Below are 57,671 nucleotides of genomic sequence, written 5' to 3' on the forward strand. Positions count from 1 at the left end.
CTCGCCTACATCTGTCCCCCGGCTTTGTGAACCACTCTGCATCTTGGCCACACTCTCCGCGAACTACGGCGATAGGATTTGTGGGTAAGAGACAGGACTGAAGTCGTGGGCTTTCTCCTCGATGTTCTGTAACGTCGGCTCGTGTCGAGGGTCGTGAACTGCCTCGAGGTCACGCCCAGAGTCACTCTGTCTTGACCGCCTGTGAACCGCCTCGGGGTCAAGTGGTTCGAGACTCGGAGATTCTCGTCATCACGGAAATCGGAGATTTCCGTACGACCCCGAGGCACTCGCCTTGCTCATCTGTAGAACCCATCCAAACACTGGGTAGCTTCAACATTTGCGGTACTCGGCCTGTTCAGGCTGTCGGTTAGTGCATCCCTGAACGGAGCGGTCGGCTGGGAAAATCGTGGTGGATTAAGAGAATGAACACTTCATGAATGCTTATATTTGCACGTGTTTTCACCTTCATTTACATTTCGGTGTTGTCGATTTATGTTGGTGAAACACGTAGCACTCATATGGTTAACAGCTCCTCTCTGATCGACGAATCGTTTCTGTCTGAGGTGATAGCTGGAGTGCCATACGGGGTTCTCGCACTCAACGAAACCGGGGTGGTTGTCTTCGCTACTCCTTCGACCGAGAGGTTGCTGGGCTACACGCCAGAGGAGCTCGTCGATCATTCTATCGAAGGACTGTTTTCGGGAGATCGGTCATCGCTGCTCGAACAGTTCCGTCACGAGGCGAACACGACGACGTCTGGCGGTTCCGAGATCCCGCTCTCGCTTGTCGATAATCGCGGTGACGATGTTCCCGTCTGGCTCTCCGTAACCGAAGCGATGTACGACGACCAACGATATTATACGCTCACACTCCGGGAAGGTGTGGCGGAACACCCCCGGAACCGACGGTCCAGCAGGGACGAACAACCCTTAGAAAGAATCGTCGAGCAGGCGATCGACGGAATCGTCGTGGTCGATCTCGAGGCAGATGACATCGTTGAATCCAACCGCCAGTTCTGTGACATGCTGGGCTACCAATACGAAGAGCTGATGTCACTCGATCCGGGCGATCTTTTCCACGACGAACTCGACTGGGTTCGTGAGCGTATCGAGCAGGATCTCACGGAAGCAGCCGGGTGGAACGGCGACCTAGCGTACGACACACGTAGTGGCGACGCCATATCGACCGAAACGTTCGTTTCACAAATCGAAGTCGACGACCGACCGTTCCTGCTCGCGACGGTCCGTAGCAGCACAAGGCGGAACACGTACGAGAGACAGCTAAAGGCACTCAACGACGCCAGTCGGCGACTAATGGACGCCGATACGGCCCACGATATCGGCGATGTGGTCCTCGAGGTCGTCCAGACTGTATTCGGGCGGTCACTCACTGCACTGTGGCTCTATGAGGAAAATAACGACGTTCTGCGTCCGCTGGCCGCGAGCGAAAAGGTATCATCCCTGTCAAGTGGGAGTGCGGTCGACGCGATCGGCCCGATCACGTCAGAGACGACCGAGATGGAAATTTTCCGGAATGGCGAGTCCGAACTACTCGAAGCGTACGACGATGTCGACAATCCTGCACACCCCGAAATATCATTGAACTCACTCCTTGTAGTTCCACTCGGAGACTACGGACTGCTTGCAATCGGATCAACGACGGTCGAAGACATCGACCGATCACTCCGGGATCTCGTCGACATCCTCGCACAGACGACGCAAACAGCGTTCAAACGTCTCGACCACGATCAGGCGATTCGCCACCGTTCTGCGGCGATTGACGCTGCAACCGATAGTATCGGTATCAGTAACCACCACGGCGAGTTCACGTACGCGAACAATGCGTTGGCCGACCTATGGGGATACGACGAGACTGACGATCTCATCGGAACAACGTGGGACCGCCTCTACGCTGACGACGAGATCGAACGCTTCGAATCGGACATCCTTCCCGTCGTCCAGCAACAGGGACAGTGGCGAGGAGAAGCAGTCGGGAAACGGACCGACGGAACAACGTTTCCACAGGAAATCTCACTCAGTGCGCTCGACAACGATGGACTAGTGTGTGTCGTTCGAGATATTACGGACCGAAAATCGCAGGAACAGCAACTGGAGATGCTCAACGAGGTGGCACATGAGCTGATGAAAGTCCACTCTCGAGAGGAAATTGCCGAGATCGGTGTCGACGCCATCGAGAACGTTCTTGGCTTCGAGGTCGCCTGTTTTCGCCTGCTCAACCACGAGAAATCGATACTCGAGCCAGCCGTGTTGACGACTGGAGCCGAGAAGCTGGTCACATCTCACATCGCGTACGATCTCGAGGCCACGCTCGCCGGACGTGCATTTCGAGTCTCAGAACCCGTATCGACTATTCCGCTGTCCGGCGAGTTTGGCCGTTCCTCGCCGGTTGAGTATCCAAGCGTTCATATCCCAGTCGGAACGCACGGTGTCGTGAGCATCATCGTCGAAGACGACGATGAGGTTGACGACCGCGATATTCGCCTTGCTGATATATTGGCGGTTGCCGTGCGGACGGCAATCGAGCGGACAGAACAGACCCAACTGCTCAGAGAACAGGAGCACGAATTACGCCAGCAACGCGACCAGCTCGAGACGCTGAACCGAATCAATACCCTTATTCAACTGATCGAAAAGAAGCTCGTCGAGGCAACGACTCGATCCGAACTGGAATCGACAATCTGTGAACAGCTGGCAGCATCCGAACTGTACAGTAGCGCGTGGATCGGTGACGCTGAAGTGACCACTGATCGAATCGCAGCGCGTGCCGGTTCCGGAATCACCGACGCTGACCTCAAGGCGATCAACGAGACGCCGCTCTCGAGTCTCGGAAACGGGACCGTCGAAAGAGCGCTCGAAACGGGAGACATCGCGGTCATCAGACAGTACCGGCTCGAAGGGAGCGTGACCGACACCGATTCGGACGATCAGGACAGGCAGGTCGAGACAACGGCTGCAGTTCCCATTATTTACGGTGATCGGATATACGGCGTGATGGTGGTTCACGGCACTAACGAGGATGTGTTCGGCGAAAAAGCGGTTCGAGGGTTCGAACTGCTCGGCCAAATAACCGGCTTCGCAATAAGTGCAATACAGAATCGGAAGATCCTGCTCTCTGATTCGGTCGTCGAACTCGAGTTCGAGGTCGCGGATCCACGAGTGTTTTGTCTCAATGTGACAGAAGAACTCGACTGCCAGTGCAAGCTCGAGCGGTCAATTCCCATTGACGAGGGAAAATTCATGCACTATCACACGATCACTGGTGCAAAACCGGCGGCCGTCCTCGAACTCGCGGCCGAGGCTGACCACGTCGAGGACGCGACGGCAGTTGCCAAACGCGATGATGAGTTCGTCCTCCAGTCGGTTACGCCGGAAGCCCCAGCCGAAACGGCGTTGCAAGCCGGGGCAACCTATCAATCGGCCGTGGCCAAAGACGGCAGGGGACGATTGGTCGTCGAAGCGCCACAGTCCGCGGATATCCGCGAAATCGTCGCCCAGTTAGAAGAGGCGTTTTCGACCGTGGACCTCCGATCGAAGCGAGAACGTGAGCGCTCGATTCATACTGCCGACGAGTTTCGCGATGTCGTCGATGCTCAACTTACCGAAAAACAGCGGACAACAATCGAGTCGGCGTACTTTTCAGGGTACTACGACTGGCCCCGCGAGATTACGGCTGAGGAACTAGCCGACTCGATGGGTGTCTCGTCGTCGACGCTCCACCAGCACCTTCGGAACGGTACTCGACACCTTCTCTCTGCTTTCTTCCAGGATCAGGACAAGTGAAGGGCGATTCCGTCGACTCATTTCGTCGGTCTCGAGGTTGGTGCTGATAGCCGTATCTCTCACATCAACTGCCTTCGGTCAAGCCTTGGGGCATCTGCCTTTCATTTTGATGACCGGCGAAGACGGGGTAGAGAACACCACCTTCACACACCAGAAACCGAAGCTTTCCGACGACGCCTGCCACGCTCGCACTCGAAGACGAACCGATGACAAGAGGTGACAGCCAACAGGAGCGGACAAACAATGGATCGCACACCGAAGTCGTTGTGTGGACGACACCGAAGAGCTTGAATCTCCGGAAAGACAGATATCCGTGCAGTCGTAGTACTTTCCCTCCCGTGTACGGTGAGCGCCACACCGCTGTGGTTATATACCTCTTCTCAGGGTACGACCTCTATGACAAACGGTTCTACTGAACTGACGCCACCGGAGGTGACAGCCGACGATGTACTTCGTGTTCCGGATGATCACTTCACAACGGACACTGTTGCGATCGTCACTGGTGGCGGATCGGGCATTGGACAGGCGACGAGCGTTGCACTCGCAATCAACGGGCTGACTGTCGCTGCCGTGGATATCGACGCGGAGGGACTCGAGGAAACGGTCGACGTCGCAATGGCTCTCGACGCAGAGGGGCGAGTCGTCCCGGTCGAGAGCGATCTTACCGACGACGATGCCGTAGAAGCCGCCGTCGACGAAGCCGCCGACCTCGGAACGATCCGCTATGCCGCGAACATCGCCGGGATGCAACACATCGCGTCGATTGCTGACTTTCCGATGGAAACGTACGACTTCATGCATGATCTCATGCTTCGGTCGCCGTTTTTGCTGTCGAAGCTGGTCATCCCGCATATCGAAGCAACGGACGACGGCGTCGGTGCGATCGGGAACATGTCCTCAGTCCACGGCCATTACGCGACACAGAACAAACCGGCGTACATCACGCTGAAACACGGCCTCACAGGACTGACTCGAGCGATCGCAGCCGAGGGTGGCGGATCACTTCGGGGATTCTCGGTGAGCGTCGGCTACGTGTTGACGCCGCTGATGGTCGATCAGATCGAAGACACGGCCGAGGAGCGTGGCATCTCCGAACAGGCGGTGATCGAGGACGTCATGCTCGGGCAGGCTCGCACCAAATCGATGATGACGCCCGCGGAGGTTGCAAACCTGTTCGTCTTTGGGTTCTCGAGTCACGCGACGCAGTTGAACGGCGGCGACCTACTCTGGGACGGCGGCTACACCACGACATATGAGTGAGACCGATCCGAGGAACGTCGCCATCGCCTGTCAGGGTGGCGGGAGCCACACCGCGTTCACCGCCGGCGTCCTGAAAGAACTGTTCCGTGAGTGGCCCGACGACTGTGAGCTCGTCGGAATCAGCGGAACCTCCGGCGGCGCGTTCAACGCCCTCGCGGCGTGGTACGGGCTCGTCACGGCTGATGAGGCACGCGCCATCGAACTCCTCGAGGCGCTATGGACTGATCTGTCGGCGACCGACGTCGGCGATCAGTTGCTGAACAGCTGGGCTGCCGGACTCTCGCGACTCGAGAGCAACGGGGTTCCGATTCCACAGCTCAGCCCGTACCAGATGCCCGGCTCAGAGGCGGGGAAAGACCGGATCCGGGAGACGCTCGAACGACACATCGAGTTCGCGGAGATTCCTGGCCTCTGTACGAAAAACGCTCCGAAGCTCGTCATCGGAACGGTCGACGTCAATGCTGGTATCTTCGAGACGTTCGTTGACGAGCAGGTGACACCACAGGCGGTGCTCGCGTCGGCTGCCGTTCCGACCCTGTTTGAGGCCGTCGAGATCGACGGCCACCTCCATTGGGACGGTCTCTTTTCGCAGAACCCGCCGATCGACGACCTCATGGCCGGCAACGCCGGCCGCAAGCCGGACGAACTGTGGGTCATCCAGATCAACCCCCAAGAGATCGAGGGCGAACCCACCTCGCTCGAGGAGATTGCCGACCGACGCAACGAACTCGCGGGGAATATTTCGCTGAATCAAGAGCTCCACGTCATCAAACGCGTCAACGAGTGGATCGACGCGGGACATCTCCCCGAGGACGAATTCTCGAGGACCGCGGTTCGGCGGATTCCGATGGAAAAGAACTACCACTGTTCGACGAAAGTCGATCGCAGCTCGTCGTTCATCCGGGAGCTGATCGACCTCGGTGAAACGCGTGCAGCCGCGTTTCTCGATGCCGGCCCGCCCGACGAGAGCGCGTACACCGTCTCGGAGCCACGCCACAGTCATCCAATGGACTAACCGATCACAACCAAACACACATGCCACGACTGCCACCGCTCGAACTCGACGACATTCCGGAGGCGTATCACCACCTGTTCACCGACGACTACCTCGGCGACCGCCACATCTTCCGTGCGTGGGCACACAACCCCGAGGTACTCGAGGCGACCCTCGAGTATCTGAACACGCTCTACGACCAGCTCGGCCAGCGACGAAAGGAGCTGGTCATCCTCACCGTCGCACAGGCGCGCGGTGCCCGCTACGAGTGGCACCAGCACGTCGATATCGCCCGCCACAAAGGCGTCACGCTCGAGGAGATGCGCGCCATCGGCGGCGGTGATTTCTCGTCGTTCGACGACGCTGAGTTCGTCTTGCTCCAGTACGCTCGAGCCGTCGAATCGGGAACGGTGACGGACGAGATTCACGACGCCCTCGCTCGCGAGTATTCGCCGGCCGAAATCGTCGCAGCCGGTCTGCTCATCGATTTCTACGTCGGTCTGTGTAACTACATCGCGTCCGTCGACCTGCCGTTCGAAGGTGGCGAGTTCGTTGGCTGGACGCCCAACGACGAGGCGGTTTCCCGGCTTTTCGACGGGGAGTCGTCGTAGCTGATTCGGTCGCACAAGATCCCGAACCAACGCTTGCGGTGTTGCGGACGGAACGCTTTCAGTGCTCGTCGACGTCCCCACGACTATGCGTGTCTGTCGGCGCACATCGACGAAAACGAATTGACTGCAGGCACCGCCTGCGAGTGGTCGCCTGAGTGAGAGCCGACGCCGTTGATTCGAGTTTCTCGTCGCGTCTGTCCGCTCGGTGTGTTCTCCAGTCAGTTCGAGCTCTCCCTGAACGCCGACTCGACGACTTTCCCCAGCGTTGGGTGGGCATGAATCGTGTTCGCCACTTCATCGACGCTAGCTCCGGTTCGCATCGCGACGACCGCCTCGTGGATCAGCATCGACGCCTCATAGCCAATGATGTGACAGCCAAGAATCTCACCGTCAGGCGTTGCGAGCACTTTCACGAACCCGTCTTCGAGTTTCTTCGCTCGCCCCATCGCCGAGTCGGCGTAGTCCGCGCGGCCGACGACATACTCACGGCCGTCGTCCTCGAGTTCCCTTTCGGTGGCCCCGACGCCGGCAATCTGGGGCTCGGTGAAGATCGTGTGTGGCATCGCGGTGAGATCGAGCTGGCGGCGGTCGTCGTGGACGACAGTGTCGATCACGTGGCGCGTCTCGTAGTCGCCGGAGTGTTTGAACAGCGCGTTGCCGGCCACGTCGCCCTGCGCCCAGACGTTTTCGGCGGATGTCTCGAGAGAGTCATCTGTCTCGATAAAGCCCCGATCATCGACCTCGATGCCGGCTGTCTCGAGGTCCAGCGTATCGGTGTTTGGCCGTCGACCGAGGGCGACGAGAACCTCCGACCCGTCGACAGCGAGCGTCTCACCGTCGTCGGTCTCGGCGTGGACGCGGTACCCATCTCCGAGTTCCTCGACGGCCGTCACCAGATGGCCAGTGTGGATGTCGTGGCGGTCGCTCGCGATTTCGGTCAGAGTCGCGGCGACCGCTTCGTCCTCACGTGAGACGAGCGAATCGTTCTTTTCGATGATGGTGACGTCCGTCCCGATCGAGTCGAACACGTAGCCGAGTTCGACGGCGATGTAGCCGCCACCGAGGATAACGAGACTCTCCGGCGGCTCGGTCAGGTACAGCACCTCCTTGCTCGTCAGATAGTCGACCGCCTCGAGGCCGTCGATCGGCGGCACGACGGGCCGACTACCGGTGGCGACGACGACCTTCTCACCGGTTACCTCTTCGCCGTCGAGTTCGACCGTCCGTTCGTCGACGAACTGTGTTCGCTCCTCGAACAGCGTGAGCCCCTCCGTGTTCCGGTAGCGGTCTGCCATATCCGACGCGATTCCACCCAGCAGGTCGTCCATCTCGTCGACGACACGTTCCCAGTCGATGCCCTCGAGACTGGCATCGACGTGAAACCGGTCTGCGTCCCGGACGTGGGTGACCGCGTTTGCGGCCTGAATCAGGATTTTCGATGGGTTACAGCCCCGATTGAGACAGGTTCCACCGAGCGGCCCGGGTTCGACGAGTGCGGTCTCGAGGCCGTGCTCCGCTGCCGCCGCGGCGACGTTGTTGGCCGTGCCACCACCGATGACGATGAGCTCAAAATCGGTCATTCCACCGGTATCGACTTCGGCAAGGTACAAATAGCGATCGGGGGTGTTCACCACCAAGACACGACCAACGAGAGAGCGGTGTGGAGATGCTGTTTGAACGCCCAGTATCAGTGTTCGGAGTCGGCGATTTCCGCGTAATACTCCGCTTCCGACAGCTCTCCGTCGAGATACTCCTGAGCCCACTCGGGCTCGAGAAAGACCATGAAATCAACACTCCCATCGTCAGCATAAGCGGTCGGCATCGCTCGACGATCGAACCCCTGTTCGACGATGTCGGCGTAGGCAGGTCCGAGGATTTCGATGTCAGCCTCGAGACCACCGCTGTCGGTGTAGTCCGGAACGAACATCCCGTTTAGTTCCCAGTCAGTGACCGAGAGTTCGTCGTCGATAGCGTCGATCATCTCCGCTGCGAGTTCAGTTTCCAGCTCACTGTGCTCGTCGGTTTCGCCGTTTTCGTCGTGGTCGTGACCGTCGTCATCGTCACTGTGGGTGTCGTCCGACGCGCCGTCGCCGCTGTCGCTGACACATCCTGCAAGCGTGCCGCCGCCGATAGCGGTGGCGGTAGCGAGGACAGTTCGTCTCGAAATTCCGTCAGCTAGTTCGGATGTACTCCGCTGTTCCATACGGCCCGTCCGTAGCAGGCCAATAAGTCGAGTTTGGTTCGACTCTCGAAAGTGTGTTACAGATATTCTGTGAACGGACAGTTCCGCACACGAACGAGAAGTGGTTCGAACCACCGTCTTGTCGGCAGTTCAGAGTATGATAATCACTCACGTGGGGCCCGATACTCGACTGTCGTGTGAGTTTCGACACATGCCGCAGTTTTACACCTGTATGAATGTTATTCGGTTGGGCATTGGCCACGAACAACCATCGAGATGAAACGACAGTGGTTCCGCTACACAAGCAACCAGCCCACGGCGCTGCATCGAAGCGCTGAGCCAGAAGACAAGTTACACGCTGGCCGGTCCGAATTCGAATACTGTGGAGACGCCCTCGCGACGGCAATAACGGTTTCGTCACCGGCGCAGTGTCGTCCGCAGGGTGGAAGCTGGTCCACCCCTCAGTATGCTCCAGTTTGATGAGAAGAGTCGAGTCGACTGCCACGGCGGTGGTTCACAGTGATGACGTCTCGCTCGAGGTGCCGGCAAGATCGATCCGTCCGGAAACGTACACGAGACTCAGCACCATCAGGCCGACCCCAAGTGGCAACAGCCACGCGAACATGGTCAGCAGGAGGCCACTCGCCTGAATGCCAAGTGCGATCAGGATGACGGGGCCACAGCACACCGTTCCGGACAGCAACGCGGGCATCGATGCCAATAGACCGGACCCTGCACCAATCCCGCAGGCCGCCGGCTGGACGACCGCGAGATAAGTCAGCCCGAGATTGAGGCCGACGAGTCCGGCGATCAAGAGCCCGATCGCCACGTTGACTGGCGACACTAGCACGCGAACGACACCGGTGTCGAGGAGTGCAACAGCCTCGAATGATGCCGGGCCGGTTCGGTCGAACATTCGAACCAGCGGCTCGTCGACCACGATCAGATTCGCCGCCACGTCCGGTCGGAAGGCAAGGTCGCCGATCGCCCAGAGGAAAACGGCGAGATAGACAATCGCAACGCCGACTGCGACCGACAGCGAGTCGGCTCGTCGAACAACGAGCGCCGTCGCAGCTCCCGTCTCGTCGAGTCGACGCTTCAGATTTGGCCTGAACCGGGTATCCGTGCTCATTCGTGAACCACCGTCGACGGATAGTAGCCGAACCACGCGAACCACATCGCGTCGAACGCGACCTCGCGCTCGAGCGGCAGTGCATCCGGGTCGTGCTCGTCGCCGTCGATAGTGACCGTCCCGTCGTCGTCTTCGACCGCTTCCGCGTCAGGATTGCGGTACACGTAGCCCGTGTCGAGCGCCTCGTCGTAGACAGTCACGTACGGAACGTCGCTCACTGACCCCTCGATGACCGACCGATCGCGGAGCGCCTCCTTGGGGACGGCCATCGCGCCGTCGGCGTTTCGCATCCCGATGACGACCGCCTTCGGTGAGAACTGGTCGTCCGTCGCCAGCGGACTGAACAGCGTGTTCTCGTTGTCGTAGTGTCCGCTTTCGGGGTTGTATTCTCCGTAGGGATCGTCACCGTAGTTACGAATGTGGCCGGTCTCCTCCGTGAGCACGACCGTCTCCGGATACTGCTCGCGCCATCGCCCCCACGTCGTCCAGGTTACCTGGAACTCCTCGAGATATGCTCCCTCGAGCGGGCCGTTGAGTCCCCACGCGAGGATCTGGGGCCACCACGTCTCCGTCCCGCGGTCGAACATAACGAGGTTGCTGTTGATCAGTTGGCCGGAGACGCCGAGTTCGCTCTCGCCGCGATAAAAGCCCTGTGCCGTTCCGGTCAGTGGGCAGTACGTGACCGCGACCGGCTCGCCGCCGACGACGTCGTTGACGATCTCGTGCCAGACGAGGATGTACTGGGGATAGGCCTTCGCTTCGCCGTCTATTTCGACGCCGAAGACCGGGTCGCCCTCCTCGAGGGTCCCCGGTGGATCGTCGGACGAAGTAAACTCCGGCCCGTCGATCGACGGAATGCCGTCCTGTCCCGGCCCGCCGGAAAGACTCGCGTCCTCGAGTTCGTCGGCCGTATACTCCTCGGGGAGCGCTCGCTCGGCCGTCGGTGGGCCACTCATCGGCGTGGGTTCGTCGTCCGTCCCGCGCTCGAGGACGCCGAAGCCATCGAGACAGCCCGCCAGTGCAGAGAGACCGATAGCACCCGTCGCGCCGAGAACGCGCCGTCTGGATACACCGTTCGTTGTTCGACTGTCTCGCATAGGTCTTGACAGGAGCGCAGACCAGATAACCGCCTGTCGGTTGTGTATAGCGGGCGCATAGCCGTGAGACAGTGTTTAGTCTCGAGCGACCGAACACACAGGTGTGGCCCGCACGCAGGAGACTGACAACGAAACCGACGGCGGTCGAACGAACGCAACAGCACGGGACCCGTTCCGAAGCGGAATCGATCGACGGAGAGTACTCCACTCATCGGCTACCATCGGGGCGACTGCAACGCTGGCTGGATGTCTTTCCGAGGCGAGCGGGCAGCGGGCACCGACGGTGTACGTGTTCAACACCGGTGATCGGACGCTGAGTCTCATTGATGCGGACACTGATGAGTTGATCGAGACCGTCTTCATCGGCACGACTGCGTCGTTCCCAGCCAATCAGTACGGCACCGGCGTCGATTCGACCTACGACACGCTCTGGCTCAACGTCTCAGGCGGTGTCAAAGCCCTCGATCAACAAACAGTAGACGAAGTCGCGACAATCGAGACGGGATTCGAGCCGAACTATCCCAATCTGACGCCGGACGAGAACCATCTCCTCGTCGCAAGCGGTGGGACGACGACGTTGGAACCCGACCCGGCGGATCCCGACGACCACGTTCTCGTTCGAATCGACGCCGACCGAGGGAGTGACACGTTCGGCGAGGTCACAGGCGAACTCGAGGTCGGCTACGCCGGCCCGTGTGATATGACGCTCACTCCCGACGGCGAGTACGCGTTCGTCCCGAATATCGCGGACGAGACGATAAGCGTCGTTCGCGTCGATCCGTTCGAAATCGTCCGTCATGTCGATGTCGGCGATCCAGCCGGTCGCGGAAACGTGCTCCCGTTTATGGCGACGGCGTCGTTCGACGGGGAGTATCTCCTGGTCGAAAACGGCGAGGGCGAACTGGGCCCCGATCCGGCGATTCAGCGCGACGGCTCCGAAAGTATCTGGGATATCTCCACCCCCGAACAGCCGGTGGAGCTGGAACGTATCACTCGAGACGATGGCTTACCGGCACCCCCGATCACGAGCGAAATCGGTCCCGACAGCGACGTCGCCTATCTCTTCACGCCGGCGGCCGACGCGGTCACGGTAATCGACCTCGAGGAGCGAGCGGTCGTGCGAGACATCGACGTCGGTGGAAGCGCCATTGCCGGTGCGTGGGGGCCATCTCGTGAAACGCTGTACGTCCCGGTGCAGACAGCAAACCACGTGGCCGTGATCGATCACGCACAACGGGAGGTGCTCACGACGATCGAGACTGGGGAGTCTCCGACTGGTGCCGTCGGTGGGATGGTTCGACCGGAGACGACTTCCAGCCAGCGGGTCCGGAGTTCGCTTGCGTCCCTCGGACTCACGGTTGGCGAGCGAGAGCCGACGTTCTGTCCCGACGATAACTGTTACTGTGGCTGATGCGGACTCTCATCAGTCGATGTCGGGACACGCCGACGTTTGCGAGTGGGGTGTCGATGCACCGGCGACGGCACTGCTCGTTCGAAGGGCGTCCGGTTCCGTTTGCAATGTTTATAACGATGGATCACGTACGATAAAGGAGACAACTCCCGATAGCCGCGTATTCGGATCATTTCGAACAATGACAGACACACATTACATCGAACGGAAGGACTTGACCGCCACGGAGATCATCGACGCGGTCGATGCTGGCAGTCGTATCGTCATCGAGATCGAGTTTCTTGGCAAGCCGATTCGAATGGCCATTCGGAAACGAGACGAGACGTACTACTGCGATACGCCCATAAAACTGCTCACATACGAAACCGAAGCGGAGATGCGAACCTGTCTCGAGCGATACCGACTCGCCAAGCCGGAAGAAGAATCCAGCAGCGGGGACGAACTCGAGTTATCCAGCCACAGTGACGGTCACAATCCAAAATAGATCATCAGTGCTGACACACCCTCCTCTATGAGACCCACCACTCGGAGCGATGAGCTGAAATGACGGATCCCGACCCGGAGTTGGACGAGCTAATGCGTCTCGACGATCCGGAGTTCGACCGCGTTCTCGAGTGTGTGTTCGGGATCCATGCCCACGAACGGCGCACGTATTTTGCGCTGCTCGAGCTACCCGGCAGCACGGTAACCGAGCTCGCAGACGAGTTGGATCGCGATCGAAGCAGCGTGAACCGCTCTCTGTCGGCACTCTCGGAAAAGAAACTGATCGAGCGTGATCGAAAGATCCTGGACGGCGGTGGGTACGTCTATCAGTATTTTCCAACGCCGATCCCGGACGCTAAGGAACTGATGCACGAGACGGTCGATCAGTGGGCGGCCCAGGTCCACGAGCGAATCGAGTCGTTCGATTCGTAACGAAGACGCGCTCGAGCAGCCACGGGCTGCCAACTCCTGGGATGCGACAGCGACAGCTAACCCGGTTCGCACAGCCACACGAGGTCGTCGCGTGACGAGCCGTGCAGTGGGAACCGGGATACATATAGCTCTCTCGCGGTACCGTGTCGGTGATGCACTCCCGGGATACTCTCAATCCCTGCTCTCCCAACTGTCTGCTCGTATGCCAACCAACGTATCACGGTCCGTCGACCGCCGTCGATTGCTACAGGTGCTGGGCGCAAGTGGAGCGCTTGCGGTTGCGGGCTGTCTGGGTGATGAGGAGTCCGACGACGGGAACGGAGCTGACGACACGGATGACGGAGCGAGTGACGCCGACGGCGAGGATCCAAACCTCGAGCCAGCGCCAACCGGCGCGGCATTGACGAACGACGAAATCCGTCCGCTCGTCGACGCGTTCGACGACAGGGCGTTCCAGGGCGAACAGAGCGACCCGTTCACGCCGTCACACGTGACGAAGTGGGTGAGCGACGATACGTTCATTTTCCTCCACTTCGACGAGCCGAATCCCGAAGAGGCGAACAACCTGCTTTGGGTCGGCGTCGGAACCAAGGGCGTCTTCTCAGAAGCAGGCCAGCCTGGTCCGGAATTCACGCATTTCCATCAGTACGAGGCAGACGATTGGGATGGCGGGCACGGCGGCGAAGTTGGCGACGAAGGCTACTGGCTCACGCATATCGCCGTCGACGAGTTCGAGAGCCCATTCGGTGAGACCGAACCCGGCGTCGACTACGAGTTCATGCCGACACCGCCGGAAGCGTACGACGGTGATTCAGTGGCGGATTTCGAGGTCGAGGGCCAGGGTGGGCTCGATGACGACGATATCGAGACGCTAATCGACCTCTTCGACGACGAACCGTTCGAAGGTGGACAGGCTGAAGACGGCTATCCGAACGTTCCAGCCCATATTGCCAAGTGGGTCACCGAGGACGTGTTCGTCTTCCTGCACTTCGATGAACCCGACCTCAGAGAGGCGAGCGACCTCATCTACTACGGTATCGGCGTCCGTGGTGAGTTCACAGCGGAAAGTCAGCCCCACGAAGACGACTTCTCCCATTTCCACAAATGGAACGCCGACTCCTGGGACGGCGGCCACGGCGGCCAGGAGGGCCAACACGGCTACTGGCTCGTCCACCACGCCGTTCGACCACTCGAGATGCCGTGGGGTGACGTCGAGGTCGGTGTCGATCGGAACTTCATGCCGACGCCGCTGGAGTGAGTGGAAATGGTAGTGAATCGTTCTGAGTGGACGCGACGGAAACTACTCCGTCGATCTGGAACTGCCACGGTCGTTGCTGTCTCAGCGCTTGCTGGCTGTCTCGACTCCGAGGCTGACGAGACCGATGACACTACGGATGACGGTGAAATGGCCGGCGGTGACAACTCGGACGCCAATTCGTCGGAGACAGATGACGAAGACGACAACGAAAACGACACTCTCGTCGACATGACGGGCGAAGAGACCGTCGAAATCGAACTGATCGACGGCGACGAGAGCGACGACGGCGCGTTCGCGTTCAGCCCCGACCACGTGCAAATCGATGCAGGGACGACCGTCCGCTGGACCAACACCCACGACATCTTCCACACGATTACGTCGACAGACTCACTCGAGCAGAAGTCACCAAGCGATGAGTTCCGAGAAACGGTTTCGGAAGCGGGAGACAGCTACGAATGGACTGCCGACGAATCCGGAACGCAATACTACTACTGTGAGCCACACGCTGGCTTCATGGATGGCACGCTTGAAATCGAGTGATCGTTCGAAAGTGCCGAGTGGTGTGTGGGCACAGACACTGTTGGCACATATTTTCTAGTCGGTCGAACTGAGTTGTGGTACGGTACACATCGGAGGTAATTCCAGCCCGAATAAAATCAGTAACTCCCATATCGGTGTCTCGTGTGGTGTCACGGATGGCGCTCCTCGTCACGCAAAGCGGTCGGTGATCCGAACGACACGGCCTTTGGGCACAAGGAAAGTAATTGAAAACAAGTGAATTTATAATGAACTAGAAGGGACGTATCCGCATGCCACGCGACTACGATCAATCCGCAATTCCATCCGTTTACAACCTGCAAGACATCACGCCGTACCGTGATGAACCGGGGTTCGAACAGGTGCTGTTCCGTGGAATCGACCAGATGGTTGGGTTTTCCCAGGTCACCCCCGAAAAACCCGACGGTGAACCGCACACTCACCCCTACGAGCAGCTGAACATGCTCGTCGAAGGTCGTCTCGATTTCCTCGTCGACGGCGAGCGGGTCGAACTCGAGCCCTACGACACGCTGATGATTCCACCCGAGGTTCCCCACACCTCGCGAGCGGTTGAGGGAGAAACCGCGACGCTGTTAGCATTCTGGCCACTTCGAGAGGACCGACTCGAGGCGACGACCTATCAAGAGGAGTTCCCCGAGCTGTAACAGCCCGTATTGGTCGATCAAGACGGTCATGATCGACTCAGTCGGTTTTTGATGAACTCAGCGAAATAGCAGTTGCTCACAACAACCACAAGCAAGCGTCCACACGGACATTTACACGCGGAACCACCATCATGACCTCGAGCCGTATCGGGGCGTAACGCTCACGTCCAAGACCGTGACAGCGCCACGGAGGCCTTCGAGACCCGCCACATACTCTTGTGAGAGGTCCTCAGTCTTGAAGCGGCAGAGCGCGAGGCGATGCAGGTGGCCGGAGTATTAGTTCACACGTTGACGAACGACCCCAATCGACATACTCACCGACACCGTACGTACTGTTCCATGACCGATGCAGATACAAACTCAAACGAGCGGACGACGATCCGAACTGGTCGCGACTTCGAACAGGAGTACCGCCTCGACGCGAGCGAAGCCGGCTCCTTCCTGATCGCACTGGGTGAGCAGCTTCGTGACGGCGACGAACTGACGATTGAAACCGACGAGTGGGAGCTTCCGTTCGCCTTCGGCGAGCCCGTTTCCCTCGAGATTGACTTCGAGGGCGTCGGCGAGCCATCGCTTGAGATCGAACTCGAGCTTCCGGGACGGACCGACGAGAAAGCGCCCGAAGTCCGTTAGTGGGTCGCCTCCTCGAGAACCAACGTGTCGTCCTCGAGGTAGTGTTCGATGTGGTGGGCGTGTTCTTCGATCGTTACGAGCTGTTCACGGAGCAGCTGTCCCGTCGCGTGGTCACCGAGCGATTCGGCGAGTTCGATGTGGTCGCGGGTGCTCTCGATGATCTCGCCCATCATCTCGAGGTCGTTCTCGAGTGACGTTCGGACGTCGTAGACGTCCTCGTCTTCGGGTTCGACCGTCGCGTTCTCGGCAAGTGTCGTCATGCTCGCGTGTGGAACGCCGCCCAGTGCCTGGAGGCGTTCGGCGAGGGTGTCGGCAGCGGCCTCGACATCCTCGTAGACCTCTTGGAGGAAGACGTGAAGGTCGAGGAACTCCGCGCCTTCGACGTTCCAGTGATGTTTGTGGAGCTGGTGATACAGTACATACGCGTCCGCGAGGTCGGTGTTCAGCGCGTCGATGATCTGTTCGGCCTTCTCGGGCTCGAGTCTCAGTGCGTTCTCTTCGACGGTGCCGGCCTTCTGACGGATTGTCTTTTGGGTGCTCATTACAGTTACTTCTATGTCTTTCACCCACTTAGGTATTATCACTAATCCTATAATTTGGTACGACCCAAAGAAGTATGCTTGCGGAGAGTGGGAAAATTTGAATACGAATCGTAATTCGGGTTTCTGTGGCTGTTTACCCGGGTTCAACTCGAAAGAAGAGACGCGAGCTGTGAAGAAAGAACAGAACGAGAGAGCGTGTTGGTCTGGATAGAGACGTCCCCAGTCCCCATCTCTTTGAATCCGGTTCCAGTCGGCAGTAGGACGACTGTCTCGTCCTCGTCGATTTCGCCGCGGCTGGTCAGTTGGCGCACTCCCGCAAGCGGTGTCGCCGATGCGGGCTCGACACAGAGTCCGCCCCGCTGGGCGAACTGCCGCTGCGCTTTCTGGATGTCGGCGTCAGTGACAGAACACACTGCGCCGCCGGTCTGTCTGACTGCGGTTAGCGCCCGGGTGCCGCTTGGTGGGTTAGGGTTCCCGATAGAGTGGGCGATCGTCTCCCCAACCGCCTCGGCTTCGAGTGCCGAAACCTCGTCCTGGTCAGCTATATAAGCGCGAGTAATGGGATCCGAAGCAGCCGTCTGGACGAGGTAGAGTCGTGGTGGGGTGTCGATCACACCAGCGTTCTGGAACTCGAGTATCCCGCGCCAGATCCCGCTGGCGAACCCACCAGAGCTCGCTGGCAGCGCAATCGCATCGGGGGTGTCAGGAGCCATCGCCTCGTAGATTTCGAACAACGCAGTCTTGTAGCCGCGAATTCGTGCTGGAGCGTCGCTAAGCAGAAACGAGATCGGCAGTTCGCGATTCAGGTCAAGAACTTCATTATACAGCTTGCCGTACTCACCTTCGACTTGGATGATCGTCGGGTCGTACTGTGCAATTAGCTCCAAACGGCTGGCCGGAGTGTCCGTCGGGACGAGCACGACACAGTCAATGCCGAGACTCGCAGCGTGGGCAGCAGTGCTCATTGCCATGTTGCCGTACGAAACGGTCCCAACTGCATCGGTTTCCTGCTGGAGCGCATGTGAGACCGCGACTGCGCTTCCGCGGTCCTTATACGAGCCGGTCGGGTTTTCACCCTCGTCTTTGACATAGATTCGACAGCCAGCGACCTGGTCAAGACGTGGGCTTCGAAGCAACGGCGTCTGTCCGGCAGCAGCGGCGATCCCCTCAGGGCGGAGGTCTGGAAGAGCCGCTGCGTACCGCCACAGTCCAGTCATCTCTCGAGGGCTTGAAAGATCGAATCCTGCGAGATCATCATCGAACCAGAGCGGTTCGCCACACTCACAGCGAACTTGGTTGTCGTCCTGATATCTTCTGTTGCACCGATAGCAGACTGTTGACGTCCCCATAGCGAAACTGGTACTCGAATCGTAATATAACAAGCGCTGTCGATTTCAGTCAGAAGGTACTGTCTAGTTTAGCACCTCCGCTAGCATTCATCATATGAATGACTTTTACGGTCGGTGTGTGCTATGATAGTGCATAGAATGTTCAAGCCAGTTACTGACGCTCGCCCAACGGTCCACCTACGAGTTGTGGAACCGGTCAGCTCTCATCGTCAGGGTGTAAACCACTTCTCGAGTAGGCTTCGATCGACTGTATCACGCTGATCACTCAACCCTAACCAGGAGAATGAAGTCAGATTGCCGTAGCTATTGACCAGGGACACGATTTCGAAGATATCGTGTTTTTCAGTTACTTAATATATGACTGCAGCGCCTGGATCGGTGCCTTGTCGTCCGAACACTGCAACACCGAGCATGAGATTTGAGTCGGGATAAATTGTATTTTTCACCCAATACCATCTGCCCTTGATCTTGACAGTAGTCTTATCAACTACGGCCCACGAGGATTTTACCGTCCTCAGAACGCATCGCGTTCTGATGGGCCACACGAGAGTTCCGCTCTCGTTGACGTCGGCGGGTCTGGCACGCTATCAGCGATCCGACAAACCTATTTCAGATTGCTTGATGAGATCCTCCAACGCGTATCAAGCGACGATTCACTTGTGTCTCCGAATCGAACACACAGTCGAGTGAAGGTGAACGGCGAACACCCTGGCGGGCGTTGCCGTTCGCTTGCGCTCTCGAGAGCCAGCAAATTCCGTCACAGAAGAGTCGCTAAGCAGGACTGCGAGCATCGTTTTAAACTAACTCCACGATCTACTCGTCGCTCAAACTGCCTAACTAGTGTTTTCGCTGCGTCTAGCACACAGTCACAGATGTACTTCGACACTATCGAAATAGAGACGTAATGACTATTTGTGCCCTACCAACACTCTCGAGGCTATACTCACTGATCAGGAAGCCTGTGGAGAGACAGCATCTGGGTTTAACGGAGCGTTTGGCCGGTAGATAGGCTGAGTCTGTGAAAAAGCACCACAAACGACTTTGAGCCTTGGGTTTCGGCAGAGGAGAAATACAACGAGAGACGAGACGGTGAGTCGACACAGATAGACTGCGAACATAACACTGAGTGAAAAGTGTCTGAGGCGCCGGAATTTGGTAGATAGGACTCCGTAAACAGGTGATCAACGGAGCCACCAGTGGCCCCTGTCGAGCGTCGCTCGCTATCTTTTACACCGATACTATTGTAAATCGCTGGCAGTCCCACGTTCTCCAGCAAGGGCACTATTTCGACAGCATCGAAATCTCTGAGGTGCGGACATCACGAGTAGCAGTGTCTCGGTTCCAAAAAGCAGGCGTACTCGAACAAGCGAGGAACATGTTCTTGATCGCCTCGGACGACACAGCAGCTACGCTCGTCCGCCGTGACGGAGCAGAGACAGCGGTGGCGAGAGTGAACGTATCCTAGAGTAGCCACTGACCGTCAGTGCGCACCCGATCGCACGACAGCTGTGCCATCGGTGTGCAACCCGTTTCAGTTGTTACTATAGAACCAGTCGGCATCGGTATCGAACGGACAGGCTGCTCGGGTCCACGGGAAACGGAGCGACTGACACTGGATTTATGACTTGTTGCGGTCGAGCTGGTGCTCGCCAGAACCAGTTGACCGAACAGCGGTGTCATTGCACCCACGCGAATCCCAACAGGGATTAAAAATGATAATAGTTATGTACCATGGGGGAAGACTGACCACTGATGAGCTCTCAATCAACAGAGCCGGCTACTGTTCGGTCACTGGATGATCTGGACGTTATCGTCGACACCGACTTCCACCTGACGGAACGGCAAGAAGACATCTTTCCGTATCTCGAGGATCCGTTCTACAGTCTGCTAAACAGCGAAGGAGACGGTGACGACTACGGCTATCTGGGTCGAGTGTACCCTGCACACGGGATGCTCTACTCGGTGACGGTCGGAAAGGCTGACTCGCCGACGGTTCGAACGTCGGAAGACATCCAGAAAGGGAAAGACCTCATCGAATGGGACAAAGCGATCGCAACCCCGACGCAAAATCTCTATCTCGGTGCGGTCCACCACGACGACCTCGCGGCCGCACTCGCGAAGGCGTACAACCGATGGCTGCTCGACAACATCATCGACACGGATGAGGGTGTCTACGGTGCTGCGATCGTTGCACCGCAGAAACCAGTCAAAGCTGCCGAGGAAGTCGACGATCTCGCCGACGAGTCGGGTATCGCCGCCGTCATGATTCCGAGTGGCTCGGTCGATCCAACTCTCGGCAACGAGGTCTACTACCCGCTTTACGAGGCATGTGAGCGTGCTGGGCTGCCTATCATGATGCACAACGCAGCCGGGACGATGATGACCCGGTTCCCAACGCAGTGGCAGTCACTGAATCGAGCACTCCCCGTTCACGCTACCTCGCACAACATGATGCACCAGGTGAACCTCGCAGACATGCTGACCCAGGGTGTTCCTGTTCGGTTCCCTGACCTCGACTTCGTCATTCAGGAGTCCGGTCTCGGCTGGTATCCATACTTCATGCGACGGTTCGATCACGACTACATGGGAGCGAAGTTCGACGCCCCGATGCTGGAGAAGATGCCAAGTGAGTATCTCCGTGATCAGTTCTACGTGACGAGCCAGCCAGTCGAAGGTGCAGACGATCCCGAGTATCTCAACCAGATCATCCGCCTCTTTGGCGGCGAAGACAGTCTGATGTTCTCGTCGGACTATCCACACTTCGACTTCGACTACACCGATGCGCTGATGAAGATCATGCGCTCGGAGTTCAACGGCGACGAAATCAAGAACATCTACGGCGAAACCGCAGAGCAACTTTACCGATTCTAAGAACATGGCAACAAACACCGAACCACAGAACGCTGACGCTGAAAACCTACACCACGTGACGGCTGCAGACGACATCGAAGACGGAGAACGAGTCGTCGTCGATATCGAAGGTCGAGAGATCGCTGTCTTCTACTCGAACGACGAGTATCACGCCCTCTCGAACTACTGTACACATCAGGGCGGGCCTGCCTGTGAGGGGCTGCTGTCTGGAACGATCGACGTCGACGAAGACAACGAGTTGATCTGGGCGTGTGATGACGAAATCGTGGCCTGTCCATGGCACGGCTGGGAGTTCGATATTACGTCCGGGGAACATCTCGCAAGCGACGACTACCGTCTTCCGTCCTACGACGTCCACGTTATCGACGGCGACCTCTACGTCGAGTTCTGATGGCCATCGCACCCGGCGGTGGCGATCACGGCCAGCGACGGGTGTGGCCAGTTACCAACGTTTTCATACGGAATACATACCAAAGCGCCTGTAACGGATCTCGTCAGGACAATACACGTAATCAATGACAGAGACACCAGACGAACACGATCACGACGCTGTGGAACAACTCCGAGAACTGGAGCGAGCGCACTCGGGCGAGGAAATCGACGTCGACCAGCTGCCAGTGTGGTGGTCTGAGGCTATCGAAGAGTTCCAAGAACACGACCTGCCAGCCTATCGGCCACCGCGGTTCGCCGACGACGTCATCACCCCGCCGGTCGTCGACCGGTTGCAATCCGAGTACGACGCCGAGATTCGCTTCATGGGTGTTGGCGTCGAATACCGCGATTCCTGGGGCGTATACGTCGATGACGAGCAAATATTCACCGTCGGTCGTGAACGCGAACCCGCAGGATACACCCGTTATCAGGTGACGAGCGAGACGTTCGAGCAGAACGTTCGAAATCACTTTGCAGACACAGGAGATGACACCACGTGAGTACGCGACATCCGAATCATAACCGGTCAGAGAACAGTATCGCGCTCTCGAGTCGTCTGACTCGCAGGAACGGCTGGACGGGACACGGTCCAGTCACGGTTGAGTTCAGACCAAACGCCAGAGCGCAGACGAGTGCCAACCAGTACCCGATCATCGCTACTCATGAGTACTGAGATTCCCCACTCTACGGCACCGTCGCTCAGCAAAACGCTCGACGGCGAGATTGACTTCGGCGAAACCACGCGCACCCTCTACTCGACCGATGCCAGTATCTATCAGCAACGACCTGCAGGTGTCGCCTTCCCTCGAACCCGCGACGACGTCCAGCGAGTCGTCGACTTCGCTCGCCAACAGGGCACAAGCGTCACGGCCCGTGGTGCAGGCTCGAGTCTGACTGGCAACGCCATCGGCGAGGGGATCGTCCTGGACTGTTCACGACACATGGACGAGATCGTCGATGTCGATCCCGACGCGAAGACGGTGACCGTCCAGCCAGGTGTCGTTCTCGACGAGTTGAACGATGTCCTCGAGGCAGACGGCCTTTATTTTGCCCCCGATCCGTCGACCTCGAGTACGTGTACCATCGGTGGAATGATCGCCAACAACGCTGCAGGTCCGCATTCGGTCAAACATGGGACGACTCGAGCGTACGTTCAGCGACTCGAATGTGTGCTTGCAGACGGCACTCTCGTCGAGTTCCATCGGCGAGACGGCGCGGAACTCGAGACGGTCTGTGAACACGACGACCGGGCCGGAGCGGTTCATCGCGTGGTTCGCAGGCTTGCACGCGAGCATGCCGAGGAAATCGAGACGCGGTATCCGGACGTCGACCGAAACTCCAGTGGGTACGATCTCGAGACCAGCGTCGCACCGGACGGGTCGTGGGTCGACCTCTCGCGACTCGTCTCCGGGAGTGAGGGGACACTTGCGATTATCACCGAAGCGACGCTACAGCTGACCGACCGTCCCGAGACGCGTGCCGTCTCGCTCGTCTTTTATAACGATCTGATCGCCGCTGCCGACGCTGTGACTGCTGTTCTCGAGACGGAGCCGAGTGCAGTCGAGCTCATCGACGACGCCGTCCTCGGCTACGCTCGAGACGCCTGGGGATTCGATCTCGTGCCCGAGAACGCCGAGGCCGCACTCTTGCTGGAAATCGAGACCACCCACGACGACCAACGTGACGACCTCGAGGCGGCCGTATCGGCTGCTCGAACGAGCGAGACGGTCGACGTCGAACGTGCGTTCGACGAGGAAGCGATGGCCGATCTCTGGAAGGTGCGGAAAGCCTCCAACCCGCTTTTGAACCGACAGCCCGGCGACGAACAGGCGCTGTCGTTCATCGAAGATGCGGCGGTCCCACCCGCTCGTCTCCCGACGTATCTCGAGCGTGTTGGTGATGTGCTCCGAGAGCACGACCTCCAGGCGAGCGTCTTCGGTCACGCCGGACAGGGCGTGCTCCATATCAAACCGTTCCTGAACCTGAAAACGGAAGACGACCGTGAACGACTCCGGTCCGTTTCGGAAGCGGTCCACGAGATCGTCCTCGAGGTCGGCGGCTCCGTCTCCGGGGAACACGGTGACGGACGGCTTCGGTCCGAGCATCTCCCAGCGATGTACGGTGACGAACTCTACAGCGCGTTCTGCGAAATTAAACACACCTTCGACCCTGACGACGTGTTCAATCCGGCGAAGGTCGTCCCTGCCTCGGATGGTGACCTCGCGAAAGTCGACGAAAACCTTCGGTATGAGGGATACGATCCGGAGACCGTCGATACGGCACTCGATTTCAGTGCCGAAGAAGGATTTGGATCACTCGTCGAGCAGTGCAATGGCTGTTCGAAGTGTCGCACATCGGACGGCGGCGTCATGTGTCCGACGTTCCGTGGGACAGACAACGAGGTTGCCAGCACGCGCGGGCGGGCGAATATGCTCAGAGCCGCGATAAACGGCGACCTCGACGAGGAAACGCTTACGAGCGATCACTTCCAATCGGAGGTGCTCGATCTGTGTATCTCCTGTAAAGCCTGCGAGACGGAGTGTCCGACCGGCGTCGACATGGCGAAGCTGAAAACGGAGGCGAAACACCAACGCCATCAGACCGATGGGATACCACTTCGTGCACGGCTGTTCGGAAACGTCCGCACACTCAACCGTCTCGGGTCGACGTTTTCGCCGGTCGCAAACCGTCTCAAAGAGTTCGGGCCAGGCCGTCGGGTTGCCGAGGCCGTTCTTGGCATCGACCGGCGACGGACGCTGCCGGAGTTTGCGGCTGAGCCATTCCCCGACTGGTTCGCCACTCATGAGCCACATCCAAACGCCGGCGAGAACGGCACGGTCGCGCTCTTTCCGGACTGCTATACGGGGTACAACCATCCAGCAGTCGGAAAAGCGTCAGTTCGCCTCCTCGAGTCGCTTGGATACGCCGTTGAAGTCCCTGACGTGGCCTGTTGTGGGCGAGCGCCGCTCTCACAGGGGCTCGTCGAGAAAGCCCGCGGCTATGCACAACAGAACGTCGAGACACTTGCCGAGTACGCCGAGCGAGAGGTCCCGATCATCGGCGTCGAACCCTCCTGTGTAAGCGCGTTCAAAGAGTACGACGACCTGCTCGAGGACACCGTCAACATCCCTGCGATGACGGCGACCGTTCCTGCATTCCTCGTCGACCGCATCCGTGCCGGCGAAATCGATCTCTCTGCCGACGGAAACGACACAGTCGCGTTCCACGGACACTGTCACTCCAAGGCCAAAGGCTGGGACAATGCGCCAGTCGAACTGCTCCGTGAAGCCGGCTACGACGTCCGGCCGCTCGATACGACCTGCTGTGGCATGGCTGGCGCCTTTGGCTACGAGACCGACCACTACGAGCTCTCGATGGCGATCGGTGACGACCTCGAGTCGAAGATCGACGCTGCAGACGCAGACGTCGTCGTCACGACCGGCGCCTCCTGTAGCCAACAGCTCGCAGACAGGGACATCGAGACCCAACACCCACTCGAGTTGCTCACAGCGCTCAGAGAGGATGAGTGAGACACGACGGGTCTAACGATCTGGACCTCCGTCACGCCGATCGGGAGCGTCTTTGTTCGTGTGATCGAATTTGGAGAGACGGTTGCGCCGTGTCTCGGTAGCGATCAGGTGGCTGGCATAACAGTTAACCGCCCCGGTACCAGTTGGGAGATATGGCCATTGTCGCCGCAATTGATCAGTCAGAAGAAGTACAGCACATAATCAACGAAGGCCTCGAGTTAGCTGCCGCGTTCGACGATTCGTTACACATCGTCCACGCAGTTGACTCCACGGAGTTTGCGGAAGCACAGCGCGAACACGTGTCCGAGTCCGCGGATGAAGAGGGGGTGTTGAGCCGCCAGCAGTTCGCCGAAGATCGGCTTCAGGGACTAGCAGAAGACGCAGACGGAAGCGTTGAGATCGCTGGACTCGAGGGTGAGCCTGCTGAATCGATCGTCGAGTACGCGGACGAGCACGACGCACGGTATGTCGTGCTCGGCGCTCGGCAACGGTCGCCAGTCGGAAAGGCACTCTTCGGAAGCGTCGTCCAGTCCGTGATTCTCTCACTGGACCGTCCAGCAGTGATCGTCCAGGCCGACGACTGATACTCTCGAGAAGTTCCGTTTGTGACGAGCGGGCCGGTCGAACGGCTTCGCTGACAGCGGTTTACATATCCTGTTGATCTCGTTCGAGAATCCGATTTTCGAGCGAAAACGAGGGTCGTTCGTGCTGTCGCGGAGTCCCACAGAACCCTCGAGCAACAGACTCGAGCGGAAAAGACAGACGTGGGAGCTACCGGCTTGTCGCAGATGCGAACGGAAGGTTACCGTTGACTGCCACGTACTGCCGGAGGAACGTCACGAGGAACACCGCCAGTGCAACCACGTCCGTAAGAAGCCCGGGCATCAACAGTCCGAGTGCAGCGGCAAACAACACCAGACGCTCGGGATTCGATGCATCAGTGACAAGATACGCTTGCGTCGACGCCGACAGCGCAATCACGCCAATAATGGCGCTCGTCGCTGCGAGTGCGATGTCGACCGTACTGCCGATAAGGATCAGTTCGGGCCCGTAGACGAACATAAACGGAATGAGGAAGCCGGCAAGTGCGATCCCCATCGCGGTCGCACCCGTCTTCCACGGATCGGACTCGGCGATGCTGGACGCAGTGAAGACTGCGAGCATGATCGGTGGCGTGATCGCGCTGATAATCGCGAAGTAGAAGATAAACAGATGCGCTGCGAGGAGTTCGACGCCAAGGTTAGTCAACGCAGGTGCGCCAAGAGCTGCCACGACGACGTACGCAGCCGTCGTCGGCAGACCCATTCCGAGGATGATAGCGGTCACCATCGTCAACAACAGCCCGATGATGAGGACACCGCCGGAGACACTCGAGACGATTGCACTGAACTGGAGGCCGAGTCCGGTAAGCGTGACGACACCGACGACGATCCCAGCCGTTGCACACGCTGCTGCAACGATCAGTGTCATCCGAATACCTCGGTCAAACGCGTTGACGGCAGCGGTACCGTACGCCGTAGCGAGTGACGTGGCCGTCGACCAGTCCCCGTTTTTCACCGCCAGAAGGAACTGTTTCACGCCTGCAATCGGCGTCGCAACGACGACCGTAATCAGAATCGCGAGAAAACCAGCGTACATCGCGGTATATCCCGCGGCAAGGAGGTAGACGAGCCCGATTATCGGGAGCGTAAAGTGGGCACCGTCACGAAGCAACTGTTTCGAGTTGGGTAACTGATCGGCTGGCAGCCCTTCGTAGCCTCGCTTTTTCGAGCGGAAATGGACTGCAGTTCCGACAGCGAGGAAATACAAGAGTGCAGGGATAACGGCTGCAGCGATGATCTCGACGTACGAGATTCCAGTCCAGACAGCCATAATGAACGCACCGGCACCCATCACCGGCGGCATAATCTGTCCGCCACTACTTGCTGAAGACTCCACAGCAGCTGCATAGTGATCGTCAAACCCGGTTCGTTTCATCAACGGAATCGTGAACGCGCCGGTGGTTGCGGTGTTCGCGACAGCACTCCCGTTGAGACTCGCCATAAATCCGCTCGCGATCACCGACGTCTTGGCTGGCCCACCAGATAGCCGGCCTGTAAAGCCGTATGCGACGTCGATAAACCAGTCACCGATTCCACTCACCTCGAGGAACGCCCCGAAGATGATGAACAACACGACGAACGTCGCACTCACGCCGAGTGGGATGCCGAAAATACCCTCGGTGGAAAGATACAGGTGGGAGATTATCCGTTCGTATCCGTAGCCACGATGGGCGAACATTCCAGGCATCATCGGGCCGAACACCGCGTAGGCGAGGAACGCACTACCGATCGCCGGCAGGATAATACCTGTCGTTCGGCGTGTCATCTCCAGTACGATCAGAATGGTCAACGCACCAAAGACGAGGTCCAGAGTCAGTGGTTGCCCCGCGCGTTGAGAGAGCGTCCCGTACTGGATTGCGTACGTGAGATACAGCACGCTCGGTATCGTTATTGCGACCAGAATCCAGTCGTACCACGGCACGCTGTCCGATGGTTCGCCAGTGTGTGCCTCATACCAGATGAACACGAGCGTCGCCGTGAAAGCGAGGTGTATTGGTCGGTTGACGAACGCCCCTGGCACGCCAAAACCTGCAGTGAGCGTGTGATAGAGACCGAGTGAAACCGCGATTGCAACTGCTAACAACCGAAGCCGACCACCGATCGAGCGTTTCGCTGTTCCACTCAGATAGCTCCCCTTCTGATCGGGTGTTACCTCCGCTTCAAGACTCAATCCATCGTCGTCCGCGTCCCCGCGTGTCTGTTGATTCGTGGTCATAAACAGTCAGTTTAAATTCGTGATTGTACTTCGTACGTGATATACTCGAGATACGTGACGTTCTCTGCAGAGATCGTCATCGTTTCCCAGGGCTCAGTATACGTCTGCAGCGATCGGTTCTCATCGGCGATGAGTAGCCGTTGCTCGGTCGTTGCCGCCGTCCGAACGGAGAAACTGCCGATCTCGCGGTCGACATCGGCAACTGTCCATCCATCTACCTGCCGCGTTTCGCGTTCGAACTCGAGTCCGGCAGCATAGTAGTCGTACTCTTCTCGCACCTGGACGATTGACGTCTCGTCGACAGTGTACACTTCTCGAATCTGTGTCTTCTCCGAGGAGTGGACGTACTCGATCGAGAACTCTTCGCCGTCATCGATCGGATACACCGCACGTGTCTCACCGGACTGACCGTGTTCGACGTGTACGACTGTACCAGCAGGTACCGTCGCAAGCACGATGCAGACGACGAGTGCGAGAGCAGATGTCAGTGCGACAGCAACGCGAGCAGATACCATTCTAGAGGTTGTCGTCGAAGTAGTCCGCAGCGCCAGGATGAAGATCAATTGGACCGTCATGTACGGTCTCCTCGAACTGTCCGGCGACTTGATGGATTTCCTCGAGGTCATCGAGGTTCGTGAAGATCGCCTCGACGATGTCATAGAGCAGTTCATCATCCATATCTTCGTGGACGATCATCGTGTTAGTCACGCCAGGGTTGGCGATATCCTCGTCCTGGTCTGGATACGTCCCGGCAGGGATTTCTGCAACCGAGTAGTACGGCAGTTCTTCGGTGATCTCCTCGAGATCGTCTTCTGGGAAGTCAATCAGTCGAACATCTCGCTGTGAGGCGAGTTCTTCGATCGACGACGCTGGATAGGCAACGCTCCAGAATCCAGCATCGATGTTGCCGTCTTGCAGCGCACCGGACGTCTCCGAAAACGAAAGCCGCTCGGCGTCGATGTCGTCGAAACTCAGTCCGTACCAGTCAAGCAGTTCTTCAGCAATCACTTCGGTCCCGCTCCCGGGGGCGCCAACGCTTACGTCTTGCCCTTCGAGATCGTCCAGTGTCTCGACATCTGAGTCCTCCGGAACAACCACCTGTGTGTGATTGATGTACGCACCAAACGCCGACTTGAGTGGTACCTCCTCGTCGAAGTCACCCTCACCGTTAGCAGCCAGCTGGACCGTGTTTCCAAGGGCCAGCGCCATATCCATCTCGTCGTCTCCGACAAGTCTGGCGTTCTCAGCACTTGCACCCGTCGATTCGGCTGTCGCATCGACGTCCAGTTCCTGATTCAGAATGTCTGCCATTCCACCACCAAGTGGGTAGTAGACACCACCAGTGCCACCAGTACCGATCGTCAAGAACTGCTGGTCACTCCCGAGACAGCCTGCAATCCCAGTTGCTGCACCGATAGCCGCCGTACTTTTCAAAACACGCCGTCTACTAACACGGTTATCGTTATACATAGACAACTGTGGAAATACAATGCAATTATAAATAATTTCCGAAGGAGTATTCAAAAGGCAGTTATATTAGACATTGTTTTATTGGAATGAATTTAGATACCATAAATTCGCTTGCTATTAGAGGCAATTATATGAGAAGCTAACAAAACGTATGATCGAATGATGTTCGATCACATAGTGTTATCTCCGATAGCGACCCAGAATGAACACAGATGTATGAATAACGTTGCACGGAGAGTGCAATCTACTGAACAATAGTGAACAATAGTTCGCATGACAGCTCACTTCTGTCGTGGCATCCGATTCAGCACGAGCACCACCTGCATGGCCGCACGCACTATGGGTGACCACTTTCGATATGATCGAATAGTAACTTTCAACGCACCACTCGAAAATATACTCGAGAGCGGAGAGGCCGCGTCGCTGCACATCGCTGTCGAGGGCACGGTCAAACGAGTGCGATGGGCACACAGTGACAGGAACGCTCTCGAGAGCAGGCCCCGTGGTATCCGACTCAACCACTCAGCGAAGGCCCTCAGCAGGAGCCTCGATATAGCCACCGCCGGTCGCGGATCGCTGCGTCAGACGATTCCGTCGGCTTTCAACTGCTCGATCTCGCGCTCCGAGTAGCCGAGCTCGGCAAGTAGCGGCTCCGTATGTTCACCGAGTTCGGGCGGATGGCTACGGATCGTCGACGGCGTTCTCGAGAGGTTCATCGGACTGCCTGCCATATCGATCGTTCCAACAGTCGGATGCGTGACCTGCTGGTGCATGCCGCGGGCCTCGACCTGTGGATGGTCGAAGACGTCTTCCATATCCGAGACCGCGCGAGCCGGCACGTCGTTGTCCTCGAGCAACGCGACAAGAGCGTCCGTCTGGTAGTCGGCGAGTTCCGCCTCGAGAATATCCTCGAGTGTGCTTCGGTGTTCGACCCGATCAGTGTTCGTCTCGAAGCGTTCGTCCTCGAGCAGGTCGTCACGATCGAGTGCCAGACAGAGGTTTCGCCAGAGCTTCTCCGAGGCGGCTGCCACGACGACGTACCCGTCTCGGGTCGGGAACGCCTGGTACGGAACGATCGTCGGGTGTTTGCTCCCCATTCGACCAGGTGACTCACCTGTCGCAAAGTAGTAACTAGCCATGTAGGACATCCAGGCGACCTGTCCATCGAAGAGGCTGACGTCGACTTTCTGGCCGCCACCCTGGAGTTCTCGGTGGAACAACGCAGCGAGGATTGCCTGTGTGGCATACATCCCAGCGCCGATATCGGCGATCGCGACACCGACTCGAACGGGTGCGCCGTCTGCTTCGCCGGTGATGCTCATCAACCCACCCTCTGCCTGCATGATCAGGTCGTAGGCGGGTCTCTCAGCGTATGGTCCCCACTCTCCGTAGCCGGAAAGCGAACAGTACACAAGCTCTGGGTTTTCCTCGGCAAGGTCTTCGTAACCGAGTCCCCACTCCTCGAGTGTCCCAACCCGGAAATTCTCGACGAAGATATCGGCATCACTCACGAGTTCGCGCAAGAGGTCGCGTCCGTGTTCCTCCTTGAGGTTGAGCGTGACTGAGCGCTTGTTCCGGTTGACGCTAGCGTAGTAGGCACTTACCCCGTCACCGTCGGGACCGTCGAACTGAGGCGGATACCACCCACGGGTCTGGTCGCCGACGTCCGGTCGTTCGACTTTGATTACGTCAGCACCCAGATCAGCCAACTGCATCGTACAGAACGGGCCAACCAGAACTCGAGACGCGTCGATGACGGTGATCCCGTCCAGTGGGCCGTTCTCTTCGTCCGGCTCCTGTGCTTCTCCAACCATTCTCAGGACTCACTCATAGGCCGGAATGCCGGTGAGGTGCTCACCGATGATCAGGGTGTGGATATCGTGTGTCCCTTCGTAGGTGTACACAGTCTCGAGGTTTGCCATGTGGCGCATCGGCGAGTAGTCACTCGTGATGCCGTTACCGCCGAGCATCTCGCGGGCGACTTTCGACTGTTCGCGGGCCATGCGGACGTTGTTCCGCTTTGCCATCGAGATGTGCTGTGGCTGGAGGTCGCCTCGCTCTTTGAGGTCGGCCAGACGATGGGCAAGCAACTGGGCGAGGGTGATCTGGGTCGCCATCTCCGCGAGTTTCTGCTGTTGAAGCTGGAAGCGACCAATCGGTCCACCGAACTGCTCGCGGTCTTTCGCATACTGGCGTGCCGTCTCGAAACAGTCTCGAGCAGCGCCGATCACACCCCAGGCGATGCCGTAGCGAGCCTGAGAGAGACACGAGAGTGGGCCTTTCATTCCTTCGACGCCGGGCAGGACGTTCTCCTCGGGAACGTGGACATCGTTCAGCCCGATTTCGCCGGTGATAGATGCTCGAAGCGAGAGTTTCTCGGTGATCTTGTTCGTGCTGACGCCGTCGCGGTCGGTCTCGACGAGGAACCCTCGTACAGGATTGTCAGCAGCGGATCGGTCACGCGCCCAGACGATCGCGACGTCGGCAATCGGGGAGTTCGTGATCCACGTCTTCGATCCGTTCAGGACGTAGCCGTCAGCGTCGCGTTCGGCGTACGTCTCCATCGCCGTCGGGTTCGAGCCGTGTTCGGGTTCGGTAAGGCCGAAACAGCCGACTGCTTCGCCGGCTCCGAGCTTTGGGAGCCACTCTTCTTTCTGCTCCTCGCTGCCGTAGGCGTGGATTGGATACATGACGAGTGCGCCTTGGACTGAGGCCATCGAGCGCAGGCCAGAGTCACACGCCTCGAGTTCCTGCATCAACAGCCCGTAGGCCGTCTCGGAGACGTTTGGCGAGCCGTACCCCTCGAGATTAGGCGCGTAAAATCCCATCTCGCCCATTTCGGGGATTAGCTCTGTCGGGAACGTTCCTTCCTCATAGTGTTCGGCAATGTTCGGACGGACACGCTCGTCGACGAACTCCTGTGCAGTCTCGCGAATAAGTTGTTCTTCTGGATCCAGATCAGCCTCTAAATCGACGTAATCGAGCATCACATTGTAAGGTATAGACGGTAGTGTAATAACCCTTTATATCAAAATGCTTTCATCCGGGCGGTATTTCGAGAGGCTCAGCAGACGGGAGCAGAGCGTCTCAGAGAAAGATCGTCAATTAATATTGATATTTAATGATTCAAGTTGGCAACTCCCGTTCACAACACGAAGAGATCAGGCATACGTGAGCTTGAGTTCGATCTCGTTTACCGCTCCAAGAAGGAGATCAGAGATTTCGTCTCTAAAGTACTCGCCGGTCAGTCGCTTGGCTGGTCCCGCAACGGAAACCGCTCCATAGGGACGTCCATCGACGACGATCGGTGCACCGATTGCACGGATCTGCTCGTGTGACTCGCGATCATTAAACGAAACGCCCCGCTCGCGGATCGTCTCGAGTTCTTGGAGTAGCTGATCACGTGATGTGATCGTCTGTTCAGTAGCGACGGGAAGGCCAGACGAGTCTAGAATCTGTGTCACTCGTTCGTCGGGCAGGTGTGCAAGGATTGCCTTGCCAGCAGAAAGGGTATGCAACGACTTGCGCTTCCCGACCCAGGAGTTCGTCGGGACACCGCGTTCGCCAGTGAGTCGCTCGATATACACTGCACGATCGTACTCCTCAACGACGAGATTCACTGCTTCGTCAGTTTCGGCGACCAGTTGCTGTAATGCTGGCTGTGAGACCTCGATCAGCTGCTGGTAATACTCTTTCGCTCGTTTGCCATGGTTGAGGAATTTTAACCCCAAATAGTATCCGTCAGCTCTCTCGATAACATACTCCTGATCTTGGAGCGTCGAGAGATGCTCGTGTGCGGTACTGTTGGCAATACCAACCGAGTCAGCGATTTCTGTCAACCGAGCAGGCTGTTGGTCGTGCAGCACTTCGATGATCTCGAAAGCGGTCTCTGCTGCTTTGATCCCCCCGTTCTCGCTTGACCCAGGTGGCATTTCTATACCAACAAACAGACAATTATCACATATTTCTTTCTATAACGACCAGATCGTCTGCCCCCATCCGTCCTATTTTGTAAACGGGAACAGTATGTGATTATGAAATATTTGATATGTTGGATGACAGAGTGTATAGACAACGAGGAATTCGATGTGCTAACCACACCGTGACGGGGTCTTCGGCCTCGAGTTCAGTGCTATCCCGTCCAGCCATCGACAAGTCCGTGTGGTGATCACAAAGTTCGGCGGTGACGAAATCGAAGTGGTGTACCAACAAAAGACGAGACGGTCTACCTGATTGCCCTAGTGAGACGTATCGCCGAGTTCGAGCAGTTCGACACCGTCGAAATCAACAGGTCTCACAGGTTCGCTCCTGTTGACCCGCCGTCGATCAAAATGCTCTCACCGTTGATGAACCCCGATACCGGTGATGAAAGAAACGCGACAGTGTTCCCCAGTTCCATCGGATTGCCGATCCGCTCGAGGGGATTGCTTGCCCAGTCGTCGAGCCCCGCTTCGTAGGAGTCATACTCGCCGCGATCGACCGCCTGTTCAACGAGTTGCTCGATTCGTTCGGTCTCGTGTGGGCCAGGGAGCACAGCGTTCGCTCGTATTTCAGGGGCGAACTCTTGGGAGAGCGTCTTCTCGAGTCCGATAACACTCATCCGCACAGAGTTCGAGAGAACGAGGCTGTCGATAGACTCCTTGACGCTTCTCGACGTGATGTTCACGATCGTTCCGTCGCCCTCGCGCAGATACGGTTCAGCCTCTCGTGCCAACCGCACAACGCTCATCACGAGGAGATCGTACGCCTCATACCAGTCCTCGTCGTCGGTCTCGAGAAACGGTCCGGAAGGCGGTCCGCCGGCGCTCGTCACGAGATGGTCGATGCCACCGAACTCGTCGACGGTCGTCTCGACTAACGCCTCAATGTCGGCTTCGTTCGTGAGGTCGCCCGATTTGGTGACGATAGTGCCGGTGGCCACGTCTTCGATCTCCGCTTTTGCTTCCTCCAACCGAGCCTCGTCGCGTCCGTTGATGACGACGTTCGCACCTTCTCGAGCGAGTGCCTTTGCCGATGCTTTGCCAAGGCCACTCGAGGACGCCGTGACCAGCGCCGTGTTACCGGTGATTTGTAACTCCATTTCGCTCGTGGTTCTCGATGACCGATCCAAAAGGTTGGTGTTGCGGCAATCAATCCTCCCGTCGGGGTTCGTCGTCCTGAGACCACTTATCCGCCGGATCAACTGGCCTGACAGCGCGGGCCAGTTCCGCCTCGGTGTAGTCGCGGTCCTCGAGTTGCATACTCTGGAGGCGCCACTGGCGACTCAGTTCCGGCTCACCGTCAGGACCAACTCGTGCCCCGTGGGTTCTGAAGAAGGCCCCATCTCGGCCGAGTCGCGTTCCCTCGTAGGTATGTTGGTCGAACGCAACATCGTACTTTCCATCGGGCTCGAGTTCGTCGGCGGGATGCTCATAGCGCGGCTCACGGCCCTCTTCACGTGCGCTCGCGCGCTCGTCGGAAAGTTCGCTGAAGAAATCGTCTGCGTGTGCAGACTCTCGAGATGACGGTGCTCGAGCAGCCGCAAGCGCAGCGTGAACTGCACAGAGACGTCCGCGCCAGGAGTCTTCCGACCAGCGCTCGCGAGCCAGTTCCTCATAGCGACTCACTACGAGCGCAACGTCGTGACCAGCGCGCAGGTCTTCAACGACGTAGAGATTGATTCGATCCCAGAAGTTCCACGCATATCCCGATCGAACCAGCTCCCACGCAGCCCATGCCGCAGTCTCCTCATCCGACCGGCGAACCGCTTTCTGGAGCAGGCTGGAAACGGTATATCGGTTCACCCCTGATTTCGTCTCGTTTTCCGCAAGTTCGTCGCCGAAGTCGGTACAAGCGGCCTCTGAACTGTCGTCCGTGTCGTCAGACTCGTCTGTCTGGAGCTCACCGCCGGAGCCGAACCGTGCCTGTTTTCGATCGTCCATACGCACACTGTCGGCCGGACCGATTTTACAGTTTTGTGGTCAAACGGGCCCAGCAATGGTTCAGGCGGAAAAGAACGTCAAAAGTCGACCCCTTGCTCTCGGAGACTCTCCGCCGATCATCGGGATTGTATATTCCTGATATGAGAGTCGCCTCGCGTGCATCGAGTTTCGCGCACCACCCAGTACCATGATCAAGTCATCTTCGAACTCTTAGCATAACGCAAAGGTGAAATGTTTTGCGTGCTCGGCAGTGACAGACTCTTCGAATCGAGAGAAGAAGCGATCGCCGTTTTCGGTGATCGCGCCTAACGGACACGTCCAGTCGCGTTGACCAGATAATTCGACAGCTGGCTGCGTACCGCAGGGAAACCACGCGGCACGCGGCTCAGCTTGCGCTGATTTCTTGGTTTGATCGATAAAGACTACGATGGCGTCCGTCTCCCGCTATTTTTGAGTTCCTCATGAAACGTTTCTTAGTCGGTAGCATCAGATTCAGCGGCTCTACGGCGTGGTTTTGATAGCCCAATCCCGCTTCTTTGGGTGGCCGCCGACAACTTGGGGTTGAGTACTCGGTGTCGTACGTTTCTTCCAGATACTGCTGGACGGGCGTCGGTGTTCACGCCGGCGCGTCGAACTCAACTTCCGCAGAAGATTCGTGGACAGATTCTTCAAACGCTTTTGCTTGTTTCCTGAGAGCTTTCTATTTCTCCCAGATCAGTGATCATCAGTAACAGCCTGCTCAAGCGACTCGACAGACGAGTCGCTTGAACCAGTACAGATTGTCTATCGCTGAACGCCGTACCACTCGGCGAGCTCAGTCTGCTTGACATCCTCCCGCGCCTGAAGGCGTCCCCAGCACGCAGAGCGTTCTGGTGTGCGAACGAGACACAACTGTCTCGTTAACGCGGGTATTCTCCTCGTGTTTTATTTGCTCTCCGACAACCAATCTATGCGTTCTCCGACGACTCTTGAACAGCCTCTACAGTCTTTTTCGCACCTGTTTTCGAGGAGATACACTCGACACCCGGGGTGGCGACGGCTTCTCTTTTCATTCGACAGGTGGGGTTAATCCACAGAGAACATGGTCAACTTTCTGCTCCACTTTGATTTAAACGGGTAATAATATTAGCAATTCAAATTGCAGAAATATACTACCTTTCAGAGCGAAGAGAGTATCTACAGTTTACTACTTACGGAGTCTGCTTTAGTAGCATTTAATAATATCTATACAAAGATTGTTATCGGCATGAGGGCCGAACCGACAACCACTGACTCGAGAACGTATAAGCTTGTCAACAAGAGGCAGTTCGCGATAACGACCACACTCATCGGCCTCTTCGTTGGTGGCGCCGTTGGGCTGGCGGGTAGTGGTCCGTTCGCTCAGCACGTCGTCCAAGCCGTACTAATTACGGCGTTCGTCAGCAGCGGATTGTACTGGACGCTGCTTGCGCTTGCAGACGCCGTGACGGGTGGGACCGGTCTGATTCGAGTTGCGTCACCGATTCGTCAGCGGACCCCAACTACCGAGCACTCGGGTTCGGTCGACGATTACGCTACTGAGGGACGATGACCGTGCCTGAACGCGTAGACGTCGCAGTCGTCGGTGCGGGCGCTGCCGGCATCGGAACCGGGGTCGCGCTGTCGATGCTCGACCTCGAGGTACAACTCTTTGAACGGGACGAGATCGGGGCGTCGTTTCGCCAATGGCCTGACGAGATGCGATTTATTACGCCGTCGTTCCCGAGCAACAGCTTCGGACTGCCTGATCTGAATGCGATCACGCCAGACACCTCTCCAGCGGTGACGCTCGATCGGCAACAGCCGAGTGGCGACGAGTACGCCGACTATCTCGAGGCAGTCGCCGACTTCCATGAGTTACCAGTCGAGACTGGTGTCGATGTGACGGCAGTCCACCCTCGAGAAGAAACGACTGGCACGGCGTCAGATCACAACCAAGCCGGCACCGCTCCTGCCGTAGACGGTGGTGGCGCACTCAAGACGGAAGCGGACAGTGGGTTCGTCCTCGAGACCAGCGAGGGGGCCGTGCAGTGTGAGTACGTCGTTTGGGCTGGAGGACAGTTCGGGAAACCCCGCACAGACGTGTTCCCGGGGACTGAGCTGTGTGTCCACACCAGCGAGGTCCGTTCGTGGACCGACCACGCTGCGACGAGTAGCACCGATGACTTCCTCATCATCGGCGGCTACGAAAGTGGGATCGACGCTGCCGTTGCGCTCGTCGAAACCGGATGTCGAGTGCGGGTTCTCGACCGTGGCGAGCCATGGGCCACTCGTGGTCCCGACCCGAGTGAGGTTCTGTCACCGTACACCCTCGAGCGCCTCGAGTCGGTTGCCGATTCCGACCGGCTGCTCGTCGAAGGTGGGGCCGTCGTAGAAGAAATTCGCCGCGATGCGGACGGCTGCTTCGAGGTTCGCACGCGAGGAGCCGATGGATACGAACTCGACGACGGGGCAGACAACACGTTCACGGTTCCAACACGTCCAATCCTTGCAACCGGTTTCGAGCCGAACCTCGGACCAGTCGACAGCTACTTCCCACGAACGGAGGGGGTGGTTCAGTTGACCGATCAGGATGAGTCACCGTCAATGCCCGGGCTGTTTCTCGCCGGTCCCGACGTCACCCACAACGGGATCAAATTCTGCTTTATTTACAAATTTAGAGCTCGGTTCCCAGTGATTGCAGAAACGATCGGCGATCGTCTCGGTGTCGACACCGACCCACTCGAGAGCTATCGAGAGCAGAACATGTTCCTCGAGGATCTATCGTGTTGCGAACCGGATATGTGTGATTGTTAATCAGATGCAGACGAAACAACAGCGAGCCGAAACCGACTGTCGAACAGCTCGAGAAACCGTGGTCGTCGTTGGGAAAGAGAGTGTTGGCAAGTCCGAACTCGTCTCGTCACTGACTGGCGACCGGCCGACGAGTGGGAACTTCCGTGGGACGACGACTCGCAGCGAGCGGTACACAACCGCAGACTACGAGTTCGTAGACACGCCTGGGCTCGTGTTGGATGCGGACACCGAGGCCACTCGAGATGCACTGTCACAGCTTGACGACGACGAGACGGTCATGCTCGTCGTTCCGGCAACGGACGTCGACCGTGACATCGATGACCTCCTCCCGCTCGTCAAGGACCGGCTCGGAATGATCGCCGTCACGTTCTGGGACAAAGTCGAGGAAACCGACGAAACTCGTCGTGAACTCGAGATGTTGAGCGCCGATCTCGGCGTGCCGATCGTCCCCGTCGACGCACGCGACATCGAGCGGCCGATGGCTGACGGTGGAACCGAGACGGCCGATGCCGACGTCTCCGCAGGGCCGACTGACGACTATGCACGGATTATGAGAGCACTCGAACAGCCGGGACCATTCCCAGGGCAGGCCAGACGAGAGGTCGGTGGTCAAATCGAACCACCACGAACGGTCTTCGAGTGGCCGTACGTCGGTCCAGTTATCAGTGCGTTGTTGCTACTCGTCCCAGCAGCACTCGCAGTGTGGTTTGCAAACACTCTCGCAGGGGAGATCGGGCCGCTCGTGGGTGCAGCGTTCGAGCCGGCGGTCGCGTGGGCGACGACGCTTCCAGAACCGCTCGCGACGCTGTTGGCGAACGAGTATGGCCTGCTCTCGATGGGACCGTTCCTGTTCGTCTGGGCAGGCCCGACGATGCTCATCTTCGCAGTCGTACTTGGCGTCTACAAGAACACCGGACTGGTTACACGGATGACCGTCTCGTTGCATCCAACGATGCGTCGGGTCGGGCTCTCCGGGCGTGACCTCGTCCGTGTCGTGATGGGCTTTGGCTGTAACGTCCCCGCAGTGGTGAACACCCGGTCGTGTTCGGACTGCACGCGGTGTACGACGATCTCGGCGATCTCATTCGGGTCGGCGTGTTCCTACCAGTTCCCCGCGACGCTTGCTGTCTTCGCCGCCGTCGGGATGGGATGGCTCGTCGGACCGTATTTATTGGTTCTCACCGCGACCACGCTCATCTACGTCGCTGCGATCGCTCCCCCAGCCGCCCGCCAGTCGTCGACGGTGATCGATCGACGAACATTCCTCCAGTGGCCAGCTCCGAAAGCTGTCGCTCGAGAGGCCTGGAGCGCGTTGCGTGAGTTCTTCGTCAAGGCGTTGCCGGTCTTCGTGCTCATCACGTTCGTCGCGGCGGTGCTCGATCGGGTCGGCATCATCGACGCTATGGGATCGGTCCTCGGACCACTGATGAACCTGTTCAACTTGCCCGCCGACGCCGCACTGACCGTGGTGCTCGCATCGATCCGAAAGGACGGCATCGCCTTGCTGACGGCTGACGGTGGTGTTGCCGCGACGCTCTCACCGGTACAGGTACTCGTCGTGGTGTATCTGGCTGGCGTGTTGTTGCCATGCCTTGTGACGGCGTTCACCGTCGCCCGTGAGGTATCGATGCGGTGGGCACTCACGATGATGGCCAGACAGGCTGGCGCTGCGATCGGATTCGCAATCGTGATTGCGTGGAGTGGAACGCTGCTGTTCGGGTGACATCCTCACCCGTTGTGAACGGCAGGATTCTCTCGCTGTTTGAAGATAGGAGAACACGCGTATACCGGACGTCAGCCGTTTCGATCGATCGTCGTCACGCGCAAACCGTTCCAGAGTCGGGGACGTCGATGCCGAACGCCGCTATTTCCTCGGCAATCGACGGGGGAATCCGACACACGGAGTTCGCAGTTGGGTAATCGAGCACAACGCCGTCAATCGAGATCCTGACCAATTTACTCTCCGTGTTTCGAGCAGCAATCGTGAACTCAAATGAGCGCCCGCGTTCGTCGACTGCGTGTATCCAGAGCTTCGAGAGTCCGTTCGCGTTCTGCCAGCACGATCGATCGAAGACGGTCAGTGACCCTGCAGGCGGAACGCACGACGAGTGACACGCGGGACAGTGAGCCGGATGCGGTTCAGTACCGATGTACCCGTATTCGTTCCCACACTGGTGGCACCACAACCTATCGACACTCACGATCGATCACCCACTCCGAGTTCGCCATCGCTTGTCGTCTCCGCTGCCGGACTTTCGGTTGCTGAGGTGGCTGCCATGATCTCGGCGGGTTACCCGAGGCTTCCCTCCATCTCGAGTTCGATGAGACGGTTGAGTTCGACGGCGTACTCGATCGGCAGTTCTTCGGTGATCGGCTCGATAAAGCCGGCGACGATCATCTTCTTGGCGTCGTCGTCGTCCAGCCCGCGGCTCTGGAGGTAGAAGATGTCCTCGTCACCGATCTTGCCGACGGTCGCCTCGTGGGCGACGTCGACTTTCGACTCTTCGATCTCCATGTACGGCATGGTGTCCGAGGTGGACTCGTTGTCGAACATCAGCGCGTCACACTCCACTGCAGTCGAGGAGTTCTCGGCACCGTCGGCGATGTGGACGAGCCCGCGGTAGTTGGTGCGGCCGCCGTCTTTCGCGATCGACTTGGACTCGATGGTCGAGCTCGTGTCGGGCGCGTTGTGGTAGACCTTCGCGCCGGTGTCGATGTTCTGACCCTCGCCAGCGAAGGCGATGGTGATGTGGGTGTCCGTCGAGCCACGACCCTTGAGGATCGTACATGGGTAGAGCATGGTTGCTTTCGAACCCATGCTGCCCGAGATCCACTCCATCGTCCCGTTTGCCTCACAGATCGCGCGTTTGGTGTTAAGGTTGAACGTGTTCTTCGACCAGTTCTGCACCGTCGAGTACTGAACGTGAGCGTCCTCCTTGACGAAGACCTCGACGCCGCCGGAGTGGAGGTTGTGTGCACCGTATTTTGGTGCCGAACAGCCCTCGATGTAGTGGACTTCCGACCCTTCTTCGGCGATGATCAGCGTGTGCTCGAACTGGCCCATCCCTTCCGAGTTCATCCGGAAGTACGCCTGGACCGGCATCTCGACCGTGACGCCCTCTGGGACGTAGACGAACGAGCCGCCGGACCAAACGGCACCGTGCAGTGCGGCGAACTTGTTGTCGCTTGGGGGGACACAGGTCGTCATGAAGTACTCCTTGACGAGCTCAGGATGCTCCTGGACCGCGCGGTCCATGTTCATGAAGATGACGCCTTTCTCCTCCCACTGCTCTTGCATGTTCTGGTAGACGACCTCCGACTCGTACTGTGCACCGACGCCCGAGAGCGCGTTCTTCTCGGCTTCCGGAATGCCCAGTTTGTCGAAGGTGTCTTTGATCTCGTCTGGCAGCTCCGTCCAGTCGTCGACGCCTTCACGCTTGTCGACGTCCGGGCGGATATACGGGACGATCTCTTCGATGTCCAGTTCGGTCAGGTCCGGCTGGCCGGGCCAGTCCGTCGGCAACGGCATGTTCTGGTACTGCTTGAGCGCGCGCAGGCGGCGCTCGAGCATCCAGTCTGGCTCGTCTTTGTCGTCAGAGATCATACGAATGACCTCTTCGGTCAGTCCCTTGTCGGACTTCACCGCGGCGTTCTGTTCTTTCTTGAACTCGAACCGCGCTTCAGTGTCAGTCTCTTTAAGATGGTCTTGCTCGGAACTCATTGTCGTTATACAATCGTGGTTATGTCTGTACCACTATTACTGTTCCTCTAGCTGATTTTGGTTACGTTGCGCAGAACTCTCGGCTAGAGAGACTGTACTGATGATCGACAACTCGGTGCCCCATTGCGGTTCACCTCTCCCTCAGTCTGGACTTGTGACGTCCCCAGGTTTCGCAGAAACCTGCTGGGGCGCACGAGAGTTGGCTCTCGTGAACGCCGAAGCACGGATTTGCAGCCTACCCGAACGGGCTCGGCGCCGAGTTCACCGACAAGCCCCACCCTAAGCGCCTCCGGCATTTTAAGCGTGGGGTAGTTGACAAACGACGTATGGAGCGATCAAACGCAGACACCCACGTGCCACCAGACGTCGAAATTGCCCGGAACACTTCGCGGCGTCCAATCGAAGACGTCGCTGGAGAACTCGGCCTCGAGGACGACGACCTCGACCACCGTGGCGACGGTGTCGCGAAGCTCACATGGGATGCGATCAACCGCGAACTGGACACCCCCGCCGACGGGAACCTGGTGCTTGTGACGGCAATGACCCCGACCCGACGCGGGGCCGGCAAAACCGTCACCACCGTCGGACTCGGGCAGGCCCTCGCACAACAGGGTGAATCGAGCGTCGTCGCGATCAGAGAGCCCTCACAGGGGCCGGTGTTCGGCATCAAGGGTGGTGCGGCGGGTGGGGGCTACAGCCAGGTGCTCCCGATGGAGGAGATCAACCTCCATTTCACTGGGGACATCCACGCCGTCGCGGCGGCACACAACCTCATCGCGGCGATGGTCGACGCCGAGCGGACACACGGCAACGACCTCGAGATCGAACCCGACAGTGTCGCCTGGAACCGGACACTTGACGTCAACGACCGTGCGCTTCGAGAGGTCGTTGTCGGACTCGGTGGGAGAGTGAACGGCCCACCACGGGAGGACACATTTCTCATCACCGCCGCATCCGAACTGATGGCTGTCCTCTGTCTGGCGACCGATATCGCGGATCTCAAAGCACGAATCGGTCGTATTGTCGTTGCCTACAACGCTGACGGCGACCCGATTACCGTCGCAGACCTCGAGTGTGTCGGGGCCGTCACTGCCCTGCTGAAAGACGCCTTGCGGCCGAACCTCGTCCAGACGATCGAAGGAACGCCTGCGTTCGTTCACGGCGGCCCGTTTGCCAACATTGCAACGGGGACGAACTCGGTCCTTGCAACTCATCTCGGCGTGCGCTTCGGAGACTATCTCGTCACTGAGGCCGGCTTCGGTGCTGATCTCGGTGCCGAAAAGTTCGTCAATATCGTCTCTCGTGAAGGGGTCACCCCGGACGTCGCCGTCGTCGTCGCAACCATCGATGCACTCACAAAACACGGGGAAGCGATGCTCGAGCGACAGCAACACAGTCAGTATGACGGTGACATCGACGGCGATACACACTCACCAGCGGATGATCAGGTGGCAGCCGTTCGTACAGGTTGTGCAAACCTCGACCACCACGTCGACAACCTTCGGGCGATGGGAATCCCGGTTGTCGTCGCAGTCAACCGATTCCCCGACGACACCGATGAGGAGGTCAAGGCTGTCCTGCATCACTGTCAACTGCGTGAGATTCCGGCCGCCGTCTCGACGGTTCACAGTGATGGCGGTGACGGTGGGCTCGAGCTGGCAACACACGTTCGGGAGGCAGCAGCATCCGACACAGCGTCGCTCGAGCCCTCGTATGAGCTGTCGATGAGCATCGACGAAAAGATCCGCGCTGTCGCGACGCAGGTCTACGGGGCCGACGACGTCGAGTTCACTCCACAAGCGCGTGCAGATATCGAGAGCCTGACGGAGATCGGACTGGACGACGTCCCGGTTTGTCTCTCGAAGACTCCTGAATCGCTCTCGGATGATCCGGACGAGGCTGGCGTTCCGTTCGGCTGGGAGCTGACGGTCAGGGAACTGTACCCGTCGGCTGGAGCCGGATTCGTCGTTGCACTCACCGGAGACGTGCTCACCATGCCCGGGCTCCCCGCCGATCCAGCCGCGACCGACATCGAAGTCGACGACGACGGGACCGTTCACGGGCTGTTCTAGCATTCGGGTTTCGTCTCGGCCTTATCGCTTGTGGCACGCCAGTTGTGCATCTGCCCAGTAGTGTGTTGGCCTCGTGTTTTTGTAGCTCCCTCACTTAAAAACAGCCGTGACCGTGGGAGATAACGGAGGGTTTGCGAACGAGGAGGTCGCCAACAGTCCATCTGATGAACGAGTAGTTGCGGCTCTCTCTGGGCACCGGCCGTTCGATAGCACTGCACTTCGTGCGGAAACCGAACCAGCCCACGAAGACGCTACCGATGTTGGTTCTGCAACTGAAGACGGCCGTGACGTCGCCGTTTCCGTCACCAATCTCAGAAAGCAATTTAACGACGGACCGGCAGTGATCACGGCCGTTGACGACGTCTCTTTCGACATCAACACTGGATCGATCGTCGGACTGTTGGGACCAAACGGTGCAGGGAAGACGACGCTCATCAAGTCGATCCTCGGAATGGTCCTTCCTGATTCGGGCTCTGTCCGAATTCGAGGGATCGACGTCTACGACCGGCCTCGAGAAGCGTACGCCGACGTCGATGCAATGCTCGAGGGGGCGCGAAACGATTACTGGCGATTGACCGTCCGGGAAAACCTCCGATACTTTGCCACGGTCAGCGGTGTCGATCCGGGTTCAGTGAGCGAACGCCACGATCGGCTCCTGGAACAGTTGGGGCTTGCAGAGAAAGCAGACGTCCCCGTCCGCGACCTCTCGCGTGGGATGAAACAGAAAGTCTCCTTAGCGAGCGTCTTGGCTGGGGGAGCGGCGGTCGTCTTTCTCGACGAACCGACGCTGGGGTTGGATATCGAGAGTTCACGAACGCTCCAGCGAGAACTGCGACGACTCGTTGAAGAAGAGGAACTGACGGTCATCCTCAGCAGTCATAATATGGATGTCGTCGAGACGGTGTGTGATCGCGTTCTCATCATGTCCGACGGGAAGATTATCGCCGACGACACCGTTGATGCCTTGCTCCACAGCACTGATCGACACTGCATCGAGATCACGAGTTCCGACCTCGACGCTGCAGTCGTATCGACGCTCCAAAACCGGTTCGAGACGATTCGTGTCGAGCACCGCGACCGCGGCAACCGGATCGAACTGACGACAGACAGTGACGGACTGTACGAACTGATGGCTCTCCTCCGTGCCGAGGGCGTCACACTCGAGCACGTCCGAACGATCGAACCGGACCTCGAGGACGTGTTCGTCGACTTAACGACAGGCGATACGGGGAACCGATGACGCGCCAACGCGATGTGGCAGACACACCACGTCCAGCTGGCTACTATCATCTGGCACGTGCAGTGCTCTACCGCGAGTACCTGATTTTTGTCCGGTATCCCGCCAACGCCATTGGCGGGATCGTTATCTCACTGTTTTTCTTTGGCGTGCTTTTCTACGGCGGGCAGATGGTCGCCGGACAGGCACTCACCGACTCGATCGAGGGAATCATCGTCGGCTACTTCCTGTGGACGCTGTCAGTGGGTGCGTACTCCTCGATTTCGAACGATATCGCGAGTGAGGTCCAGTGGGGGACCCTCGAGCGGCACGTGATGACGCCGTTCGGATTCGCCCCCGTGGCACTCCTGAAAGGTGTCGCAAAGATCGTCCGGACGTTCATCATCTCAACGATCATCCTCGCCGTGATGATTGTGATCACCGGCACGACACTCGCGTTGAACGTGCTGACGATCGTCGTTATCGCCACCCTCAGTATCGTCTCAGTGCTTGGTCTCGGTCTCGCAGCCGGTGGCGTTACTGTGCTGTACAAGCAGATCGGCAACTGGCTCAACCTCCTCCAGTTCGGATTTATCGTCCTCATTTCCGCACCCGCGTTCGACCTCGGATGGATGCGGTTTCTCCCTCTCGCCCACGGCAGCGCCCTGCTCCAGCGTGCGATGATCGATGGAACCCGCCTTTGGGAGTTCACACCGCTCGAGAGTGGACTGCTGGTCGGCGTTGCTGCTGGTTATTTGCTATTAGGGTATGCCGTCTTTCAGTATGCGACCCGCCGCGCACGGCGGCTCGGTGTTCTGGGCGACTACTGACGAACAGCAGAGACGGGCTGGTGGCGAGAACGCTGTTCGCCCACCGTGCATGTACAGTCCCCTGCTTTCATCAGCGACTGGAAGGTCGAAATCGAGGCACGCTGTCGAACTTTGCAAAACACTCATACCGATCAAGCTTGTACCATTCAACACTCGGTGATTAATAGAGATAAACAATATACAGGGTAAGTTAATAAGAATGCGTTCTCAGACCAACCGTTGACGCGGACCCCAGTGGTCATCCCCTCGCGAAACAAGATAGAAACAAATCCGTTATCCAGCTACACCCATGGGCTACACCTGCGTAAACTGTAAGAGCGACGTTGAGTTCAATGACTCAAGTCACCAAGCCAGCGTTCGTTGCCCTTACTGCGGGCATCGTATATGGCTAAAAGACCGTGCGAGTAATACAAGAACAGTGAAGATCGGATGAAACTGGTTGTAAGGATCTCGTCAGGCTCCCCTCGGCAACGCGGGCCGTAACCTGGTACGGCTCGGACTCGCCGAGGGGAACGACACGGTCCTCACGACCGCAGAGCACGATTCACACCGAGACCTCACCTCTGTGTGAGGTTGAACACGATCGATATTCAGACGACTGCTAGGTATCGGTGTTGACGTTGAGTTCGTCACGGAGGTCGTCGATTCGCTCTTCGATAGCGTTTACAAGGCGATCGTTGTCCATCGGTTCCAGTGCCGTCCCGCTGTTAGGGCACTCGAAGCCCAACTCCATCGCCTCGCCGAACTCGAATCGAATCGAGGACACTTCTGAGAGATAGAACTCGTGGGTGCGTTCGTACTCTAAGCGTTCCTCGAGGGCCTCGAGCAGGTGGTACATTTGCTCTTCGAGGTTTTCGGGGATATTGTCGTAGTGGAATGTCCAGAGATACGTTAGCCAGCCCGAATCCTCGTCGCGGAGCCGCCGGTAGGATGCCAGATCATTCTCGTAGAGGATGAACAGCGTGCGGCGGACCGTCTTCAGTTCCAAGTCCAACTCCTCTGCGAGTTCTTCGTCCGTTACCTCGCCGTCGGGCGGTGCGGCCGCTACCATCATTCCTTCCGGTCCAACCAGTTCATGGAGGTACTTTTGGACAACCGGATCGCTCAGCAGATCGTCAAAAGCCATTGTAGTCTCTCTGAGGTGTACTTTATTAAAAGTGCTGGTGTTTTTACTAACACGTGGCGACGACTCACCGGCCCTAATCAGGACAACCGACTTCTCCGTAGCTCTCCAGCCGGATCAGTCCGTGACAACCGGCTAGAATGCATCCAAAATGGTGACATCCTCCTCGCCGTGAACAGTAGACTCCGGAATTCTCTCCTTGAAAAAGATAGCTCCGTCTCCAACGGCGGGAGCTCTTGTTCACGGGGTACGACTCCTAAGACCCACTATATGACAGCTATCTTAATCTATCGCCTGTAGCGGATCACCGTATTTTATCGGCGTTTCCAATGATCGGTTGCGTATGCAGCCCACTGTCGCAGTGTGTCAGCTGGCACTCGAGGATCTAGCCGTCGACGCGAACCTTGAAACCGTTCGAAATCGTGTCACTGCACTCAGCAGCGATGTCGACCTCGTTGTCTTTCCTGAGCATACACTGACTGGGTTCGTTGGCGATGAGCGCATTGAGGCGGCTGCACTCACTCGAGACAGTGCACCGATCAGTGAACTACAGTCCCTCGCCGAACAGCGAGAGCTTGCACTTGTCGTCGGCTTCATCGAGGTAGCAGCTGACGACCTCTACAACGCCACTGCATACGTCGGGCCAACTGGCGAGATGACAGTGTACCGGAAACGCCACCTCTGGGACAGCGAACGGGAGCTTCTCACCCCCGGAGACAAGCTAGTGACGGTCGAAACCCCACTCGGGACTGCGGGACTGTTGACCTGCTACGATCTCAATTTCGTCGACGACAGCGCAGCGCTCGCTCGAGAGGATATCACGGCGTTGCTCGTGGCCGGCGCATGGCCAGGTGCTTACAGCGACAACTGGCGACTCCTGCTCCGTGCACGAGCACTTGACGGTGTCCGATGGGCAATCGGGGCAAACCGAACTGGACAACGCGATATGCCCGAATCCGAGCAGGTAACGTACGCTGGTCGATCGTTGGTGGCGCGGCCGGACGGTGGAATCCACCAGGCACTCGATCGACAGGAACGAACGCTCGTTACCGAACTCGATCGTGCCGTCCTCGAATCGCAGCGTGATCTCATCGGTGTGTTCTCGGAGTGAGTCATCACCTATTCTTTCACTTACCGCTGAATTATTAAAACAAGCCAGGACGAACGCGAGACGGGCGTTCGGGACGCTGTCAGGGAGCGTGCGAGACGTGATCGGAGCTGTTCTCTGCCTTGGCTGTTCGCTCTCGCTCAGTACTTTGGATCCGCACCGGTCGTCTCGTAAACCGCGTCCATCAGCTCATCACGCTTTTCCTGCCAGGCCGGCAGCTCGTCGGGACTCGAGGGGTACGCCTCGTAGTGAGCGAGGATATCGTCGGCGCACTGTTTCGTCTGGTAGAGTTCCCAAAGGGTGTCCCAGTGACCGCGGCTCTTGAACAGGGTCTCGAGTTTCAGCTTCCAGCTGATATCGGCACTGCCCGAATACAGCGCCTCGGAGAGTTTGTCGCCGGGCATCGCTGCAATCAGACTCGTGAGATCATCGAGATCAGCAGCTGTCACCAGGATATTGTAGATGTCCAGGGCGGCGAATCGGCCACCGTAGTGGTCCATCACACGCTCGTTGTATCGCCAGAGGAACGCCTCGCTGACGTCGTTCTGTTCGATTGCCTCGACGATCTGCTCGCCAGCGTATGCGCCGGCGTACGCCGCACCAGCCATTCCGCCGCCAGTGGTCGGGTTGACGTGTCCAGCGGCGTCGCCGACGGCAATGAAGCCGGGGTGGACTGCCGAGTCGTGGGGCCGCTTGGTCGGCAGTGCGCCGCCGAGTTTGTCCTCGACGCGTGCACCTTCGAACTCGGGACGATTTCGCAAATCTCGCTTGAGATCCTCGACGAGTTTCATTGGCTCTTCGCTCATTTGAAAGCCGAGACCAACGTTGATCTCCGTCTCAGTCCGCGGGAAATACCAGAGGTAGCCCGCAGACCGCTCGGTCGGTTTAAACACCAGTGCGTCATCCCACTCGACCGGCTCGTCGACGTGGACGATCTCGCGGTAGGCCGAGGAGAACTGCGAGTAATCGACGTTCGTGTCGAACGTGGACCCAGAGAAATCGACCATATCCTGGAGAACGGACAACGACCCTGCGCCGTCGACGACGACCGCTGCGTCATAGGTCCGAGAGTCACCGTTTTGAATCGCCTCGACGCCCGTCACACGACCCCCGTCTTCTTGGATCACATCTGTGACGACAGTATCGTAGTGGATCTCCGTACCCGCCTCGAGGGCACCCTCAATGAGTCGCTTGCCGTACTCGAACCGGTCGATGACGGCCAGTTCACCCGGGATAGGGATCTCGAGGACGGTGTCTTCCTGCGGAATTTCGAACCGACCGTGATCGACGCCAGTGTTCGTAAACGCCGGCTGAATCTTCTCTTTCGGGATCGCATCGGGAAACCCGTCAGCGCCTTTCAAGGCGTCGCCACACGCGATATGACCGGCTTCGGCCTCGGTTTTTCGCTCGAGGATGACGACATCGTATCCCGCATTTGCGATTGTCGAAGCGGCGTAACAACCAGCAGTCCCCGCGCCCACAACGACGACATCCCAGGTCGTGTCCGACGTCATGGCGTTGGTGGACGATTCCGTTGTGCTCATACGCAATCTCGTAATCGGCCGAACAAAAGCCTTCTTTAGGACACTCGGAAATTCTGAACAGTTCTAATGAATGGCTCAGTGGACGAGACAGTACACTGCTGGCGATCCAGTGTCTTCGTTGACAGTGGTTATCAAGCGATCTCGAGGAATCGCTTGGGGCGTGGCCTCGAGGCGATTCACGTAGGCCCATCACCTCCGGTTCGCGGAAAGAGGACCGTCACCAACAGCAAGGCGACAACTGCTGACAGTGCTAGTCCGATCCAGTCCGCAATGACTGGCAAAAAGAACGCCACGGTTTCTCGACCGACAGTCCACCAGAGGCCAAGCGTCGCCACACCGAGACCAGCGAGGAGTGCCCGAACGGGACGGTCACGTTCTGACAGCGGATCGAACGTTCGATTTCCGGTGATGGCACCGAATCCGAGCCGCAGGGCAAGCCCGACAGCCACGCCGACGAGAATCCAGACTGGCAGGCGAACCCATCGCCTCGCGCGTGTCAGTGAGACCGTGGGGAGTCCACGCTGCTCGATCCACGCCTCGATCACGTCTGTGAGTAGCTGCAAACTCCGCTCACTGTTTGTGAGGATAACGATACCGTCGCCGGTCCCGGGGATGGTATGAAACCAGTGCCACGATCCAGGCCCCTGTCCGCCGTTCATCACCGCTTGTTCCCCGTCGGAAAGCGTTTCGACAAAGTGACCGAGCCCCGCGCTGTCGCTTGCGAGGCCGTAGAATCCAGTCGTTCCGACGGCCGGAGCGTAGATCTCGCCGACGGTCTCCGGAGCGAGCACACCCCGCCCAACCGGTTCCCCGCCCGTCTCCGTGCCGGCGGCGACAAAGCGAGCGATATCTTCAACGGTCGCGTACAGTGCACCGGGGGCTTTGGCGGGACCATGTGACAGAGAGACCGATGTTCCATCAACGAAATGCTCCGTCGCCAGCTCCGAACGGAGTCGTTCGGTCATATCGAAGGTGGCTCCGTCCATTCCCAGCGGCTCCAGGATTTCGTCGTCGATGTACGCTGCGAAGTCTTGGCCCGTGACGTCCTCGATTAGGAGTTCCAACAGCGCGTAGCCGGGATTCGAGTACCGAAACTCACCAGGTTCGTCGGTCGGTCGAGCCGCCGGCCCGCCCGCGTTTCCGGACAGCGCCTCCCGGAGCGGCGGCGGCTCTTCGTCCAGTGAGACACTCTCGTATACGCCTGCTGGCAACCCAGCACTGTGGCTGAGTACTCGCCGCACGGTAACCTCCTCCCACGAATACTCGGCGTCCGGACGCTCCCAGCTCGTGAGGTGCTGGCCAATTGGATCGTCGAGTGCGATCTCATCCTGCTCGACGAGCTTCAACACCCCCCACGCAGTGACCGACTTCGTGAACGATTGCACCCGGAACGGCGTGTCCGCGGTCGTCGAGCGCTCCGCCGCGGGGTCAGCGGTACCGTAGGCATTGCTCCAGGTCAGCTTGCCGTCTTCGACCAGGGCGATTGACGCTCCCGGCACGTCGTATCGCTCGAGCAAGTCCGGAACGTACTCGTCGAGATGCGCCGGGAGCGATTCGTCGGATGAGACAGCTCTTGTGCTGGAGCCGAACTGACCGAAGAGTTCCCCGCCGGTTCCGATGAGGGGGGCCGCAAGCAGTTGTCGGCGAGTAGTAGTGTCGGTTTCCGAACGACCCGGTCGCATACTACTCCTTGTGTGGACTACCTGAAAAACGTCGACGCTTCGCTCGAACAAAATCGCGCCGCGTAGACAAATAGCTGGATTGTGATTGAGCGATGGGTGTCAGCTGTCTTGCAATAGCTCGAGAACTGCCTCGAGACTCTCGAGGTCCGCCATCGGCTCCGTCTCGAGATGGGACGTCGCGTTGTGCTCTCGGCGGAGAAACACGGTATCGAATCCCGCACGCTGGCCTGCGACAACGTCGCTTTCGCTGTCGCCGACGTACAGCGGGTTCGAACAGCCAAGATCTGTCGCTGCCGCCTCGAGATACGTGGGGTCGGGCTTTTTCTCTCGGAGACTGGCTCGGGTCGGTTCTCTGGCACGAATCGTTCCGAACTGTCCCCGCAACCCGTACTCTCGGAGGACGAAGTCGACGATTCTGGTCTGATTGTTGCTCACGATTCCGCGTGGGAGTTCGACGCGCTCGAGACACGCCACATCGTCGTACGGCGCTTTCCGCCCGGCGATGGTTTCCGTCCGGAGCGTCGTCTCGATTCGGTCCTCGCGACACTGCCAGAGCCGGTCTGGGGTGACGTCATACCGCTTTGCAACAGCACAGAGCTCATCCTCGGAGACTCGAATCGTGATCGTGTCGACGTCGTCGGGATCCGGATCCGAAACTCCCGCATCGGCGAACGCGCCGAGTGCGGCGTCTCGCAGCACGTGCTGTGAACAGAGCGTGACGATCACGCCGTCGTGATCGAGGAGGAGTCCGTCGTACTGCTGGCTGGTCATCGTCCATATATTGGGCGAGACACTACTGAGGCTGTCGGTTCCGTGCCTAGTGAAGACTTAATCCGTGACAAGTCGATGCAGATACCAGTATGCGACCAGCAGACGATGCGACACTCCGAGAGTTCGAGACGTGGTTGAGCCTGCTTACCGACGGCGAGCTGCCGGAGCGCCACAAGTGGAAGGCGTGGTTTTGCGTCGCCGAATACGAACAGCCGGATTTCGAGGCCGTATCGGCGATGCTCCGGGACAACAATGCGTCGGGAAGTTTCGTCTTCCTCGGCCGCGACGCCGAGGAACAGGCCGAGAGTATGGAGATGCTCGACGCTGACGGGCACGAAATCGCGTTTCACTCACACCGCCACCACACGTATTCCGAACTCACCTACGACGACGCCCACGACGCGATCACGACTGGGTTGGCAGCGATCGAGGATGCAACAGGACTCTCACCGGACGGCTTCTTTGCCCCGTTTTTGGACCTCAGCGACGGGACGGTCCAAGTGATCGAGGAGGTAGGCTTCGACTGGGTGCTCGGAAGGACCGACCACGAGCCCGATGGTATCGAGATCACGCCGCCGGTGATCCCATTCGATACGACGCTGCTGGAAGACCACAGCCCATCCGAGATGATGGGACAGTTGCGCGAGAAGGCCGACGCCGGTGAATCGCCGTTCCTCTTTCATCCACCAGTTATGGGATGAGCAGGCGCAAAACCTCGCCGTTCACGGCGGGGATACGCGCCGTCACTGGATGACACTCTCCACCGATAACTGCACGGCTGGATATTCCACGGTCGCAATCCAAATCTTTACAATACAGAGCAACATAACCTGTTATGGAGACGTTTCACGAATGCACGTCCACCGCACCTATCGAGCGAAAATCCGCAACCACTCCCAAGTGGAGCGGATGCTCGACCTGCACGCGTGGAGTGCATCGAAACTGTGGAACGTTGCAAACTACCACTCCCGCCAAGTGTGGGAGGATACGGGCAAGATTCCCGACGACTCGGACTTGAAGAGCGAGTTGAAAGGTCATGACAACTACAAAGGACTCCATTCTCAGTCCAGTCAGCGCGTTCTGGAGGAACTCGCTGAAGCCTTCAACTCGTGGTACGGCAAACGCAAGAGCGACAGTCGTGCGAATCCGCCCGGCTACCGCAAGAAAAACTACTACGACGACAACGGCAACCGCGTCCACGAAGAACACCCACGCAGTACGGTGACGTGGAAGCAGAAAGGCATTCGTCACGACTCGAAACACAACCGCGTCCGGCTCTCAAAAGGTGCGAACCACAAAGACCACCCGAGAGACTGGGACTACATCCTCGTCGAATACGAAACTCGTTCCGAGGTTACGGTTGAAAACCTGCAACAAGTCAGGGCCGTGTACGATACGGCGAAGGGTCGGTGGGAACTCCACCTCGTCTGCAAACACGAAGTTGACACACCCGACGCACCCGGCACCGAGACAGGAGGTATCGACCTCGGCATCTGTAACTTCGCCGCCGTAGCGTACAGTACCGAGGAAGCCGACCTGTACCCCGGAAACCGCTTGAAGCAAGACGGGTACTACTTCCCCAAGGAAATCGCCAAGTGCGACGACTCGGGCGGTTCTGAGGCCACTCGACTCCATCACAAGTGGTCGGAGCGCCGTACGCACTTCTTCCACAGCCTCGCCAAACACATCGTAGAGAGGTGTATCGAGCAAGGAGTGGGGCGAATCAACATCGGGAAGCTCAACGGCGTGCGTGAAGACGAGAACGGTGAGTCGAAGAACTGGGGTAAACACGGCAACCTCGACTTGCACGGGTGGGCGTTCGACCGCTTCACCTCGATTCTCGAATACAAGGCGAAAGTCGAGGGTATCGAGGTCGTAGAAGTTTCTGAGCGTGACACGAGCAAGACGTGTTGCATCTGCGGTAGAGAAGACGATAGCCAGCGCGTTGAACGTGGCTTGTACGTCTGTGAGGAGTGTGACGCGGCGTTCAACGCTGACGTGAACGGGGCGGAGAACATCCGTCTCAACATCAACGACGAAAGTAACTCCGAGTCTTCGTCCAGATTGGGCGGGGATAGGAGTACCGGCTGGTTGGCACAGCCCGGAGTCTACCTTCATGACTTGTCCCACGGATTCTTACCGAGGGAACAAGTGGTGGACTGCAAACCTTAATACCCCAACGCTTGGGAATCCTCTCCCTTCAGGGCGGGGAGGATGTCAACGAATTCGAGGATGGCATGGACGCCCTCGAGGAATGGATCCAAGCGGTCGAGCCTGTCACCGTCGCCGAGCAGATTGCATCGGGCGGGACGGGGATAGTACTCGACTGTGTTCGACCGGTGCGTATCAAGTAGGGAGCATTGACCCCTCGAGTAGGATCCACGGACTGACCGCTGTGTTGTCAAATAACAATCACGAGACAGAATATCCCAAAGACAGTGGTGGCGAAAATCAGAGGATATGAGTACGTAGCCCCTTTTTCCACTAGTAAATCATATAATGAATGCCTTGGCAGTTTTTAGACAGGAAGCGAAAGGATTGTGGGGCGACGGGAAAGGTGTCTCACTTGTTGCCGTCGCTGTTGCATGGGGGTTGCTCAACGGGACCCGTATGGTTTACCCGGTTATTATCCCATACCTACAAACTGCGTTTGACCTCAGTCTGACTGTCGCCGGCCTACTGGTCTCTGTTCTGTGGTTCTTTGCAGCGATCGGCCAACTGCCAGGGGGGATACTCGCCGACCGATTCGATGAGCGAACACTGATGACTGTGAGCACCGGTATCGTTGCAGTAGCACTCGGGCTTGTCATCACTGCCCCGTCACCACTGGTTCTGTTCACTGCAACAGCACTTTGGGGAGTCGGCCATTCGCTGTATCCAATCGCCCGAATCACGTTCCTCTCAAATCTGTACTCTGGTCGGCTTGGAAGCGCGCTTGGTGTGACGATGGCAACAGGCGATGTTGGCCAGACAGTACTGCCGCCGATTGCAACCGTCCTCGCTGCAGTGGTTGCGTGGCAGGTTGGACTCGGTTTCGTGGTCCCGCTTCTCGTTGTCGCTGGAATCGCGATCTTTGTGACGTCCTCGCCCCAGCGTTCGACGTCACAGTCAACAGATTCCCAATCACTGTGGGACACGCTTGGTGTCGTCACGGAACTTCGCAACCCATCTATGGGGTTCATGACTGGCATCCTGTTTCTGTATCTGTTCATCTGGCAGTCATTCACGACGTTCTACCCGACGTATCTTACAACTGTCAAAGGGATCGCGCCGTCAGTCGCAGGTGTCTTGTTTGGATTCTTTTTCGCCGTTGGTGTGGTTGTAAAGCCAGTGGCCGGGGCAGCGTATGATCGGATCGGGATGCGAAAATCGCTCGTCGGAATTCTGACGCCTGCCGTTGCAGGGTTTTTCCTCCTTCCGATCATTGACAGTCTCTGGTTTCTCGTCGTAGTAACTGCGCTGATAAGTACGATGCTCGGGACTGGTGCAGTCACACAGTCGTTTCTCGCCGATTCGTTCTCCGACGAAATGCAAGGGACAGGTCTCGGCGTTGTACGAACGATTACCGCAGCACTCGCTGCTGGCGGCCCGGTTCTCTTTGGCGTGATCGCTGACTACGGATACTTTGATCAGGGATATTTCGCCTTAGCCGTCATCATGGCCGTGGTTGTCGCCCTCACGCTTCGAATGCCGACTGCCCGACAGTCGTAGCTAGGAGGAAGCAACTGGGTGTGATTTCGGGGACGTGATTTTCTCGAGGTCGCCCTCCAATGACTGCATGCAACGGAGCGGTCAGCGACAGCACTTGGGTAAAGATGGTGGCGGTGAAACCATCATACGGGAAGAGGGTTTTTGTTCACACAGTACCGATCTACCAGTATGTCCGAACAGAACGTCCTCGGCGGGGAGCTTGCCACCTGTAGCACTGATCCGACAACTGGCTTCGAGCGCGATGGCTGCTGTGGAACGCATCCTGACGACCGGGGGAGACACGAACTCTGTGCGGTGATGACCGACGAGTTTCTGACGTTCAGCAAAGAACGGGGCAACGATCTCGTGACACCGCGCCCGACGTTACAGTTTCCCGGGCTTTCCCCGGGTGATCGCTGGTGTCTCTGTCTCGGACGGTGGATTGAGGCCCTCAAAGCAACGCGGGCCGAACGCCTCCCGGAGACGACCGTCCCGCCGGTCATTCTCGAAGCAACGAACGAATCAGTGTTGGATTCCGTAGACATGGAGACACTCGAGGCCCACGCTTACGACTCGTAGGCGGCCATTGAGGAGCGAAGCTAACCAGTTGCATACAGCGTCACGAACTCACCTCATCCTGTCCAGTGGAGCCACCGGTCGCACGGTCTTCGATTCTGACGCAGTAGCCGGCGACGACACACCACGCGACTTCGTATTGGTCGGGAAATCGTGTAGCGACGTGATAGCAGGCAGGGTCGTCACCCCCTGAGCACCCATATGTTGTGGTCAAGTGCCGATTGCAGAGGATACGTTCACCTCTAGTGATAGAGTTATGACCCTTTCGCGCGTATCGTACGGTGCAATGATTGACCTTACCGACCGTGTGGCGATCGTCACTGGTGCAGGCGGCGGAATCGGCGAGCAGACTGCGCTGTTGCTGGCAGACCAAGGTGCGGACGTCGTCGTGACGGACGTCATCCCGGAGCGTGAAGACGTCGGCGACGCGGTCGAGGAGCGCGGAGCGAACGCACTCGTACGCGAGCTTGACGTCACCGACCGCGAGGCGGCGGAATCAGTCGTCGACGACACACTCGAGGAGTTCGGTCGTGTCGACATTCTCGTGAACAACGCGGGAATCTTCCCAACGGCGACACTCGATGAGATGACTGCTGAGGAGTGGCAGCAGGTGATCGACATCAATCTGACGGGCGTGTTCAACTGTACGAAGGCAGTCCTTCCGGCGATGCGTGAAGCGGGCTATGGGCGGATCGTCAACGTCTCATCAGCGTCGGGCGGCCATATCGGCTGGTCTGGTGACCTCTCACACTACGCGGCGAGCAAGGGTGGAGTCGTTGGCTTTACCCGGAGTGCCGCGATCGACCTCGGCCCTGACGGGATCACGATGAACGCCATCGTTCCCGGAATGGTCGACACCGGCGCTGCCGAACGGGTTGCCGACGAGGACGCGATTGAGGCCGCTGTGAACGCCACACCTGTCGGCCGCCAGGGCGATCCTGAAGAGTTAGCGAGCGCCATCGTCTATCTGGCTTCCGAACCGGCAGCGTTCATCACCGGTGCGTCGCTGGTCGTCGACGGCGGCATCACACTCGTCTGAAGCGGTCGCTTTCGCTCAGGGCGACCACTCACCGAAGCGATGACTTGCCCTCGAGTCA

At 58.3% G+C, this 57,671-nt stretch carries 49 protein-coding genes and 2 pseudogenes; 30 read left to right on the forward strand and 21 right to left on the reverse strand.

What is annotated here, in order from left to right; all coding sequences use genetic code 11:
• The first annotated feature begins 518 nt into the window (after positions 1-518).
• From ACERJA_RS15925 to ACERJA_RS15940, 4 genes are all read left to right on the forward strand, one after another.
• A complete protein-coding gene (locus tag ACERJA_RS15925; RefSeq protein ID WP_373609236.1) occupies positions 519-3,800 on the forward strand; it encodes a bacterio-opsin activator domain-containing protein in 3,282 nt (1,093 codons plus the stop codon).
• 396 nt (positions 3,801-4,196) lie between these two features.
• The gene (locus ACERJA_RS15930; protein ID WP_373609237.1) at positions 4,197-5,060 is read left to right on the forward strand and encodes an SDR family oxidoreductase; all 864 of its coding nucleotides are present in this window, start codon (positions 4,197-4,199) and stop codon (positions 5,058-5,060) included.
• Positions 5,053-6,075, forward strand: coding sequence for a patatin-like phospholipase family protein (locus ACERJA_RS15935; protein ID WP_373609238.1), 1,023 nt, complete (start codon positions 5,053-5,055; stop codon positions 6,073-6,075). Before ACERJA_RS15930 ends, ACERJA_RS15935 begins: the two co-directional genes overlap by 8 nt.
• Before the next feature lie 20 nt (positions 6,076-6,095).
• Positions 6,096-6,665 (forward strand): carboxymuconolactone decarboxylase family protein, encoded by a 570-nt coding sequence (locus ACERJA_RS15940; RefSeq protein ID WP_373609240.1) that lies wholly within the window; start codon positions 6,096-6,098, stop codon positions 6,663-6,665.
• Between the two features lie 218 nt (positions 6,666-6,883).
• On the opposite strand, the gene ACERJA_RS15945 is transcribed toward ACERJA_RS15940, so the two are convergent.
• The 4 genes from ACERJA_RS15945 to ACERJA_RS15960 form a co-directional block, all read right to left on the reverse strand.
• A complete protein-coding gene (locus ACERJA_RS15945; protein WP_373609241.1) occupies positions 6,884-8,245 on the reverse strand; it encodes an NAD(P)/FAD-dependent oxidoreductase in 1,362 nt (453 codons plus the stop codon).
• Between the two features lie 107 nt (positions 8,246-8,352).
• Positions 8,353-8,868 (reverse strand): hypothetical protein, encoded by a 516-nt coding sequence (locus ACERJA_RS15950; protein WP_373609242.1) that lies wholly within the window; start codon positions 8,866-8,868, stop codon positions 8,353-8,355.
• A 493-nt stretch (positions 8,869-9,361) separates the two neighbouring features.
• Positions 9,362-9,979 carry a hypothetical protein gene (locus ACERJA_RS15955; RefSeq protein ID WP_373609243.1) on the reverse strand — a complete coding sequence of 206 codons (618 nt, stop codon included), beginning with the start codon at positions 9,977-9,979 and terminating at the stop codon, positions 9,362-9,364.
• Complete coding sequence (locus tag ACERJA_RS15960) at positions 9,976-11,076, reverse strand: DUF3179 domain-containing protein (RefSeq protein WP_373609244.1); 1,101 nt, start codon at positions 11,074-11,076, stop codon at positions 9,976-9,978. Before ACERJA_RS15960 ends, ACERJA_RS15955 begins: the two co-directional genes overlap by 4 nt.
• Before the next feature lie 103 nt (positions 11,077-11,179).
• Here ACERJA_RS15960 and ACERJA_RS15965 point away from each other — a divergent pair, with 103 nt between their 5' ends.
• From ACERJA_RS15965 to ACERJA_RS15995, 7 genes are all read left to right on the forward strand, one after another.
• Positions 11,180-12,487 carry a hypothetical protein gene (locus ACERJA_RS15965; protein ID WP_373609246.1) on the forward strand — a complete coding sequence of 436 codons (1,308 nt, stop codon included), beginning with the start codon at positions 11,180-11,182 and terminating at the stop codon, positions 12,485-12,487.
• Between the two features lie 181 nt (positions 12,488-12,668).
• Positions 12,669-12,971, forward strand: coding sequence for a hypothetical protein (locus ACERJA_RS15970; RefSeq protein ID WP_373609247.1), 303 nt, complete (start codon positions 12,669-12,671; stop codon positions 12,969-12,971).
• Positions 12,972-13,030: 59 nt separating this feature from the next.
• Complete coding sequence (locus tag ACERJA_RS15975; RefSeq protein ID WP_373609248.1) at positions 13,031-13,402, forward strand: helix-turn-helix domain-containing protein; 372 nt, start codon at positions 13,031-13,033, stop codon at positions 13,400-13,402.
• A 202-nt stretch (positions 13,403-13,604) separates the two neighbouring features.
• Complete coding sequence (locus ACERJA_RS15980) at positions 13,605-14,660, forward strand: hypothetical protein (protein ID WP_373609249.1); 1,056 nt, start codon at positions 13,605-13,607, stop codon at positions 14,658-14,660.
• Positions 14,661-14,666: 6 nt separating this feature from the next.
• The gene (locus ACERJA_RS15985; RefSeq protein ID WP_373609250.1) at positions 14,667-15,200 is read left to right on the forward strand and encodes a plastocyanin/azurin family copper-binding protein; all 534 of its coding nucleotides are present in this window, start codon (positions 14,667-14,669) and stop codon (positions 15,198-15,200) included.
• A 269-nt stretch (positions 15,201-15,469) separates the two neighbouring features.
• Complete coding sequence (locus ACERJA_RS15990; RefSeq protein WP_373609251.1) at positions 15,470-15,862, forward strand: cupin domain-containing protein; 393 nt, start codon at positions 15,470-15,472, stop codon at positions 15,860-15,862.
• A 339-nt stretch (positions 15,863-16,201) separates the two neighbouring features.
• Positions 16,202-16,495, forward strand: coding sequence for an amphi-Trp domain-containing protein (locus ACERJA_RS15995; protein ID WP_373609252.1), 294 nt, complete (start codon positions 16,202-16,204; stop codon positions 16,493-16,495).
• Here the strand turns inward: ACERJA_RS15995 and dpsA are convergent.
• The 3 genes and pseudogenes from dpsA to ACERJA_RS16010 form a co-directional block, all read right to left on the reverse strand.
• A complete protein-coding gene (gene dpsA / locus ACERJA_RS16000) occupies positions 16,492-17,037 on the reverse strand; it encodes a DNA starvation/stationary phase protection protein DpsA (RefSeq protein ID WP_373609253.1) in 546 nt (181 codons plus the stop codon). The two genes, ACERJA_RS15995 and dpsA, sit on opposite strands and share 4 nt — an antisense overlap.
• Before the next feature lie 143 nt (positions 17,038-17,180).
• Positions 17,181-18,386 carry a threonine synthase gene (gene thrC, locus ACERJA_RS16005; RefSeq protein WP_373609254.1) on the reverse strand — a complete coding sequence of 402 codons (1,206 nt, stop codon included), beginning with the start codon at positions 18,384-18,386 and terminating at the stop codon, positions 17,181-17,183.
• A 105-nt stretch (positions 18,387-18,491) separates the two neighbouring features.
• A pseudogene (locus ACERJA_RS16010) lies at positions 18,492-19,177 on the reverse strand (IS6 family transposase).
• A gap of 961 nt (positions 19,178-20,138) precedes the next feature.
• Here ACERJA_RS16010 and ACERJA_RS16015 point away from each other — a divergent pair.
• From ACERJA_RS16015 to ACERJA_RS16035, 5 genes are all read left to right on the forward strand, one after another.
• On the forward strand, positions 20,139-21,257 hold the full coding sequence (locus ACERJA_RS16015) for an amidohydrolase family protein (protein ID WP_006066998.1): 1,119 nt from the start codon (positions 20,139-20,141) through the stop codon (positions 21,255-21,257).
• Between the two features lie 4 nt (positions 21,258-21,261).
• Entirely contained in the window at positions 21,262-21,648 is a 387-nt protein-coding gene (locus ACERJA_RS16020; protein ID WP_006066997.1) for a Rieske (2Fe-2S) protein, read from the forward strand.
• Between the two features lie 124 nt (positions 21,649-21,772).
• A complete protein-coding gene (locus tag ACERJA_RS16025) occupies positions 21,773-22,189 on the forward strand; it encodes a hypothetical protein (RefSeq protein ID WP_006066996.1) in 417 nt (138 codons plus the stop codon).
• Positions 22,190-22,351: 162 nt separating this feature from the next.
• Positions 22,352-25,219 (forward strand): FAD-binding and (Fe-S)-binding domain-containing protein, encoded by a 2,868-nt coding sequence (locus ACERJA_RS16030; protein WP_373609256.1) that lies wholly within the window; start codon positions 22,352-22,354, stop codon positions 25,217-25,219.
• 152 nt (positions 25,220-25,371) lie between these two features.
• Entirely contained in the window at positions 25,372-25,803 is a 432-nt protein-coding gene (locus ACERJA_RS16035; protein WP_373609257.1) for a universal stress protein, read from the forward strand.
• 187 nt (positions 25,804-25,990) lie between these two features.
• Here ACERJA_RS16035 and ACERJA_RS16040 read toward each other — a convergent pair whose 3' ends face one another.
• The 9 genes and pseudogenes from ACERJA_RS16040 to ACERJA_RS16080 all read right to left on the reverse strand — a co-directional run.
• Positions 25,991-28,036: a TRAP transporter permease gene (locus ACERJA_RS16040; RefSeq protein WP_373609258.1), complete on the reverse strand. Its 2,046-nt coding sequence runs from the start codon at positions 28,034-28,036 to the stop codon at positions 25,991-25,993.
• 11 nt (positions 28,037-28,047) lie between these two features.
• Positions 28,048-28,551 (reverse strand): DUF1850 domain-containing protein, encoded by a 504-nt coding sequence (locus ACERJA_RS16045; RefSeq protein ID WP_373609259.1) that lies wholly within the window; start codon positions 28,549-28,551, stop codon positions 28,048-28,050.
• 1 nt (position 28,552) lies between these two features.
• Positions 28,553-29,506 (reverse strand): TAXI family TRAP transporter solute-binding subunit, encoded by a 954-nt coding sequence (locus ACERJA_RS16050; RefSeq protein WP_373609260.1) that lies wholly within the window; start codon positions 29,504-29,506, stop codon positions 28,553-28,555.
• 581 nt (positions 29,507-30,087) lie between these two features.
• Complete coding sequence (locus ACERJA_RS16055) at positions 30,088-31,320, reverse strand: CaiB/BaiF CoA transferase family protein (RefSeq protein ID WP_373609261.1); 1,233 nt, start codon at positions 31,318-31,320, stop codon at positions 30,088-30,090.
• A 9-nt stretch (positions 31,321-31,329) separates the two neighbouring features.
• Positions 31,330-32,493, reverse strand: coding sequence for an acyl-CoA dehydrogenase family protein (locus ACERJA_RS16060; protein ID WP_373609262.1), 1,164 nt, complete (start codon positions 32,491-32,493; stop codon positions 31,330-31,332).
• A 174-nt stretch (positions 32,494-32,667) separates the two neighbouring features.
• Positions 32,668-33,438, reverse strand: coding sequence for an IclR family transcriptional regulator (locus tag ACERJA_RS16065; RefSeq protein ID WP_373609264.1), 771 nt, complete (start codon positions 33,436-33,438; stop codon positions 32,668-32,670).
• Between the two features lie 362 nt (positions 33,439-33,800).
• Complete coding sequence (locus ACERJA_RS16070; RefSeq protein WP_373609265.1) at positions 33,801-34,586, reverse strand: SDR family oxidoreductase; 786 nt, start codon at positions 34,584-34,586, stop codon at positions 33,801-33,803.
• Between the two features lie 49 nt (positions 34,587-34,635).
• The gene (locus ACERJA_RS16075) at positions 34,636-35,427 is read right to left on the reverse strand and encodes a hypothetical protein (RefSeq protein WP_373609267.1); all 792 of its coding nucleotides are present in this window, start codon (positions 35,425-35,427) and stop codon (positions 34,636-34,638) included.
• A 213-nt stretch (positions 35,428-35,640) separates the two neighbouring features.
• Positions 35,641-36,264 (reverse strand): annotated as a pseudogene (locus tag ACERJA_RS16080) (transposase); the annotation flags it as partial.
• A 409-nt stretch (positions 36,265-36,673) separates the two neighbouring features.
• Here ACERJA_RS16080 and ACERJA_RS16085 point away from each other — a divergent pair.
• The 3 genes from ACERJA_RS16085 to ACERJA_RS16095 are packed head-to-tail and all read left to right on the forward strand — an operon-like array spanning position 36,674 to position 39,964.
• Positions 36,674-36,997 carry a hypothetical protein gene (locus ACERJA_RS16085; RefSeq protein ID WP_373609268.1) on the forward strand — a complete coding sequence of 108 codons (324 nt, stop codon included), beginning with the start codon at positions 36,674-36,676 and terminating at the stop codon, positions 36,995-36,997.
• Entirely contained in the window at positions 36,994-38,241 is a 1,248-nt protein-coding gene (locus ACERJA_RS16090) for an NAD(P)/FAD-dependent oxidoreductase (protein ID WP_373609269.1), read from the forward strand. The genes ACERJA_RS16085 and ACERJA_RS16090 overlap by 4 nt, the downstream gene beginning before the upstream one ends.
• A gap of 4 nt (positions 38,242-38,245) precedes the next feature.
• Complete coding sequence (locus tag ACERJA_RS16095; RefSeq protein WP_373609270.1) at positions 38,246-39,964, forward strand: nucleoside recognition domain-containing protein; 1,719 nt, start codon at positions 38,246-38,248, stop codon at positions 39,962-39,964.
• A 567-nt stretch (positions 39,965-40,531) separates the two neighbouring features.
• Here the strand turns inward: ACERJA_RS16095 and sufB are convergent.
• The gene (sufB, locus tag ACERJA_RS16100; RefSeq protein WP_373609271.1) at positions 40,532-41,962 is read right to left on the reverse strand and encodes a Fe-S cluster assembly protein SufB; all 1,431 of its coding nucleotides are present in this window, start codon (positions 41,960-41,962) and stop codon (positions 40,532-40,534) included.
• A gap of 326 nt (positions 41,963-42,288) precedes the next feature.
• On the opposite strand from sufB, the gene ACERJA_RS16105 reads away from it, so the two are divergent.
• The 4 genes from ACERJA_RS16105 to rpoP all read left to right on the forward strand — a co-directional run bounded on the left by ACERJA_RS16105 (position 42,289) and on the right by rpoP (position 46,513).
• A complete protein-coding gene (locus ACERJA_RS16105; protein ID WP_373609272.1) occupies positions 42,289-44,034 on the forward strand; it encodes a formate--tetrahydrofolate ligase in 1,746 nt (581 codons plus the stop codon).
• Positions 44,035-44,140: 106 nt separating this feature from the next.
• On the forward strand, positions 44,141-45,274 hold the full coding sequence (locus ACERJA_RS16110) for an ABC transporter ATP-binding protein (protein WP_373609273.1): 1,134 nt from the start codon (positions 44,141-44,143) through the stop codon (positions 45,272-45,274).
• Positions 45,271-46,080 carry an ABC transporter permease gene (locus ACERJA_RS16115; protein ID WP_373609274.1) on the forward strand — a complete coding sequence of 270 codons (810 nt, stop codon included), beginning with the start codon at positions 45,271-45,273 and terminating at the stop codon, positions 46,078-46,080. Before ACERJA_RS16110 ends, ACERJA_RS16115 begins: the two co-directional genes overlap by 4 nt.
• A gap of 289 nt (positions 46,081-46,369) precedes the next feature.
• On the forward strand, positions 46,370-46,513 hold the full coding sequence (rpoP, locus tag ACERJA_RS16120; RefSeq protein ID WP_373609275.1) for a DNA-directed RNA polymerase subunit P: 144 nt from the start codon (positions 46,370-46,372) through the stop codon (positions 46,511-46,513).
• A 168-nt stretch (positions 46,514-46,681) separates the two neighbouring features.
• Here the strand turns inward: rpoP and ACERJA_RS16125 are convergent, their stop codons facing one another.
• Positions 46,682-47,206, reverse strand: coding sequence for a transcription factor (locus tag ACERJA_RS16125; RefSeq protein WP_373609276.1), 525 nt, complete (start codon positions 47,204-47,206; stop codon positions 46,682-46,684).
• A 340-nt stretch (positions 47,207-47,546) separates the two neighbouring features.
• Here ACERJA_RS16125 and ACERJA_RS16130 point away from each other — a divergent pair, with 340 nt between their 5' ends.
• Positions 47,547-48,314, forward strand: a complete 768-nt coding sequence (locus tag ACERJA_RS16130; RefSeq protein ID WP_373609277.1) for a carbon-nitrogen hydrolase family protein — start codon at positions 47,547-47,549, stop codon at positions 48,312-48,314.
• 137 nt (positions 48,315-48,451) lie between these two features.
• Here the strand turns inward: ACERJA_RS16130 and ACERJA_RS16135 are convergent, their stop codons facing one another.
• The 3 genes from ACERJA_RS16135 to ACERJA_RS16145 form a co-directional block, all read right to left on the reverse strand.
• Positions 48,452-49,855 (reverse strand): geranylgeranyl reductase family protein, encoded by a 1,404-nt coding sequence (locus ACERJA_RS16135; RefSeq protein WP_373609278.1) that lies wholly within the window; start codon positions 49,853-49,855, stop codon positions 48,452-48,454.
• Positions 49,856-50,031: 176 nt separating this feature from the next.
• Positions 50,032-51,537 carry a serine hydrolase domain-containing protein gene (locus ACERJA_RS16140; RefSeq protein WP_373609279.1) on the reverse strand — a complete coding sequence of 502 codons (1,506 nt, stop codon included), beginning with the start codon at positions 51,535-51,537 and terminating at the stop codon, positions 50,032-50,034.
• 99 nt (positions 51,538-51,636) lie between these two features.
• Positions 51,637-52,308 carry an HAD family hydrolase gene (locus ACERJA_RS16145; protein ID WP_373609280.1) on the reverse strand — a complete coding sequence of 224 codons (672 nt, stop codon included), beginning with the start codon at positions 52,306-52,308 and terminating at the stop codon, positions 51,637-51,639.
• Positions 52,309-52,397: 89 nt separating this feature from the next.
• Here ACERJA_RS16145 and ACERJA_RS16150 point away from each other — a divergent pair, with 89 nt between their 5' ends.
• The 6 genes from ACERJA_RS16150 to ACERJA_RS16175 all read left to right on the forward strand — a co-directional run bounded on the left by ACERJA_RS16150 (position 52,398) and on the right by ACERJA_RS16175 (position 57,613).
• Positions 52,398-53,009 carry a polysaccharide deacetylase family protein gene (locus ACERJA_RS16150; protein WP_373609281.1) on the forward strand — a complete coding sequence of 204 codons (612 nt, stop codon included), beginning with the start codon at positions 52,398-52,400 and terminating at the stop codon, positions 53,007-53,009.
• 151 nt (positions 53,010-53,160) lie between these two features.
• Positions 53,161-54,480 (forward strand): RNA-guided endonuclease InsQ/TnpB family protein, encoded by a 1,320-nt coding sequence (locus ACERJA_RS16155; protein WP_373609282.1) that lies wholly within the window; start codon positions 53,161-53,163, stop codon positions 54,478-54,480.
• Between the two features lie 11 nt (positions 54,481-54,491).
• Positions 54,492-54,662, forward strand: a complete 171-nt coding sequence (locus ACERJA_RS16160; RefSeq protein WP_373609283.1) for a hypothetical protein — start codon at positions 54,492-54,494, stop codon at positions 54,660-54,662.
• Between the two features lie 145 nt (positions 54,663-54,807).
• Positions 54,808-56,019: a nitrate/nitrite transporter gene (locus tag ACERJA_RS16165; RefSeq protein ID WP_373609284.1), complete on the forward strand. Its 1,212-nt coding sequence runs from the start codon at positions 54,808-54,810 to the stop codon at positions 56,017-56,019.
• A 168-nt stretch (positions 56,020-56,187) separates the two neighbouring features.
• A complete protein-coding gene (locus tag ACERJA_RS16170; protein ID WP_373609286.1) occupies positions 56,188-56,577 on the forward strand; it encodes a DUF2237 family protein in 390 nt (129 codons plus the stop codon).
• A gap of 283 nt (positions 56,578-56,860) precedes the next feature.
• Positions 56,861-57,613, forward strand: a complete 753-nt coding sequence (locus ACERJA_RS16175; protein ID WP_373609287.1) for an SDR family NAD(P)-dependent oxidoreductase — start codon at positions 56,861-56,863, stop codon at positions 57,611-57,613.
• Positions 57,614-57,671 lie beyond the last annotated feature (58 nt).

It is taken from the genome of Natronorubrum sp. A-ect3, from assembly GCF_041821125.1.
In the GTDB taxonomy this organism is placed as follows: domain Archaea; phylum Halobacteriota; class Halobacteria; order Halobacteriales; family Natrialbaceae; genus Natronorubrum; species Natronorubrum bangense.

What these genes read in the sequence shown, in the direction of transcription:
- ACERJA_RS15925 (WP_373609236.1), top strand. Translation starts at nt 519, where the DNA reads ATGGTTAACAGCTCCTCTCTGATCGACGAATCGTTTCTGTCTGAGGTG.
- ACERJA_RS15930 (WP_373609237.1), top strand. Translation starts at nt 4,197, where the DNA reads ATGACAAACGGTTCTACTGAACTGACGCCACCGGAGGTGACAGCCGAC.
- ACERJA_RS15935 (WP_373609238.1), top strand. Translation starts at nt 5,053, where the DNA reads ATGAGTGAGACCGATCCGAGGAACGTCGCCATCGCCTGTCAGGGTGGC.
- ACERJA_RS15940 (WP_373609240.1), top strand. Translation starts at nt 6,096, where the DNA reads ATGCCACGACTGCCACCGCTCGAACTCGACGACATTCCGGAGGCGTAT.
- ACERJA_RS15945 (WP_373609241.1), bottom strand. Translation starts at nt 8,245, where the DNA reads ATGACCGATTTTGAGCTCATCGTCATCGGTGGTGGCACGGCCAACAAC.
- ACERJA_RS15950 (WP_373609242.1), bottom strand. Translation starts at nt 8,868, where the DNA reads ATGGAACAGCGGAGTACATCCGAACTAGCTGACGGAATTTCGAGACGA.
- ACERJA_RS15955 (WP_373609243.1), bottom strand. Translation starts at nt 9,979, where the DNA reads ATGAGCACGGATACCCGGTTCAGGCCAAATCTGAAGCGTCGACTCGAC.
- ACERJA_RS15960 (WP_373609244.1), bottom strand. Translation starts at nt 11,076, where the DNA reads ATGCGAGACAGTCGAACAACGAACGGTGTATCCAGACGGCGCGTTCTC.
- ACERJA_RS15970 (WP_373609247.1), top strand. Translation starts at nt 12,669, where the DNA reads ATGACAGACACACATTACATCGAACGGAAGGACTTGACCGCCACGGAG.
- ACERJA_RS15975 (WP_373609248.1), top strand. Translation starts at nt 13,031, where the DNA reads ATGACGGATCCCGACCCGGAGTTGGACGAGCTAATGCGTCTCGACGAT.
- ACERJA_RS15980 (WP_373609249.1), top strand. Translation starts at nt 13,605, where the DNA reads ATGCCAACCAACGTATCACGGTCCGTCGACCGCCGTCGATTGCTACAG.
- ACERJA_RS15985 (WP_373609250.1), top strand. Translation starts at nt 14,667, where the DNA reads ATGGTAGTGAATCGTTCTGAGTGGACGCGACGGAAACTACTCCGTCGA.
- ACERJA_RS15990 (WP_373609251.1), top strand. Translation starts at nt 15,470, where the DNA reads ATGCCACGCGACTACGATCAATCCGCAATTCCATCCGTTTACAACCTG.
- ACERJA_RS15995 (WP_373609252.1), top strand. Translation starts at nt 16,202, where the DNA reads ATGACCGATGCAGATACAAACTCAAACGAGCGGACGACGATCCGAACT.
- dpsA (WP_373609253.1), bottom strand. Translation starts at nt 17,037, where the DNA reads ATGAGCACCCAAAAGACAATCCGTCAGAAGGCCGGCACCGTCGAAGAG.
- thrC (WP_373609254.1), bottom strand. Translation starts at nt 18,386, where the DNA reads ATGGGGACGTCAACAGTCTGCTATCGGTGCAACAGAAGATATCAGGAC.
- ACERJA_RS16015 (WP_006066998.1), top strand. Translation starts at nt 20,139, where the DNA reads ATGAGCTCTCAATCAACAGAGCCGGCTACTGTTCGGTCACTGGATGAT.
- ACERJA_RS16020 (WP_006066997.1), top strand. Translation starts at nt 21,262, where the DNA reads ATGGCAACAAACACCGAACCACAGAACGCTGACGCTGAAAACCTACAC.
- ACERJA_RS16025 (WP_006066996.1), top strand. Translation starts at nt 21,773, where the DNA reads ATGACAGAGACACCAGACGAACACGATCACGACGCTGTGGAACAACTC.
- ACERJA_RS16030 (WP_373609256.1), top strand. Translation starts at nt 22,352, where the DNA reads ATGAGTACTGAGATTCCCCACTCTACGGCACCGTCGCTCAGCAAAACG.
- ACERJA_RS16035 (WP_373609257.1), top strand. Translation starts at nt 25,372, where the DNA reads ATGGCCATTGTCGCCGCAATTGATCAGTCAGAAGAAGTACAGCACATA.
- ACERJA_RS16040 (WP_373609258.1), bottom strand. Translation starts at nt 28,036, where the DNA reads ATGACCACGAATCAACAGACACGCGGGGACGCGGACGACGATGGATTG.
- ACERJA_RS16045 (WP_373609259.1), bottom strand. Translation starts at nt 28,551, where the DNA reads ATGGTATCTGCTCGCGTTGCTGTCGCACTGACATCTGCTCTCGCACTC.
- ACERJA_RS16050 (WP_373609260.1), bottom strand. Translation starts at nt 29,506, where the DNA reads ATGTATAACGATAACCGTGTTAGTAGACGGCGTGTTTTGAAAAGTACG.
- ACERJA_RS16055 (WP_373609261.1), bottom strand. Translation starts at nt 31,320, where the DNA reads ATGGTTGGAGAAGCACAGGAGCCGGACGAAGAGAACGGCCCACTGGAC.
- ACERJA_RS16060 (WP_373609262.1), bottom strand. Translation starts at nt 32,493, where the DNA reads ATGCTCGATTACGTCGATTTAGAGGCTGATCTGGATCCAGAAGAACAA.
- ACERJA_RS16065 (WP_373609264.1), bottom strand. Translation starts at nt 33,438, where the DNA reads ATGCCACCTGGGTCAAGCGAGAACGGGGGGATCAAAGCAGCAGAGACC.
- ACERJA_RS16070 (WP_373609265.1), bottom strand. Translation starts at nt 34,586, where the DNA reads ATGGAGTTACAAATCACCGGTAACACGGCGCTGGTCACGGCGTCCTCG.
- ACERJA_RS16075 (WP_373609267.1), bottom strand. Translation starts at nt 35,427, where the DNA reads ATGGACGATCGAAAACAGGCACGGTTCGGCTCCGGCGGTGAGCTCCAG.
- ACERJA_RS16085 (WP_373609268.1), top strand. Translation starts at nt 36,674, where the DNA reads ATGAGGGCCGAACCGACAACCACTGACTCGAGAACGTATAAGCTTGTC.
- ACERJA_RS16090 (WP_373609269.1), top strand. Translation starts at nt 36,994, where the DNA reads ATGACCGTGCCTGAACGCGTAGACGTCGCAGTCGTCGGTGCGGGCGCT.
- ACERJA_RS16095 (WP_373609270.1), top strand. Translation starts at nt 38,246, where the DNA reads ATGCAGACGAAACAACAGCGAGCCGAAACCGACTGTCGAACAGCTCGA.
- sufB (WP_373609271.1), bottom strand. Translation starts at nt 41,962, where the DNA reads ATGAGTTCCGAGCAAGACCATCTTAAAGAGACTGACACTGAAGCGCGG.
- ACERJA_RS16105 (WP_373609272.1), top strand. Translation starts at nt 42,289, where the DNA reads ATGGAGCGATCAAACGCAGACACCCACGTGCCACCAGACGTCGAAATT.
- ACERJA_RS16115 (WP_373609274.1), top strand. Translation starts at nt 45,271, where the DNA reads ATGACGCGCCAACGCGATGTGGCAGACACACCACGTCCAGCTGGCTAC.
- rpoP (WP_373609275.1), top strand. Translation starts at nt 46,370, where the DNA reads ATGGGCTACACCTGCGTAAACTGTAAGAGCGACGTTGAGTTCAATGAC.
- ACERJA_RS16125 (WP_373609276.1), bottom strand. Translation starts at nt 47,206, where the DNA reads ATGGCTTTTGACGATCTGCTGAGCGATCCGGTTGTCCAAAAGTACCTC.
- ACERJA_RS16130 (WP_373609277.1), top strand. Translation starts at nt 47,547, where the DNA reads ATGCAGCCCACTGTCGCAGTGTGTCAGCTGGCACTCGAGGATCTAGCC.
- ACERJA_RS16135 (WP_373609278.1), bottom strand. Translation starts at nt 49,855, where the DNA reads ATGAGCACAACGGAATCGTCCACCAACGCCATGACGTCGGACACGACC.
- ACERJA_RS16140 (WP_373609279.1), bottom strand. Translation starts at nt 51,537, where the DNA reads ATGCGACCGGGTCGTTCGGAAACCGACACTACTACTCGCCGACAACTG.
- ACERJA_RS16145 (WP_373609280.1), bottom strand. Translation starts at nt 52,308, where the DNA reads ATGACCAGCCAGCAGTACGACGGACTCCTCCTCGATCACGACGGCGTG.
- ACERJA_RS16150 (WP_373609281.1), top strand. Translation starts at nt 52,398, where the DNA reads ATGCGACCAGCAGACGATGCGACACTCCGAGAGTTCGAGACGTGGTTG.
- ACERJA_RS16155 (WP_373609282.1), top strand. Translation starts at nt 53,161, where the DNA reads ATGCACGTCCACCGCACCTATCGAGCGAAAATCCGCAACCACTCCCAA.
- ACERJA_RS16165 (WP_373609284.1), top strand. Translation starts at nt 54,808, where the DNA reads ATGAATGCCTTGGCAGTTTTTAGACAGGAAGCGAAAGGATTGTGGGGC.
- ACERJA_RS16170 (WP_373609286.1), top strand. Translation starts at nt 56,188, where the DNA reads ATGTCCGAACAGAACGTCCTCGGCGGGGAGCTTGCCACCTGTAGCACT.
- ACERJA_RS16175 (WP_373609287.1), top strand. Translation starts at nt 56,861, where the DNA reads ATGATTGACCTTACCGACCGTGTGGCGATCGTCACTGGTGCAGGCGGC.